This window comes from Mesorhizobium sp. CA12, assembly GCF_020165255.1.
Classification (GTDB): Bacteria; Pseudomonadota; Alphaproteobacteria; order Rhizobiales; family Rhizobiaceae; genus Mesorhizobium.
The window spans coordinates 1-54,801 of record NZ_JAIUHT010000010.1; the positions used below are offsets into that span (position 1 = coordinate 1).

At 64.5% G+C, this 54,801-nt stretch carries 57 protein-coding genes (1 of these 57 only partly in view); 29 read left to right on the forward strand and 28 right to left on the reverse strand.

All coding sequences use genetic code 11. From position 1 onward, the window contains the following. Positions 1-266: 266 nt before the first annotated feature. The 12 genes from LB520_RS17310 to LB520_RS17365 all read right to left on the reverse strand — a co-directional run bounded on the left by LB520_RS17310 (position 267) and on the right by LB520_RS17365 (position 12,160). Positions 267-1,757, reverse strand: coding sequence for a replicative DNA helicase (locus LB520_RS17310; protein ID WP_095766996.1), 1,491 nt, complete (start codon positions 1,755-1,757; stop codon positions 267-269). A 634-nt stretch (positions 1,758-2,391) separates the two neighbouring features. Beyond that, positions 2,392-3,357, reverse strand: coding sequence for a small ribosomal subunit Rsm22 family protein (locus tag LB520_RS17315; protein ID WP_224638286.1), 966 nt, complete (start codon positions 3,355-3,357; stop codon positions 2,392-2,394). 1 nt (position 3,358) lies between these two features. Beyond that, a complete protein-coding gene (locus LB520_RS17320) occupies positions 3,359-3,682 on the reverse strand; it encodes a YnfA family protein (protein WP_140842382.1) in 324 nt (107 codons plus the stop codon). Between the two features lie 68 nt (positions 3,683-3,750). Then, positions 3,751-5,037 carry an SAM-dependent methyltransferase gene (locus tag LB520_RS17325; protein ID WP_224638287.1) on the reverse strand — a complete coding sequence of 429 codons (1,287 nt, stop codon included), beginning with the start codon at positions 5,035-5,037 and terminating at the stop codon, positions 3,751-3,753. Between the two features lie 245 nt (positions 5,038-5,282). Then, the gene (gene rplI / locus LB520_RS17330; protein WP_095767000.1) at positions 5,283-5,867 is read right to left on the reverse strand and encodes a 50S ribosomal protein L9; all 585 of its coding nucleotides are present in this window, start codon (positions 5,865-5,867) and stop codon (positions 5,283-5,285) included. 214 nt (positions 5,868-6,081) lie between these two features. Continuing rightward, positions 6,082-6,330: a 30S ribosomal protein S18 gene (gene rpsR / locus LB520_RS17335; protein WP_006203718.1), complete on the reverse strand. Its 249-nt coding sequence runs from the start codon at positions 6,328-6,330 to the stop codon at positions 6,082-6,084. Continuing rightward, the gene (rpsF, locus tag LB520_RS17340; RefSeq protein WP_224638288.1) at positions 6,330-6,815 is read right to left on the reverse strand and encodes a 30S ribosomal protein S6; all 486 of its coding nucleotides are present in this window, start codon (positions 6,813-6,815) and stop codon (positions 6,330-6,332) included. The genes rpsR and rpsF overlap by 1 nt, the downstream gene beginning before the upstream one ends. Before the next feature lie 359 nt (positions 6,816-7,174). Further along, positions 7,175-8,296: an ABC transporter permease gene (locus LB520_RS17345; protein WP_095767002.1), complete on the reverse strand. Its 1,122-nt coding sequence runs from the start codon at positions 8,294-8,296 to the stop codon at positions 7,175-7,177. A gap of 3 nt (positions 8,297-8,299) precedes the next feature. After that, positions 8,300-9,013 carry an ABC transporter ATP-binding protein gene (locus tag LB520_RS17350; protein WP_224638289.1) on the reverse strand — a complete coding sequence of 238 codons (714 nt, stop codon included), beginning with the start codon at positions 9,011-9,013 and terminating at the stop codon, positions 8,300-8,302. Between the two features lie 16 nt (positions 9,014-9,029). Further along, entirely contained in the window at positions 9,030-9,644 is a 615-nt protein-coding gene (locus LB520_RS17355; RefSeq protein WP_224638290.1) for an ABC transporter substrate-binding protein, read from the reverse strand. A 9-nt stretch (positions 9,645-9,653) separates the two neighbouring features. Then, the gene (locus tag LB520_RS17360; protein ID WP_224638291.1) at positions 9,654-10,871 is read right to left on the reverse strand and encodes a sulfotransferase family protein; all 1,218 of its coding nucleotides are present in this window, start codon (positions 10,869-10,871) and stop codon (positions 9,654-9,656) included. Beyond that, the gene (locus tag LB520_RS17365; protein ID WP_318012101.1) at positions 10,871-12,160 is read right to left on the reverse strand and encodes a type III polyketide synthase; all 1,290 of its coding nucleotides are present in this window, start codon (positions 12,158-12,160) and stop codon (positions 10,871-10,873) included. The genes LB520_RS17360 and LB520_RS17365 overlap by 1 nt, the downstream gene beginning before the upstream one ends. Before the next feature lie 64 nt (positions 12,161-12,224). Here LB520_RS17365 and LB520_RS17370 point away from each other — a divergent pair, with 64 nt between their 5' ends. Further along, complete coding sequence (locus LB520_RS17370; RefSeq protein WP_224638292.1) at positions 12,225-12,929, forward strand: class I SAM-dependent methyltransferase; 705 nt, start codon at positions 12,225-12,227, stop codon at positions 12,927-12,929. Next, entirely contained in the window at positions 12,926-14,098 is a 1,173-nt protein-coding gene (locus LB520_RS17375) for an NAD(P)/FAD-dependent oxidoreductase (protein WP_224638293.1), read from the forward strand. Before LB520_RS17370 ends, LB520_RS17375 begins: the two co-directional genes overlap by 4 nt. Before the next feature lie 195 nt (positions 14,099-14,293). Here the strand turns inward: LB520_RS17375 and LB520_RS17380 are convergent, their stop codons facing one another. Beyond that, positions 14,294-16,219 (reverse strand): LTA synthase family protein, encoded by a 1,926-nt coding sequence (locus LB520_RS17380; protein ID WP_224633138.1) that lies wholly within the window; start codon positions 16,217-16,219, stop codon positions 14,294-14,296. Between the two features lie 276 nt (positions 16,220-16,495). On the opposite strand from LB520_RS17380, the gene fabD reads away from it, so the two are divergent. From fabD to gmk, 7 genes are all read left to right on the forward strand, one after another. Beyond that, the gene (fabD, locus tag LB520_RS17385; protein ID WP_224605572.1) at positions 16,496-17,449 is read left to right on the forward strand and encodes an ACP S-malonyltransferase; all 954 of its coding nucleotides are present in this window, start codon (positions 16,496-16,498) and stop codon (positions 17,447-17,449) included. A 301-nt stretch (positions 17,450-17,750) separates the two neighbouring features. Then, entirely contained in the window at positions 17,751-18,488 is a 738-nt protein-coding gene (fabG, locus tag LB520_RS17390) for a 3-oxoacyl-[acyl-carrier-protein] reductase (protein ID WP_140783695.1), read from the forward strand. A 198-nt stretch (positions 18,489-18,686) separates the two neighbouring features. Continuing rightward, on the forward strand, positions 18,687-18,923 hold the full coding sequence (locus LB520_RS17395) for an acyl carrier protein (RefSeq protein ID WP_006203723.1): 237 nt from the start codon (positions 18,687-18,689) through the stop codon (positions 18,921-18,923). Between the two features lie 34 nt (positions 18,924-18,957). After that, positions 18,958-20,220 (forward strand): beta-ketoacyl-ACP synthase II, encoded by a 1,263-nt coding sequence (fabF, locus tag LB520_RS17400; RefSeq protein WP_224605577.1) that lies wholly within the window; start codon positions 18,958-18,960, stop codon positions 20,218-20,220. Between the two features lie 241 nt (positions 20,221-20,461). Then, complete coding sequence (gene mltG / locus LB520_RS17405) at positions 20,462-21,652, forward strand: endolytic transglycosylase MltG (RefSeq protein ID WP_224638294.1); 1,191 nt, start codon at positions 20,462-20,464, stop codon at positions 21,650-21,652. A gap of 306 nt (positions 21,653-21,958) precedes the next feature. Then, positions 21,959-22,849: a YicC/YloC family endoribonuclease gene (locus LB520_RS17410; RefSeq protein WP_095767012.1), complete on the forward strand. Its 891-nt coding sequence runs from the start codon at positions 21,959-21,961 to the stop codon at positions 22,847-22,849. A 4-nt stretch (positions 22,850-22,853) separates the two neighbouring features. Further along, positions 22,854-23,528: a guanylate kinase gene (gene gmk / locus LB520_RS17415; RefSeq protein WP_095767013.1), complete on the forward strand. Its 675-nt coding sequence runs from the start codon at positions 22,854-22,856 to the stop codon at positions 23,526-23,528. A 102-nt stretch (positions 23,529-23,630) separates the two neighbouring features. Here gmk and LB520_RS29385 read toward each other — a convergent pair whose 3' ends face one another. The 8 genes from LB520_RS29385 to lptF all read right to left on the reverse strand — a co-directional run bounded on the left by LB520_RS29385 (position 23,631) and on the right by lptF (position 32,266). Beyond that, positions 23,631-23,843: a hypothetical protein gene (locus LB520_RS29385; protein ID WP_411966029.1), complete on the reverse strand. Its 213-nt coding sequence runs from the start codon at positions 23,841-23,843 to the stop codon at positions 23,631-23,633. A gap of 156 nt (positions 23,844-23,999) precedes the next feature. Continuing rightward, entirely contained in the window at positions 24,000-24,293 is a 294-nt protein-coding gene (locus LB520_RS17425) for a DUF1330 domain-containing protein (protein WP_224638295.1), read from the reverse strand. 68 nt (positions 24,294-24,361) lie between these two features. After that, positions 24,362-25,207 carry a 16S rRNA (adenine(1518)-N(6)/adenine(1519)-N(6))-dimethyltransferase RsmA gene (rsmA, locus tag LB520_RS17430; RefSeq protein ID WP_224638296.1) on the reverse strand — a complete coding sequence of 282 codons (846 nt, stop codon included), beginning with the start codon at positions 25,205-25,207 and terminating at the stop codon, positions 24,362-24,364. Positions 25,208-25,214: 7 nt separating this feature from the next. Then, complete coding sequence (gene pdxA, locus LB520_RS17435; protein WP_224638297.1) at positions 25,215-26,270, reverse strand: 4-hydroxythreonine-4-phosphate dehydrogenase PdxA; 1,056 nt, start codon at positions 26,268-26,270, stop codon at positions 25,215-25,217. Between the two features lie 128 nt (positions 26,271-26,398). Next, a complete protein-coding gene (locus tag LB520_RS17440; RefSeq protein ID WP_095767016.1) occupies positions 26,399-27,319 on the reverse strand; it encodes a SurA N-terminal domain-containing protein in 921 nt (306 codons plus the stop codon). Between the two features lie 236 nt (positions 27,320-27,555). Next, entirely contained in the window at positions 27,556-29,985 is a 2,430-nt protein-coding gene (locus LB520_RS17445; RefSeq protein WP_224638298.1) for an LPS-assembly protein LptD, read from the reverse strand. After that, complete coding sequence (lptG, locus tag LB520_RS17450; protein ID WP_224544067.1) at positions 29,985-31,067, reverse strand: LPS export ABC transporter permease LptG; 1,083 nt, start codon at positions 31,065-31,067, stop codon at positions 29,985-29,987. The genes LB520_RS17445 and lptG overlap by 1 nt, the downstream gene beginning before the upstream one ends. 2 nt (positions 31,068-31,069) lie before the next feature. Continuing rightward, a complete protein-coding gene (lptF, locus tag LB520_RS17455) occupies positions 31,070-32,266 on the reverse strand; it encodes an LPS export ABC transporter permease LptF (protein ID WP_095767018.1) in 1,197 nt (398 codons plus the stop codon). A gap of 377 nt (positions 32,267-32,643) precedes the next feature. On the opposite strand from lptF, the gene LB520_RS17460 reads away from it, so the two are divergent. Beyond that, positions 32,644-34,146: a leucyl aminopeptidase gene (locus LB520_RS17460; RefSeq protein ID WP_224638299.1), complete on the forward strand. Its 1,503-nt coding sequence runs from the start codon at positions 32,644-32,646 to the stop codon at positions 34,144-34,146. A gap of 9 nt (positions 34,147-34,155) precedes the next feature. Then, positions 34,156-34,605 carry a DNA polymerase III subunit chi gene (locus tag LB520_RS17465; RefSeq protein ID WP_224638300.1) on the forward strand — a complete coding sequence of 150 codons (450 nt, stop codon included), beginning with the start codon at positions 34,156-34,158 and terminating at the stop codon, positions 34,603-34,605. Here LB520_RS17465 and LB520_RS17470 read toward each other — a convergent pair. Next, positions 34,602-35,489 carry a LysR family transcriptional regulator gene (locus tag LB520_RS17470; RefSeq protein WP_318012102.1) on the reverse strand — a complete coding sequence of 296 codons (888 nt, stop codon included), beginning with the start codon at positions 35,487-35,489 and terminating at the stop codon, positions 34,602-34,604. The two genes, LB520_RS17465 and LB520_RS17470, sit on opposite strands and share 4 nt — an antisense overlap. Positions 35,490-35,613: 124 nt before the next feature. Between LB520_RS17470 and LB520_RS17475 the strand changes: the two genes are divergently transcribed. The 9 genes from LB520_RS17475 (at position 35,614) to LB520_RS17515 (ending at position 43,330) form a co-directional block, all read left to right on the forward strand. After that, positions 35,614-36,411 (forward strand): alpha/beta fold hydrolase, encoded by a 798-nt coding sequence (locus LB520_RS17475; RefSeq protein ID WP_224638302.1) that lies wholly within the window; start codon positions 35,614-35,616, stop codon positions 36,409-36,411. Positions 36,412-36,497: 86 nt separating this feature from the next. Beyond that, entirely contained in the window at positions 36,498-37,487 is a 990-nt protein-coding gene (locus LB520_RS17480) for a 3-oxoacyl-ACP synthase III family protein (RefSeq protein WP_224638303.1), read from the forward strand. Between the two features lie 3 nt (positions 37,488-37,490). Beyond that, positions 37,491-38,474 carry an NAD-dependent epimerase/dehydratase family protein gene (locus tag LB520_RS17485; protein WP_224638304.1) on the forward strand — a complete coding sequence of 328 codons (984 nt, stop codon included), beginning with the start codon at positions 37,491-37,493 and terminating at the stop codon, positions 38,472-38,474. Then, a complete protein-coding gene (locus LB520_RS17490; RefSeq protein WP_224638305.1) occupies positions 38,471-39,295 on the forward strand; it encodes an MBL fold metallo-hydrolase in 825 nt (274 codons plus the stop codon). Before LB520_RS17485 ends, LB520_RS17490 begins: the two co-directional genes overlap by 4 nt. After that, positions 39,292-40,548: a F390 synthetase-related protein gene (locus LB520_RS17495; protein WP_224638306.1), complete on the forward strand. Its 1,257-nt coding sequence runs from the start codon at positions 39,292-39,294 to the stop codon at positions 40,546-40,548. Before LB520_RS17490 ends, LB520_RS17495 begins: the two co-directional genes overlap by 4 nt. Then, positions 40,545-41,690 (forward strand): GNAT family N-acetyltransferase, encoded by a 1,146-nt coding sequence (locus LB520_RS17500; protein WP_224638307.1) that lies wholly within the window; start codon positions 40,545-40,547, stop codon positions 41,688-41,690. Before LB520_RS17495 ends, LB520_RS17500 begins: the two co-directional genes overlap by 4 nt. Continuing rightward, positions 41,687-42,682, forward strand: coding sequence for a Rieske 2Fe-2S domain-containing protein (locus tag LB520_RS17505; protein WP_224638308.1), 996 nt, complete (start codon positions 41,687-41,689; stop codon positions 42,680-42,682). Before LB520_RS17500 ends, LB520_RS17505 begins: the two co-directional genes overlap by 4 nt. Positions 42,683-42,734: 52 nt before the next feature. Then, complete coding sequence (locus LB520_RS17510; protein ID WP_095767029.1) at positions 42,735-43,022, forward strand: type II toxin-antitoxin system RelE/ParE family toxin; 288 nt, start codon at positions 42,735-42,737, stop codon at positions 43,020-43,022. Between the two features lie 2 nt (positions 43,023-43,024). Next, positions 43,025-43,330, forward strand: coding sequence for an addiction module antidote protein (locus tag LB520_RS17515; protein WP_095767030.1), 306 nt, complete (start codon positions 43,025-43,027; stop codon positions 43,328-43,330). On the opposite strand, the gene LB520_RS17520 is transcribed toward LB520_RS17515, so the two are convergent. The 4 genes from LB520_RS17520 to LB520_RS17535 all read right to left on the reverse strand — a co-directional run bounded on the left by LB520_RS17520 (position 43,316) and on the right by LB520_RS17535 (position 47,385). After that, positions 43,316-44,494 (reverse strand): hypothetical protein, encoded by a 1,179-nt coding sequence (locus tag LB520_RS17520; RefSeq protein ID WP_224638309.1) that lies wholly within the window; start codon positions 44,492-44,494, stop codon positions 43,316-43,318. The genes LB520_RS17515 and LB520_RS17520 overlap by 15 nt on opposite strands. A 77-nt stretch (positions 44,495-44,571) precedes the next feature. Continuing rightward, positions 44,572-45,648, reverse strand: coding sequence for a glycosyltransferase family 2 protein (locus LB520_RS17525; RefSeq protein WP_224638310.1), 1,077 nt, complete (start codon positions 45,646-45,648; stop codon positions 44,572-44,574). A gap of 5 nt (positions 45,649-45,653) precedes the next feature. Beyond that, positions 45,654-46,571 carry a lysylphosphatidylglycerol synthase domain-containing protein gene (locus tag LB520_RS17530; RefSeq protein WP_224638311.1) on the reverse strand — a complete coding sequence of 306 codons (918 nt, stop codon included), beginning with the start codon at positions 46,569-46,571 and terminating at the stop codon, positions 45,654-45,656. Between the two features lie 340 nt (positions 46,572-46,911). Next, complete coding sequence (locus tag LB520_RS17535; protein WP_224524957.1) at positions 46,912-47,385, reverse strand: carboxymuconolactone decarboxylase family protein; 474 nt, start codon at positions 47,383-47,385, stop codon at positions 46,912-46,914. 132 nt (positions 47,386-47,517) lie between these two features. Here LB520_RS17535 and LB520_RS17540 point away from each other — a divergent pair, with 132 nt between their 5' ends. From LB520_RS17540 to LB520_RS17550, 3 genes are read left to right on the forward strand one after another with little or no spacing between them, the layout of a single operon-like run. Beyond that, entirely contained in the window at positions 47,518-48,138 is a 621-nt protein-coding gene (locus LB520_RS17540; protein ID WP_224605650.1) for a TetR/AcrR family transcriptional regulator, read from the forward strand. A gap of 31 nt (positions 48,139-48,169) precedes the next feature. Further along, positions 48,170-48,796, forward strand: a complete 627-nt coding sequence (locus LB520_RS17545) for a hypothetical protein (protein WP_224638312.1) — start codon at positions 48,170-48,172, stop codon at positions 48,794-48,796. Positions 48,797-48,854: 58 nt separating this feature from the next. Next, the gene (locus LB520_RS17550; protein WP_095767035.1) at positions 48,855-49,703 is read left to right on the forward strand and encodes a 23S rRNA (adenine(2030)-N(6))-methyltransferase RlmJ; all 849 of its coding nucleotides are present in this window, start codon (positions 48,855-48,857) and stop codon (positions 49,701-49,703) included. A 14-nt stretch (positions 49,704-49,717) separates the two neighbouring features. Here LB520_RS17550 and LB520_RS17555 read toward each other — a convergent pair whose 3' ends face one another. Continuing rightward, a complete protein-coding gene (locus LB520_RS17555; protein ID WP_224638313.1) occupies positions 49,718-50,473 on the reverse strand; it encodes a helix-turn-helix domain-containing protein in 756 nt (251 codons plus the stop codon). Between the two features lie 182 nt (positions 50,474-50,655). Here LB520_RS17555 and LB520_RS17560 point away from each other — a divergent pair, with 182 nt between their 5' ends. From LB520_RS17560 to LB520_RS17575, 4 genes are all read left to right on the forward strand, one after another. Continuing rightward, entirely contained in the window at positions 50,656-51,078 is a 423-nt protein-coding gene (locus LB520_RS17560; RefSeq protein WP_224638314.1) for a VOC family protein, read from the forward strand. Positions 51,079-51,114: 36 nt separating this feature from the next. Next, the gene (locus LB520_RS17565) at positions 51,115-51,477 is read left to right on the forward strand and encodes a DoxX family protein (protein ID WP_224638315.1); all 363 of its coding nucleotides are present in this window, start codon (positions 51,115-51,117) and stop codon (positions 51,475-51,477) included. A gap of 164 nt (positions 51,478-51,641) precedes the next feature. Continuing rightward, a complete protein-coding gene (locus LB520_RS17570) occupies positions 51,642-52,094 on the forward strand; it encodes a hypothetical protein (RefSeq protein WP_224544049.1) in 453 nt (150 codons plus the stop codon). Between the two features lie 155 nt (positions 52,095-52,249). After that, positions 52,250-52,864, forward strand: coding sequence for a LysE family translocator (locus tag LB520_RS17575; RefSeq protein WP_224638316.1), 615 nt, complete (start codon positions 52,250-52,252; stop codon positions 52,862-52,864). A 21-nt stretch (positions 52,865-52,885) separates the two neighbouring features. Here the strand turns inward: LB520_RS17575 and LB520_RS17580 are convergent, their stop codons facing one another. Next, positions 52,886-53,509: a TetR/AcrR family transcriptional regulator gene (locus LB520_RS17580; protein ID WP_318012104.1), complete on the reverse strand. Its 624-nt coding sequence runs from the start codon at positions 53,507-53,509 to the stop codon at positions 52,886-52,888. 70 nt (positions 53,510-53,579) lie between these two features. Between LB520_RS17580 and LB520_RS17585 the strand changes: the two genes are divergently transcribed. Continuing rightward, positions 53,580-54,110 (forward strand): DinB family protein, encoded by a 531-nt coding sequence (locus LB520_RS17585; RefSeq protein WP_224638317.1) that lies wholly within the window; start codon positions 53,580-53,582, stop codon positions 54,108-54,110. 411 nt (positions 54,111-54,521) lie between these two features. Next, positions 54,522-54,801, forward strand: partial view of a hypothetical protein gene (locus tag LB520_RS17590; RefSeq protein WP_181174787.1) — the 5' portion only. 98 nt of this gene lie beyond the right edge of the window; the window shows 280 of its 378 coding nt (coding positions 1-280); it begins with the start codon at positions 54,522-54,524; its stop codon lies off the right edge, out of view.

Here is a 54,801-nt window from a genome sequence, read left to right on the forward strand (position 1 = left end):
ACCGAGCCGCAATTCTGGCAGATGAACTGAACGCGCGATTTGGCCATTAGGGACGGCCCAACATTGGATAGGCCGGCGGGACAGCGCCCCCCTCTGTCCTGCCGGACATCTCCCCCTCTAGGGGGGAGATCGGCAGTTTCGCCGACGGCGCCCATCTTGCAACGTCGGCGATTGGCGAAAGCCGATGCGACATCCAATCTCCCCCCTTGAGGGGGAGATGTCCGGCAGGACAGAGAGGGGGGTGACGGAGTGAGACCTGTCTCAACTCACTCGAACCTCTCCGGCAGATGATGCTCTTCCGCCAGATCCGAGAACCGCGTGAATTCGCCGTGGAAGGCCAGGCTGACGGTACCGGTCGGCCCGTGGCGCTGCTTGGCGATGATGCACTCGGCCTTGCCGCGCGCCTCGTTCATCTCGTTTTCCCACTTGATGTATTCCTCGGTGCCGAGCTTCGGCTCGCGATTCTTGAGGTAATATTCCTCGCGATAGACGAACAGCACCACGTCGGCGTCCTGCTCGATGGAGCCGGATTCGCGCAGGTCCGAGAGCTGTGGGCGCTTGTCGTCGCGGCTTTCGACCTGACGCGACAGCTGCGACAGCGCGATGATCGGCACGCCGAGCTCCTTGGCCAGAGCCTTCAGGCCCGTGGTGATCTCGGTGATTTCCTGCACGCGGTTCTGCGAGGCGCGCGCGGAGGAGCCCTGCATCAGCTGGATATAGTCGATGACGATGAGATCGAGGCCGCGCTGGCGCTTCAGACGCCGCGCGCGGGCGGAAAGCTGCGCGATCGAGATACCACCGGTCTGGTCGATGAACAGCGGGATCTTCTGCATCGTCTGCGAGCAGGCGACGAGTTTTTCGAAATCCATCTCGGTGATCTCGCCGCGGCGGATCTTCGAGGACGAGATCTCGGTCTGCTCGGAGATGATGCGGGTGGCGAGCTGCTCCGACGACATTTCGAGCGAGAAGAAGCCGACGACGCCGCCGTTGGCGGCCTTGAAGCTGCCATCGGCCTGCTGCGCCGGAACGTAAGCCTCGGCGATGTTGAAGGCGATGTTGGTGGCCAAGGAGGTCTTGCCCATGCCCGGGCGCCCCGCGAGCACGATCAAGTCGGAGGGCTGCAGGCCGCCCATGCGGCGATCGAGGTCGCGCAAGCCGGTGGCGATGCCCGACAGGTGGCCGTCACGCATATAGGCGGCGTTGGCCATGTCGACGGCGGTCTTGACCGCATCGTTGAAGCTCTCGAAGCCGCCGTCATAGCGGCCCGTTTCGGCAAGCTCGAACAGCCGCCGTTCGGCATCCTCGATCTGGTCGGAGGGCGACATGTCGACCGGCGCGTCATAGGCGATGTTGACCATGTCCTCGCCGACGGTGATCAGCGCGCGGCGCGTCGCAAGGTCGTAGATGGCGCGGCCATAGTCGGTGGCGTTGACGACGGTGACGGCCTCGACGGCGAGGCGCACGACATATTGCGCCACCGTCATGTCGCCGACCTTCTCGTCGGCCGGCAGGAAGGTCTTGAGCGTGATCGGCGTCGCAATCTTGCCCATGCGGATGAGCTCGGCCGCGATCTCGAAGATGCGGCGGTGCAGCGGCTCGTAGAAATGCGCCGGCTTCAAGAAATCGGAGACACGATAGAAGGCGTCGTTGTTGACGAGGATGGCGCCGAGCAGCGCCTGCTCGGCCTCGATGTTGTTCGGTGCCTCGCGATAGAGCGGCGTTTCCGCCGCGCCGAATTTCAGTGCCGCCTCTGCCATGATATCCCCGGTTTTGATCCCGCTGTCCTCGATATCAGAACGGGAAGATTCGATGCTGACCTTTCTGCAACACCCTCGGTCCAACCAGCTTGACGCCCCAATGTTCACAGGATCGGCAAACCATCCACAGGACAGTATTCCGGGGGCCTGATTCCGGTTGACTCGGCAAGCGGCCATTCTTAGTTGCAAATTTGGAACGAAGCAAGAACATTCGGGCGACCGATTGTCGTCGGACGCTCGCTCACAACCGACCAGCCGCATCCGCTCGCGCAAAGAATCGCGGACGTCCTCGCTGATCGCCAAAGTAGCGAGCTGCTTCTTTTGGGCGTTCACCTTCGAGATTAGCCGAAACGTTGGTGAAGTCGTCATCCACGGGCGGAGCAAGGAGCGAAGCGACGCGCGCAGACCCGAGGATCCATTCCGTGACCTGTGAGCGTCGCGGCGAGCCAGAACGAGCTCCGTTCTGCGACGCCTTCATTCTTCGCGCAACGTCACGGAATGGATCCTCGGGTCTGCGCGCCGCTTCGCGTCGCTCCGCCCGTGGATGACGAAGTTCGCGCGCGTCGGCTGATCTCCAAAGTAGCGACGGGTATCGACGATACGTCTTCTCCCGATTTCATTGGCCTACGCTCCCTCAGTCCAGCGTGTCGCCCCAGTCAGCCCGTCGCGCCGCCTTGAACAACTCGCCGTCGCGCTTGCTGAACAGGCGCTCGCCGGCGCTGCCGTCGGGTTGGCACAGTTTTAGCACCACCTTGCCGGAGCCCCCCTTTGGCGGCGCGATCACCCGCGCCGAATGCGCCGGCGCCGGCTGCCGGGAGGCGGCGAGGTAGATGAACTTCTCGTCCTCCCATGGCACCTCGGCCTCCTTGACCAGGCGATGCAGGCGCGAACGGGCGACGCGGCGCGCGAAATGGCACCAGTCGGGCGGTGCGAGCGGGCAGGGCGCCGCGTGCGGGCAAGGTGCCGAAACATGCGCGCCGACCGCAATCAGTTGGCGGCGCGCGGCAAGGATGCGCTGCCAGCCGGCGGGCGTGCCGGGCTCGACGATGAGCAGCGTGTCGGCCGTGAGCCGCCAGAGGCGGTCGATGAGCCTCGGCAGGGATAAAGGCACGATCTCGTCCAGCACATAGGCGGCGCTGACGAGGTCGGCGGGCATGATGCCGTCGAGATCGATGGTCGCGTCGCCGGCGATCCAGTCGGCGCGGGCCGTGATCGCACCTTCCGCGAGCGCCTGGCCGACCTTGCGCACGGCAGCGCTTGCCTCGACCAGCACTGCCCGTTCCAGCTCAGGCCAGGCGTCGGTCGTGGCCCAAAGCATGGTGCCAGGTCCGGCGCCAACATCGAGCAGGCTCGCCGGCCGGAAGTCGGGGCGAGCCTCGATCAAGGCATCGAGGCTGGCGCGCACGGCGGCATAGGTGGCGGGCAGCCGCGTCGCCAGATAGGCCTTGACGGCCATGTCCTCGCCCATATGCAGGCGGCCGTCGCGCAGCTCGGCGCGGTAGCGTTCCGAGAGCGTCCGCGCCGCCTGCTTCAGCGCCGGCAATGGTACCTTCTCCAAGAGGCTGTCGACGCCTTGCCGGAGCGGGGCGGGCAGTTCCATCTCAGGCTCCCCTTGGAGCGAGCAGGATGACCGAGGCGCCGACGATGCAGAGCGCAGCGCCGGCCAGATCCCAGCGGTCGGGACGCACGCCTTCGACCAGCCACAGCCAGCCGAGCGAGGCGGCGATGTAGATGCCGCCATAGGCGGCGTAGGCGCGGCCCGCCGCATCCGTGCCGACCAGCGACAGCAGCAAGGCAAACAGCGCCAGCGAGACGAGGCCGGGGAGAAGCCAGAGCGCCGACTTCTCCAGCCGCCACCACGCCCAGAACGAAAAGCAGCCGGCGATCTCGGCAAGAGCGGCTGCGGTGTAGATGAGGTAGGTCATGAAAAAAGGTCTCGCGAACGAGACCTTTTTCGTGGCGTCAGGCCGCAATGGCAAGCGGCATTGCGCGGCTACCCCACCTTCTTGCGGCGGGTCGGCTTGGAGGGCGCCGGCGCCGCCGGCTCCTGGTGGCCGATACCGCGCAGCTCCAGCGCCTTCTCGCATTTGGCCATGTAGTCGCGCGTCATCGGCAGCGTGTCGTTCTTCTTGGCGATCTGGAACTGGAAGATCACCAGGTCCTGCCAGCGGAAGGCGGCCTCGGAAGCGGCGAGATAGAACTCCCACATGCGGCAGAAGCGCTCGTCATAGATCGCTTTCGCCTTGTCGCGGTTGGCGGCGAAGCGCTCGCCCCAATGCTTGAGCGTGTCGGCGTAATGCAGCCGCAGGATTTCGATATCGGTGACGACGAGGCCCGACTTCTCGATCGCCGGCATCACCTCCGACATCGCAGGGATGTAGCCGCCCGGGAAAATGTATTTGCGGACGAAGGCGCTGGTCGCCCACGGCACGCCGGAACGGCCGATGGTATGGAGCAGCATCACGCCGTCGGGCTTGAGCAGCGTCGCGGCCTTGTCGAAGAAGGTGCGGTAGTGATTGACGCCGACATGCTCGAACATGCCGACCGAGACGATGCGGTCGAAACGTTCGTTGATGTGGCGATAATCCTTGAGTTCGAAATGCACGCGGTCCTGCAGGCCCTGCGCATGCGCGCGGTCGGTGGCGACGCCATGCTGTTCGGTGGAGAGGGTGACGCCCTGCACGTCGACGTCGAAGACCTTGGCGAGATAGAGGCCCAGCCCGCCCCAGCCGGAGCCGATGTCGAGCACCGTCTGGCCGGCCTTGAGCCTCAGCTTGGCGGCGATGTGGCGCTTCTTGGCAAGCTGCGCCTCGTCGAGCGTCATGTCGGGCTGTTCGAAATAGGCGCAGGAATACTGCATGTCCTCGTCGAGGAAGAGCTTGTAGAGCTCGCCCGAGAGATCGTAGTGGCGTTCGACGTTGCGGCGCGAGCGCGCGGCGGTGTTGATCTGCTGCAGCCGGCGGAAGGCGTGGCGCAGCCCCTCGATCGCCTTCGACCAGGTCACGTCGATGCCGCTCGATCCCATGTTCTGGAACGCGATGCGCATCAGGCCGAGAACGCCGCCCTCGATCACGTCGAGCTCACCGTCCATATAGGCTTCGGGCACCGCCAGCATCGGATCGAAGGTGATGGCGCGCTCGGCATGCGTGGTCTTGATGTGGATATGCACCGGCTCGCCGCTGCCGTCGCCGAACTTGTGCGTCGCGCCCTTCGGTCCGGTCACCTTGAGGTCGCCGGCGCGCACCAGGCGTTCGAGAACGTGTTTCAACAGGATATTCATGACCAAATGTCCCCTCAGTCGGATCACCCGGTAATCGGACTGGAATGCCAGATCGAAAATGCCACGGCGCCTCGCCCGCGTCCAATCGACGCGCCACGCTGTAATGTGCACAAGATATGGGGTGTCGAAAAGTTCCTTTTGGCACAAAAAAGCCCGGGTCAAAGACCCGGGCGTTGGTCCAGAAATCCTGGACGTCTGCGAGCCGAAGCGACGCTTCGGAGGATGTGCCAAATCAGGTCCAGAGATCAGGCGTTCTCTTCGCCGCCTTCGAATTCGGCGTTCGGGTCGAAGAAATTCTCCGGCCGGGCGTTGTCGTTGATGTCCTCGCCATAGATTGCTTCGGCGGTGGTCAGCGTCTCGCCCTTGGCCTGGCGCTCCGCCTCGTCGGCCGAACGGGCGACGTTGAGCGTCACGGTGACCTCGACTTCCGGATGCAGCGCGATCGCCACGTTGGAGAGGCCGATGGTCTTGATTGGCTGGTTGAGCTCGACCTGGTTGCGGTTGACGGTGAAGCCTTCGGCGATCAGCAGATCGGCGATGTCGCGGGTCGACACCGAGCCGTAGAGCTGACCGGTCTCGCCGGCCGAGCGCACCACGATGAAGCTCTTGCCGTCGAGCTTCTCGGCGACCTGCGCGGCCTCCGACTTACGCTCCAGGTTGCGGGCTTCGAGCTGGGCGCGCTGGCCCTCGAACTTCTTCTTGTTGGCTTCGTTGGCGCGCAGCGCCTTGCCCTGCGGCAGCAGGAAATTGCGGGCGAACCCGTCCTTGACCTTGACGGTCTCGCCCATCTGGCCGAGGCGGGAAATGCGCTCGAGGAGAATGACTTCCATGGTTTCGTTCCTTCGGTTGGCGCCGGCCGGAAGGCTGGCGCAATGATCTGGAACAGGTCAGGAAGCTCTTTGCGGCGCTCGCCGCTCTTGTCGCTGTCCTGCCTGTCCTGGCAGTTAGAGGCCATCCGGCCCCAACTCGGGATTTGATTTGAACCGCGGCGCCCGTCGCCGTGGGGGATGCGGGCGCCAAGCGCCCGCATCGAAGTTTCAGGCCTCAGCGAACCACGTAGGGCAGCAGGCCGAGGAAGCGGGCGCGCTTGATCGCCTTGGCGAGCTCGCGCTGCTTCTTCTGGCTGACGGCGGTGATGCGCGAGGGCACGATCTTGCCGCGTTCGGAAATGTAGCGCTGCAGGAGACGCACGTCCTTGTAGTCGATCTTGGGCGCGTTGGCGCCGGAGAACGGGCAGGTCTTGCGGCGGCGGTGGAAGGGGCGCCGGGTCGGGATCTGGTTGATGTCGACCATTATTCTGCACCTCCTTCAACGCCTTCGCGCGGACGGCGCGGGCCACGGTCGCCGCCTTCGCGGTCGCCGAACGAACGCGGGCCGCGGTCACCGCGGTCGCGGTCGCCGAACGAACGCGGGCCACGGTCGCGGTCGCCGAAACCGCCGCGCTCGGAGCGCTCTTCGCGCTTCTGCATCATCGCCGAGGCGCCTTCCTCATGCGCTTCCACCTTGATGGTGAGGAAGCGAAGGACGTCTTCCGACAGGCCCATCTGGCGCTCCATTTCGTTGAGCGCGGCCGGCGGGCAGGTGATGTCCATCAGCGTGTAGAAAGCCTTCCGGTTCTTCTTGACCCGGTAGGTGAGGGACTTCAGTCCCCAGTTCTCGATCCGGCCGACCGAGCCGCCATTCGCCGTGATGACGCCCTTGTACTGTTCGACAAGCGCATCAACCTGCTGCTGCGACAGGTCCTGCCGGGCAAGAAACACATGTTCGTAAAGAGCCATTATGTTTAAGTGCCTTTCTTCGTTTCTCTCACCGGCCCTCGCGGCTAAGCCTCTGCAACTTGTCTGACCCGATCGCGAAAGAGCGGGGAAGAAAGGAGCATCACGAGACGGTCGAGAGCGGAGACACGGGAGGCTGGAAGCCCTTCCGGCTTCGTGTCGCGACCTTCGAAAAGGCCGCGGCCCTCCGTTCAGCCCCCAGCAAGGACCGGCAGATTGCGCGGGTCTATATAGCAATTCGCCAGGAAGGCAAGGCCCGGCCTGCGTCGCCGATGCCGCGGACCTGCGAACCGGCCGTTTCGTTTACACGACAGATTGATGCTTTTGCTGGGACCGGAGCGCTGCCCGGCCGACACGGCAAGTCAGATCCTGCGGAGCGCTTCAGCGGGGAGAAGGCGCGTGGCGCGCCAAGCCGGGTAGAGTGCGCCGAGCGGACCGGCGATGAAGACGAAGATCAGCGCCTGGGCGATCGACCAGCCTGACAGATAGGGCACGATCAGCCCCGCCGCGACCCTTGTCTTCGCCGCCGCTTCCATGGTCAGGGCGCCGAGAACGATGCCGATAACGCCGCCGGCTGCGCTCATGAAGACGCCTTCGATGAGGATGAGCCGAAGAATCCGCCGCGGCGCCCAGCCAAGCGCCGCCAGAACACCAATCTCGAACGTCCGTTCGTTCACGGCCATCAGCAGCGTGTTGGCGACCGCAACCGAGGCCATCGCCATGACGACCAGCGAAATCGTGCGGGCGATCGCCCGAAGCAGATCGAAGATGCGAATGCTGTTGGCGAACTGCTCGGTGTCGACGACCACGAATCCCGGCGCGGCTGCAACGAGCCGGGTTCGGGCAGCGGCGATGCCGTCGGCGTCGAGCGGGCGCTTCAGTCTTACCTCGAACAAGGTAAAGGCGTCCTCCCGCGACAGGAGCTGCTGCAGCCCCTCGAGCGGAACGATGGCGCTGTTCTGGTTCAGCATGGACGAGAACGACGCGATGCCGACGATCCGATAGGGCTGGAACTGCAGCTCGACGGTATCGCCGACCCGCTTGTCCAATGCGCCGGCGATCGATTGGCCAAGGATCACCGGCCACTGGTCCCCCGGCACAGGGAGCCGCCCCGCTACGAGCGGCACGTCTTTCCACAGGAAGCTGCCGCTTGGCCAGCCGGCCATGACGATATTGGCGTCCTCGTCGGCAGTGGTGATGTTGAGGAGAACGCCCGACACCGCCTCGACATTCGGCACCGCCGAAAGCGCCGGGCCGAGCGCTCTGGGCACGGTGCTGCTCACCAAATTGAAGGTGCTGCGCTGGCTAACCACCAGATCTGCGCCGTTCTCATCGATTCCCGACGCAAATGAGCGCTGGACGCCGGCGGTCAGGCCGGTAAGCGCCACGAAGCCGGCGACCGCCAAGGCGATGCCGAGCACCGTGAGCAAAGTGCGCAGCGGACGTGCGATGAGACCGCGCAAGGGCAGGGTCAGCTCCGTCATGGGCTAGCCGATCCCCGATGCCGGTGCGGGCGCTGAGATTGCCGCCGCCCGGCTGTCCGAGCGGATGCGGCCATCCGAGATCTCGACCCGCCGTCCGCACAATGCGGCCACGTCCTCGTCATGGGTCACCACGATCACTGCGGTCCCGAACTCGCGATGCGCATTGCCGATAATGTCCATGACGGATTGGCTTGTCTGCACGTCGAGGCTTCCTGTCGGTTCGTCGGCAAGAAGAAGCTTCGGACGGTTGGCCAGCGCTCGCGCAATGGCAAGGCGCTGGCGTTCGCCGCCGGAAAGCTCGGCCGGCCGCAGCGCAGCGCGATCGGCAAGACCGAAATGCGCCAGAAGTTCCAGCGCGCGAGCGCGACGCTGCTGCGCTCCGCCGAGGTTTCCCAGCAGGGCCACCTCGATGTTTTCGCGCGCCGACAAGGAGGGGAGCAGGCAGAAGTTCTGGAAGACGATGCCGATCCTGCTGGCCCGGACTGCTGCCCACGCAGCGCTTCCATTGACGGCCCGGCCTTCGAACCGAACTTCGCCGCGGGTCGGCCGGTCAAGCCCACAGACCAGGTTCAGGATCGTCGATTTGCCGCTGCCGCTGCGTCCGACAATCGCGACGGTCTCGTCATCCCCGATTGCGAGTGACACGTCGTCGACGGCGACGATGCGGCCGCCGTCAAAATGGCGGCCGACATTGCTCAATTCGACGAGGGAGGACATGAGCGCCGGCGAGGAGTCATACCCGGCCTTTCCTGAGATCGACGACAAGCGCGGGGATCGAGCCGCCATTGCCGGCGAGGATCTGGCCGATGCGGTCCCGCTGCCGCACGGTCACCGACCCGCCGTCGACAAAGACATCGCCGATACACAGTTGCCCGCGGCAGCGGCGGACACGCCAGTCCACGGACGTCGGGCCGCGGAGCTGCCGGCGGAATTCGCTGCGCACCAGTATGTCGCCGTTGGCCAGGGCCTTTGTGCCGAGCACGGTGAAAGTCTTGTCCTGCGTCCGTTCCAGCTTGTCGGCCAGCCCGTGTGCGATGGCATAAAGAAGCGCATCGACCACCGCGGCGCGGTCGTCCGCGCTCGCGCTGCGCCAACGCGTCCCGAGCACGGCTTGGGCAATTCCCTTTCCGTCGAAGGCCGCTGAGATCGAGCGGAGCTGCGACTCGGCGGGCCCGCCGCGCCCGAGCACGAGCGCCGCCTGGCGCACGGTCTCAACCAGCTTGATCGCATCGCCTTGCTCGTCGGCAACCGCTGAGATCGGCGGGGCGCAGATGCTGAGCAACAGAGGAACGAGCAACAGCCGGGCCAAACCTGCCCAGCTTGCGTATGACCATGGGCCTGCCGTCATGATGCCATGTCATCCAATGCGCGGTTGGCTGTCAATATTGACCGTCCCGGGAGGCAGCGCAGGCACATGCCCGAAATTGGAAGCGAGCGGTTCGAGGCGGGCTAGGCGCGCTTTCTGCCCTTCCGTCAGGTCGGGATGGCGGTTGCGCGGCTGTTTGCCGAACGTCGCGGCGACTTGCAGCATGCGCTCCTCGCAGCCTTGGGAGAATGGCAGGCCCAGTTCGCGGTAGATCCGCTTCATCTCGCCCGTCGGATCGGCAATGAGATCCTGTAGCCGCACCTCGGCGAGGTCGGCGGCTGGGATCCGGGTTCTATCAGCCAGATAGTGCATCTCCGTCGCAAGATATTCGCAGGCGATGATCTCTTCCTGCTCGTGCTCGGGCAGCGGCGGCTGCAGGGCGAACGCACGCTGCAACTCGCGCGTCAGAACAAGGTTGGACCGGAACACCGCTTCCGGCGGACGCGAGATGTGGACAAACTTGGCGCCAGGGAACAGCTCCAAAAGGTGGCGGACGCGCGCCGTGTGGCTCGGCGACTTGAGCAGAAGTCGCCGCCCTCCGGCAACGAGCGTGAGCTTCTGGACGAAAGCGAGCTGATGTGAGCGCCAGCGGTTCAGCTCTTGCGCCGAAAGCGAGTCGAGATCCTGATACCGATTGAAGAAGGCTTGCCGGCGGGGAAGCACGGCTCGTCCCGCTAGGATCGACATTCCACCCAGATTGTTCAATGCGAAGTCGTCCTCCGCCGGCAGCCTGGCGCCAACCGGCACGACCGCGTCGAGGCGCGTCAACGGCAGCAAGGGCACGAAAAGATAGCGTAGCAGGGCCCAGCCAAGGACGAATGTCTGAGGCGCCAGGACCTGCGGCCAGCCCGGCGATCTCAGGTCCGGGTCCGCCGACAGCAGGTTCTGCAAAAAAGTCGTCCCGGAGCGGAAGTAGCCAAGAACGAACACAGGCGCGTTATCCGGTTCCATCCGGGGAGGTCGCAGCCGCAGCCATGCCCCAAGGATCACGCGCTCCGGCAGGGAGGCGATCGTGTTGATGCCCGAAATCAGGAACAGGAGCATCAGGCGCGGCCAATAAACGGGAGGTAACCGGCCTTCCGCACGCCATAGGACCCGCAACACGGCGTCAAGAGGTGCCACACACATGAAGTGCGGATACGGCAGGTAGGGCACCAGCCAACGGGCTGCGAAAGCACGGACGCGGTGCCGGATGGCGTTCGACTTCATCAGGCAGTCCGGAACATCATGGTCTCGGTGGTCAATCCCGGCCCGAACGCCATGCCGCAGCCGAGCAAGCCCGACGGCTCCTTCAGCATTTCAGCCATCGCGAACATTACGGTGGCCGACGACATGTTGCCGTATTGCCGGAGCACTTCGCGCGATGCGGCGAGCGCAGTCGGCTTCAGTTCGAGCGCCCGCTCGACCGCGTCGAGCACCGAGCGGCCGCCGGGATGGACCGCCCACAAATCGATCTCCTTGGCGGGCCTGCCGCCGAGGATCGCCCGATGCTCGTTGCGCAGCGTCTCACGGACAGCGCCAGGAACCTGGCCCGACAGCACCATGTCAAAGCCGTCGTCGCGGATATTCCAGCTCATCAGCTCCTTGCGCTCCGCCGCCACGATCGCGTGGAAGCTTTCGAGCAGGATGCCGTGCGGCTCGGCTGTCACCAGCGAGGCCGCGCAACCGTCGCCCCATAGACAGAACGAGATCAGCTTCTCGAGCTCCGTGGCCTCCTTGAAATGCAGCGTGCACAATTCGATGTTGACGATCAGCACGCGGGCCTTCGGATCCGATCGCACGATGTGGCGCGACAGCTTCAAGGCGTTGATGGCGGCATAGCATCCCATGAAGCCGATTATGGTGCGCTCGACCGACGTCGACAGGCCGCATCGCTGCACCAGCTCGAGGTCGATGCCGGGCGCCGAAAAGCCGGTGCAGCTCGTCACGATCAAATGCGTGATCAGCGAGCGGTCGTCGTTGGCCAGAAGTCTGTCGACGGCCCTTTGCGCGAGCTCCGGTGCGGCGGCTTCGTACATCCGCATACGCATTGCGGTGCTGGCGAACGAGCCTCTGACCGAGGTGCCGTCGCGGTCGATTGCCCCGCCGCGCGGATCGTCGGCAGGCGCAAAGCAGGAATAGCGATGTTCGATCCCGGCCAGAGCGACCATTCGCTCGAAGAGCGCAAGGCGCTGCGCGTCGTTTTCAAGCAGCGAGGCTCCATAGCCGAGGAAGAACCGATGCACGTCATGTTCGGGGACACACGTGGCAATGCCGTTCAGATACGCTTGAGGGGACAAAATAGCTCCGAGCATGAGCGCAATCGGGCTCATAAGGTCTGCGAATTGGAGAAGCGTTCCTAAGGTAAACGCCTGCATAGAGCATTTTATTGCGCGGTGCCGATATTTCTCATTAGCAAACTGTGATATCAGCCTCCGATGTCGCATGAAGGGACCGACTTTCTTCGGTATCCGGGTGGGTTCAAATGCGGGTTCCGCGACCCAGCAGCGCGCGGCCATGAAGGAACGACCCGAATTCTATTTGCCGGATTGCCGGCTGAAACCTAGATTTCCGATCCATCGCATGACCGACATAGACATCCGGCATCTGGAGCCAGAACTCCTCGACGGCCTCCCGGCTGACGATCCCCGTGCGATTGCATCCCGTCGCGATCTCGTTCGCATCAATGCATTGATGTTCCAGGCCAGGATCATGGCATCGCTGATGCGGCAAAACGTGCAAAAGCCGCCGCTGCGCATCCTCGAAATAGGCGCCGGCGACGGAAAGTTCATGCTGGCGGTGGCGCGGCTGATGGCGCGCCATTGGCCCGACGTCGAGATCGTCATGGTCGACAGGATCGGCCTGATAGGCGAGGACTTGCGCAGCTCTTTCGCTGAATTGGGCTGGCGGGCGCAGCCCGTGACTGCGGATCTGTTCGATTGGACCCAGGACAGGCCCTTCGACCTTGTTTGCGCCAACCTTATCCTCCACCACTTCGACGACATGCGCCTGCAGGAGCTGTTTTCTCGGATGATGACGATGGCCCCGATGCTCATCGCCACGGAGCCGTTGAGAGCCAAGGTGCCGCTTTTGGCGACAGGGTTTCTGCGATTGATCGGCGCCTGTGCGGTAACGCTGAATGATGCAGCGCAAAGTGTGCGCGCCGGTTTTCGTGGCACGGAACTTTCACAATTGTGGCAACTGTCAGGTGGAACGCCCGTGATGGAGGGCCGCAGAGGCCTGTTTACGCAAGGTTTTGTTGGCGCGAGCACGCTCGATACGAAATGATGCACGACGCAATTGTCATCGGTGCCGGTCCTGCCGGAAGTTCCACCGCCATTGCACTCGCCCAACATGGTTGGTCGGTGGCAATGGTGGAGAAGGTGGCATTTCCTCGCCGCAAGGTCTGCGGCGAATTCATGTCGGGCACCAGCCTTGCCTTGCTCGATCAGCTGGGCGTCGGCGAGAGCTGGCGCGCGGAAGCCGGCCCCGAGATAAGGCGCGTCGGGTTCTTTTCGGGCGATGTCTCGGCGCAGGCGCGAATGCCGAGCGCCAAGACGGGTCTCGGCCGCGCGCTCGGCCGCGATCGTCTGGACACCATCCTGCTGCAGGCTGCCGAACGTGCGGGTGTCGAGATCCTCCAGCCTTGCAAGGCAGTCGCTATCCGCCGGCGCGATGACTTGCAATTTCTGACTGTGGAATCTGACCAGCAACAGAAGCTGCTCAGCACACCCGTCATCATTGCCGCGCACGGATCCTGGGAAACTGGGAAACTTCCGAGCCAGCTTGAAAGAACCAGCCACCCCTCCGACCTTTTCGGCTTCAAGGCGCATTTTACCGGCGCCGCGCTGGCGCCCGATCTGATGCCGCTGCTGGTATTCCCAGGCGGATATGGCGGGATGGTAACTGCGGACAATGGCCGGGTTTCAATCTCCTGCTGTATCCGCCGCGATGTTCTATCCGGGCTGCGCCGGCGCTTTGGGAATATTGCGGCGGCGGATGCGGTATCGCGCCACGTCCTGGCCTCGTGCCGAGGCGTGCGAACTGCGCTGGCAGGTGCCGAATTGGATGGCCCATGGCTGGCTGCGGGACCGATTCATCCGGGCATCCGGGCCGGTTACGATCAGGGCATCTTCCGTGTCGGCAACATCGCGGGCGAGTCGCATCCTGTCATCGCCGAAGGGATTTCGATGGCGCTGCAATCGGGCTGGCTGCTTGCGCGAGAACTGATCGCATCGGGCAAAGGTCACGAGGACCGCGACGCCGCTGGGCATCGCTACGAACGCGAATGGCGTCGGCAATTCTCGACCCGTCTGCGTGCCGCGGCCTTGATTGCCAAAATAGCGCTTGGGCCAGGTGGCGCGTCGGCCATGCGCGCCGTGATCAAGAATTTTCCGGCCGCTTTGACGCTTGGCGCTCGGCTGAGTGGAAAGGTCCAGCCCGTTCCAGGCTTTTGACGTCTAGCGCGTTCACCGTTCACGGAAACGGCGAAACGCCCTATCTCCTTGTTTGTTACGCAATTTCGGACGGAAAACCGCTCACACTTTTCCTGGAATTGCTCTAAATCGCAGCGACAAAACCTTTCCAAGGCCCGGCATCGAAACATCGTTTCGCGCCGGGATAGCTGTGATCGGCTGTGACCGCCGGTCAGCTCAGCTTGTATGCGCGACCAGCCTGTTCACCGTCTCGGGGAAGAAATCGGGCGCCGAGAGCCGCTTGCCGAACATCATGTCGTATTGGATGAGCCGGAAATCGTTGATCTTCGGATCGATCTGCTTCTGCCTCGCCCAATCCGGCGTTGCTTCGCCCACGGGCGACAGGAGCAGGTTGCGGTCGACCACCCGGTAGTGTTCGCGCAGCGCGCCGAGGAAGCCGGTGTAATAGGGGTGGCTGATGCCTGCCGTGGTCAGGATATGATAGGGCAGGAAGGCCGGGCTCACCGAGCCGATGTTCTCGACCGGACCGGAGCGGTTCGACCAGATAACCAAAGGCGTATCGTGGTGTTCGAGCGCGGCGACCGCCGGCTCCTTGCGCGGCGCGACATTGTCCTTGAGGAAGCCGGTCTCGACATAGACGGGTCCGAGCGGCGGCAGATGGTCGCCGAAGAAGGCGATGATGGTCGGCCGCTGGCGGGCCTTCGCCCAGTCGATCAGGCGCTGCAGGCCGCGGTCGGCGTCGGCCGACCCCTCGGCATAGGAAAGCAGCGATTCCCGCGCCCAGGAACTGATCGGCGCGTCGATCGAATGCGTCGGGTTGTAGTAGCGGTAGGGCTCGTAAGGACCGTGGTTCTGCAGGCTGACGGCGAACAGGAACACCGGATCGTCGCTGGTGTCGGCCTCGCGGATGATCTCGTCGGTCATCGCCGCGTCGGAAGCCAGCGGCCCGCGCTTTTCCATCGGCGGCAGCGTCTCTTCGGAGCGGAAGTCGTTGAAGCCGAAATCGGCATAGACGGCGCCGCGGTTCCAGAACCAGTTGGTGCCGGGATGGATGGCGCGCGCCCGGTAACCCTGGCTCTTCAGGAAGGTCGCCAGCGACGGGGTCGGGGTGCGCACATATTGCTGATAGGGGATCGAGCCGGCCGGCAGGAAGGCGTTGGAAAAGCCGGTCAGCGCCTCGAACTCGATATTGGCGGTCATGCCGCCGAACTCGGGCGAGAACATCGAGCCGGAGCGCAACGCCCTGACCGTCGGGATCGGGTCGGGCTTGATGGTGACGCCGGGCAGGTGCGTCGGATCCCAGAAGGATTCGCTCATCACCACCACGATATCCGGCTTCTCGTCCGGCATGGAAGCGGCGACGTCGGGGCGCTGGATCGCGGCCATCGTCTTCTCGGAATAGCCGGGCGGCGCCGCGACATGCGCCATCGGCACGTTCATCGCGAAGGCCAGCGCAAAGCCGTTGGAGGCGTAGTTCTCCTTCTGGTCCCACATGATCGGGATGATCTGCAGCCGGTCGCGCGTCCACGAGAAGGTGGCGTAGTCCATGATCGAGACGAAGAAGGCGAGCAGCGGCACGGCAAGCGCCAGCCGCGCCAGGCGGCCCTTGCGGCTGAGGATGGGTACTCGCCGGCGCCAGGTCCGCCAGCCGTAGACGAGCAGCGTCAGACCGCCGACGATGCCGACCGCCAGCATGACGGCCGTCCACGGGCGCTCGCGCACCAGGAGCGGCATCAGCGCCATGATCTGGCGGGCGAACAGGAAATCCGTGGGATAGAGCGGGTCGCCGAGGTAACGCGATTTCTGGTGGCCGACAAAGGCCAGCGCCAGCGTCAGCGGCGCCACGATCATCAGGCTCTGGTGGCTTCGGCCGAGTATGGCGTCCAGCCCGAGCAGCACCAGGGCGAAGACGATGATGGTGGTCCAGCCGGGCTTGAAGGGCTGCATGAAGAAATCGACTGTGCCGAAGAAATCGCCGCGTACGATCAGCTCGATCGCGAAGACGAGCAGGGCTGAGGCAAGAAGCGTCGACAGGCCGTAGCGTACGGTCGGCCAGGCTCGTCCCGGCAGATAGCCGGTGGACGGATCGTCTTCCAAAAATTGCGGCGCGGGTTTGGCCGCGCCTTTCCTGATCCTTGCCACTTTGCTTCCCCGGCCCTTGTCACGCGTCTTCCACTCGCGTCACGCCACTGTCATCGAAATGTCACGCAAAGCTAGCGCCTGTGGCGGAAATAAGAAGAGCCAGCAAACTAAACGTGAGCGGTTTTCATCAGGTGTGATCAAGTAAAAGGCCTTTTGGAACAGGCAGTCAGCAGGATTTCCGACCGAAATGCAGGCCGAAGAGACGCCTGCGGGCTTGACTTGGCTGTCCGCCTTGCGCCAGAGGCAGACAAAACCAGCCTCTGGAGAGACCTCAAAATGGCCGTCGCATTCACCTTTCCGGGACAGGGCAGCCAGGCCGTCGGCATGGGCAAGGACCTCGCCGATGCATTCCCCGAAGCGCGTCGCGTCTTCGAGGAAGTGGACGCAGCGCTCGGCGAAAAACTGTCGAAACTCATCTGGGAAGGGCCGGAAGAGACGCTGACGCTGACCGCCAATGCCCAGCCGGCGCTGATGGCGGTGTCGCTGGCGGCGATGCGCGCGCTCGAAGCGCGCGGCTTCTCGCTGAAGGACAAGGTGGCTTATGTCGCCGGCCATTCGCTTGGTGAATATTCCGCGCTTGCTGCGGCCGGCTTCGTTTCGGTCGGCGACGCGGCGCGGCTGCTTCGGACCCGCGGCAACGCCATGCAGGCGGCGGTGCCGGCCGGCGAGGGTGCCATGGCCGCGATCATCGGGCTGGAACAGGCCGACGTCGAGGCCGCTTGCGCCGAGGCAGCTCGCGAGGTCGGCAACGGCTCCGTCTGCCAGGTCGCCAACGACAATGGCGGCGGCCAGCTGGTGATCTCCGGCGCCAGGCCGGCGGTCGAGCTGGCGGCGAAGCTGTGCACCGAAAAAGGCGCCAAGCGGGCGCTGATGCTGCAGGTTTCCGCCCCCTTTCATTCGGCGCTGATGACGCCTGCCGCCGACATAATGCGCGAGGCGCTGGCCGGTGTCGCGAAATCCGCGCCGGTGGTTCCGATCGTCTCGAACGTCACCGTAACCCCGACCAGCGACCCCGATGAGATCGTCCGCCGCCTGGTCGAGCAGGTGGTCGCCCGCGTACGTTGGCGAGAGACGGTGGAATGGTTTGGCGCCAACGGCGTCGCGAGCCTCTATGAAGTCGGCGCAGGCAAGGTGCTGTCGGGCCTGGCGCGCCGCATCAACCGCGACATCGCCACCGGCGCCGTGGGCACGGCGGCGGAAGTCGAGGCCGCGCTGGCGGCTTTGGGGTGAGGCCCCGTTTTCGTCATTCTAGGGCGGAGCAAGGAGCGAAGCGACGCAGCGCAGACCCTAGAATCCATGCCGTGACTTGGAAGTGCCGCCGCGGTGCAGAATTCTGCTCCGTTGCATCCTTCGGCCAATGTCACGGCATGGATCCTCGGGTCTACGCGTCCGCTTCGCTCCCGCTCCGCCCGTGGATGACGACGGGAAGGAGGCCTTCGCCAAGTCCGATGCTTGTCTAGCGTGACTTGGACGATATGACGTATACGGAGCGCGACTGCTTGCAGCCGTCTGGAAAAATGAGGTTGAAGATATGTTCGAACTGACCGGCCGCAAGGCGCTCGTCACCGGCGCATCGGGGGGCATCGGCGAGGCGATCGCCAGGGTGCTGCACAGCCAGGGCGCGATCGTCGGCCTGCACGGCACCCGTGTGGAGAAGCTGGAAGCCTTGGCGGGCGAATTGGGCGACCGCGTAAAACTGTTTCCGGCGGACCTGACGAACCGCGACGCGGTCAAGGCGCTCGGCCAGAAAGCGGAGGCCGATCTCGAGGGCGTCGACATCCTGGTCAACAATGCCGGCATCACCAAGGACGGCCTGTTCGTGCGCATGTCGGACGCCGACTGGGATTCGGTGATCGAGGTCAACCTCACCGCTGTGTTCCGGCTGACCCGCGAACTGACCCATCCGATGATGCGCCGCCGCCATGGCCGCATCATCAACATCACCTCGGTGGTCGGCGTCACCGGCAATCCCGGCCAGACCAACTACTGCGCCTCCAAGGCAGGCATGATCGGCTTTTCCAAGTCGCTGGCGCAGGAGATCGCCACCCGCAACATCACCGTCAACTGCGTCGCCCCGGGCTTCATCGAATCGGCCATGACCGACAAGCTCAACGACAAGCAGAAAGAGACGATCATGGCCGCGATCCCGACCCGGCGCATGGGCACCAGCGTTGAAGTGGCGTCCGCCGTCGCTTATCTCGCCTCCAATGAGGCGGCCTATGTCACCGGCCAGACCATTCACGTCAACGGCGGCATGGCAATGATCTGAGGCAGGGCGGGCGCCTGTGAAAACAGCCATTTCGGCTTGGACGCCCGTCATTTTTCGTGTAATGCGGCCCGCAACCCGGCGGTTCGGGCAAAAACCGGTCCTGTGGCGTTGCGTTGCCCGCAAGACCATCTTTCAGCTTGATTAGCGGCATTCCGCCCGCTAACGAAGATAGACAACCTAAGACGAGGATTGCCCCAAATGAGTGACACCGCAGAGCGCGTCAAGAAGATCGTCATCGAGCATCTCGGCGTCGATGCCGACAAGGTGACGGAGCAGGCGAGCTTCATCGACGATCTGGGCGCGGACAGCCTCGACACGGTTGAACTCGTCATGGCGTTCGAAGAAGAGTTCGGCGTCGAGATTCCGGACGATGCGGCCGAGACCATCCTCACCGTCGGCGACGCCGTCAAGTATATCGACAAGGCCTCGGCCTGAGTTCTTTCGCAGGCATAACCGGGGAGGACCTGCGATGAGGCGTGTCGTCGTCACGGGCCTTGGCCTGCTTTCGCCGTTCGGCATGGGCGTCGAGCATAGCTGGCGGGAATTGCTCTCCGGCCGCAGCGCCTGCCGGCGTGTCACCGAATTCGAGGTGGACGATCTTGCCTGCAAGATCGCCCACATCATTCCGCGCGGCGACGGCTCGAACGGCACCTTCAATCCGGAGGCTGTGCTCGAGCCGAAGGAACTGCGCAAGATCGGCGAGTTCATTCTCTACGGCATCGCGGCCGCCGACGAGGCGCTGGCCGATTCCGGCTGGAAGCCTGAGACACATGAGGACCAGTGCGCCACCGGCGTTCTGATCGGCTCCGGCATCGGCGGCATCGACGGCATCGCCGAGAACGCGATGATCCTGAAGGAACGCGGCCCGCGCCGCATCAGCCCCTTCTTCATCCCCGGACAGATCATCAATCTGGTTTCTGGCCAGGTTTCCATCCGCCACGGCCTGAAGGGTCCGAACCATGCGGTAGTCACTGCATGCTCGACCGGCGCGCACGCCATTGGCGACGCCGCCCGGCTGATCATGTGGGGCGATGCCGATGTGATGCTGGCCGGCGGCGCCGAGGCGCCGGTCACCCGGCTGTCGATTGCCGGCTTCGCGGCCTGCCGCGCGCTCTCCACCGAGCGCAATGACAGCCCCGAAACAGCTTCGCGTCCTTATGATCGCGACCGCGACGGCTTCGTCATGGGCGAGGGCGCGGGCGTTGTCGTCCTGGAAGAGCTGGAGCACGCCAAGGCCCGCGGTGCCAAGATTTACGCCGAGGTCACCGGCTATGGCCTGACCGGCGATGCCCACCATATTACCGCGCCGGCCGAAGATGGCGATGGCGCCTTCCGCTGCATGACGGCGGCGCTGAACCGGGCGAAACTCTCGCCGGCCGACGTCGACTACATCAACGCGCACGGCACCTCGACCATGGCCGACACGATCGAGCTCGGCGCGGTCGAGCGGCTGGTCGGCAATGCCGCTTCGAAGATCTCGATGTCGTCGACCAAGTCGTCGATCGGCCATCTGCTGGGCGCCGCGGGTGCCGCGGAAGCGATTTTCTCGATCCTCGCCATCCGCGACAACGTCGCGCCGGCAACCATCAATCTCGACAATCCGGAACGCGAGACGGCGATCGATCTCGTGCCGAACAAGCCGCGCCAGCGTCAGATCGATGTCGCGCTGTCGAATTCCTTCGGCTTCGGCGGCACCAACGCCTCGCTCGTGTTCCAGCGCTACAATGGCTGAAAGGCCAACGGGAGCAATCCCGGAAAGAGTGCTCAGCGCTTTCCGCCCCGGGATTGCTCAGAAAAAGACAACCAGCCGGCAGTCCCGCCACCTGCCGTCATTTTTGCCAAATTCTCCCCTAGTTTGTAGCTAGGGGATTCGTTGCAAGATCAGACGGTAGGGCGCCATGAGCACAAATCCTGGGAGCACAAATCCGGGCGGCGACGGGGATTTCGCACGGCAGGGCACAAAGGTGCCGATCATGCCGAAGACTGCGGCCGAGGCGTTGCGCCCGGAAGCCGGCACGCCGCCGCCGTCGAAGCGCTCGCGCGCTTCGCGCAGCCAGTTCGTCGTGTTCCTGAACTTCTTCCTCTCCATGGTTATCCTTGCGGTCATCGCCTCGGGTGCCGCGCTCTATTTCGGCATGCAGGCTTTCGTCGAGCCCGGCCCGTCCACCAATGGCGACACCTTCATGATCAAGCCGAACACCGGCGTGCAGGAGATCGCGGACCAGCTGGAACGCCGCAGCCTGATCAGCGATGCCCGCATCTTCCGGCTCGGCGTGCGCGCCACGGGTAATGAATCGGCGCTCAAGGCCGGCGAATACGCCATCAAGCCGCGCGCCTCGATGCGCGACATCATGGAGCTCTTCAAGAGCGGCAAGTCGGTGATGTACTCGCTTACCATTCCCGAAGGGCTGACGGTCGAGCAGGCGCTGCAGCGTGTCGCCGATCAGGAGGCGCTCACCGGCGACATGCCGCCGACCTTGCCGCCGGAAGGTACCATCGCCACCGACACGCTGCGCTTCACCCGCGGCGCCACCAGGCAGCAAATGGTCGACAAGCTGGTCGCCGACCAGAAGAAGCTGGTCGAGGATGTCTGGTCGCATCGCGCGGCCGACCTGCCGATCGCCAACATCAACGACTTCGTCACGCTCGCCTCGATCGTCGAGAAGGAAACGGGCAGGAGCGACGAGCGCTCCCGCGTCGCCGCGGTGTTCCTCAACCGCCTGGCCAAGGGCATGCGGCTGCAGTCCGACCCGACCATCATCTACGGCCTGTTCGGCGGCAAGGGAAAGCCGGCGGACCGGCCGATCTACCAGTCCGACCTCGACAAGCAGACGCCCTACAACACCTACATGATCAAGGGCCTGCCGCCGACGCCAATCGCCAATCCGGGCCGCGCGGCGCTTGAAGCGGTCGCCAATCCGTCCAAGACCGACGACCTCTATTTCGTCGCCGACGGCAATGGCGGCCATGTCTTTGCAGCGACGCTGGAAGAGCACAACCAGAACGTCGCCCGTTACCGGGCGCTGCAGAAGAAGCAGGCTGATGCCGCCGCCAAGGCCTCGGGCCAGACGACGGCGCCGGCAGCCCCCGATGGCAACGCCGACAGCAGCGATGCCGGGGCCAATGGCGAGAATGGCGACGCCGGCGGCGACGACGCGCAATAGGCGCCAATGCATGTCGCCCAAAAGTGCGCAGCGGTTTTGGGAAGACGACATGCATCGAAACTCATTGCATGTCGCCCAAAAGCGCACAGCGGTTTTGGGAAAACGACATGCATCGAAACTCACTGCATGTCGCCCAAAAGTGCGCCAGCGGTTTTGGCAAACGACATGCACCACGCAGAAGAATGCGTCCTTTGACGCGAGGCCATATTCATGTTTTGAGGGGACGCCGGCCGATCGTCCGGCGATTTTTGGGCGCGCAGCGCTGGGCAACGCATGCCTTGGCTGCGACAGGGGGACGACAGGGCAATGAGCCTGCAAAGCATGACCGGTTTTGCGCGGTGCGCCGCTGAAAGCGAGGGCACCTCGATAGCCTGGGAGGTGAAATCGGTGAACGGCAAGAGCGCCGAGGTGAGGCTGAGATTGCCGCAGGGTTTCGACCGGCTGGAGACGGCCGTCCGGCAGACCGTTCAGAAGCGTTTCGCGCGCGGCAATTTCCAGGCGACGTTGACCGTCGGCCGCGCCGCCGCACGGCAAATCCAGCCGGTGGTCAACGAGGCGTTCCTCAAGGACCTGGCAGGGCTGGCCAGGCGTTTGCAAGAGCAGTTCGGCACCGAGCCCGCCACCGCCGACGGCCTGCTCTCCCTGCGCGGTGTGCTCGACATTCCCGAAGCCGTGGAGACGGAGGAGGAGCGGGCCACTCTCGACGCCGCGATTCTGTCTGCGCTCGAGATGGCGCTCGCCGGGCTGGAGCAGGCGCGCCGCAGCGAGGGCGCGGCGCTGGGCGCGCTTCTTGCCGGCCATGTCGATATCATCGAGGCGCTGACGCTGAAGGCCGAGGCCGATCCCTCGCGCGAGCCCGCGGCAATCCGCGAGCGTATCGCCGAGCAGGTGCGCCTCTTGACGGATGCTTCGGCCAATCTCGACGCCATCCGGCTGCACCAAGAAGCGGCCTTCCTCGCCAGCAAGGCCGACATCCGCGAGGAGATCGACAGGTTGAAGACGCATGTCGCTTCGGCGCGCGCGCTGCTTAAAAGCGGCGCCGCCGTCGGCCGCAAGCTCGATTTTCTGGCACAGGAATTCAATCGCGAATCGAATACCTTATGCTCCAAGTCGAACGCTGCCGCGGTCACCGCGATCGGGCTGGAGCTCAAGGCGGTGGTCGACCAGTTTCGCGAGCAGGTCCAGAATCTGGAGTGACGGGATGGTTGCCAAGGAGCCGACGGCCGCCAGGGATCTGGGGTCCCGCATCCGCCGCCGCGGATTGATGCTGGTGCTGTCGTCGCCGTCGGGCGCCGGCAAGTCGACCATCGCGCGCAATCTTCTCGAAAGCGATGGAAGTCTCGAGCTTTCGGTCTCCGTCACGACAAGGCCGCGCCGCGGCTCGGAGATCGAAGGCGTCCACTATCACTTCCGCACCATGCGCGAGTTCGAGCGGCTGCGCGATTCCGATGCGCTGCTGGAATGGGCCGAAGTGCACGGCAATTGCTATGCGACGCCGCGCGAGCCGGCCGAAATCGCGCTGGCCGAAGGCCGCGACATGCTGTTCGATATCGACTGGCAGGGCGCCCAGCAACTCAAGGAGAAGATGCGCGCCGACATCGTCTCGATCTTCATCCTGCCGCCGTCGATGAAGGAATTGAAGGCGCGCCTGAAGCGCCGCGCCGAGGACCAGGAATCGGTCATCGAGACCAGGCTGAAGAACGCCCGCCTCGAGATCGAGCATTGGAAGGAATACGACTTCGTCATCGTCAACGACGATCTCGACCGCGCCTTCGCCGAGGTCCGCGCCATCGTCACGGCGGAGCGGCTTCGCCGAGACAGGCGGCCTGGTTTGTTCGATTTTATTTCGGGCTTGCTGGACGAGAAGACGGGGTGACTCTTCCTTCTCGCCGCTTACGGGGGAAGGTGGCCCGAAGGGTCGGATGAGGGGCAGCGCCGGCCTGCGGCCCGCGAAGCGTAAAGGCGAACTAGACGATCATCACTCGCGACCCGCTACCGCCCGTCTCTCGGTAAAATGTGCTTTGGCTTGATCGTCGGAAACGTCAGGGCGACTGTCGTCGAGCGCTTCTTGTACCTTGGCACGAAACCACACGTCGTATGCTTTGCTGTGCTGAGCTTGCTCCCCGATCAACGCTCTGCGTTCGTCACCGCTCAATCGTTTGGTGTCGCTTTCCCTCAAGATGGCACCCATGCGTGGAGACAGTTTAAGGCCTTCGACAGCACTGATTTATTCGCCTGTATCACGGGTCAAAACGAATTGACCGGTTTTGCTCAGGTGCGAGGCGGCAGCTCTGTTTTTCATGAGGTCACATTATCATGCGCGGCCGTTTTCGGGCAATTCACTGCGTCACAATCTGATCCCGTCGACCAGAATGAGGTTGCGGCTGAGCGCTGTGTCGCGCACTTCAAGTGCGGCCGCATATTCGGCTGAACGATACCAGCGCCGCGCGCTGTCCATATCGGGAAATTCGACGACGATCAGCTGTCCGGGCTTCCAATTGCCTTCCAGCGCCTCCACCTCGCCGCCGCGCGCAAGGTAGCGTCCGCCATGCTGTGCGATGGAGGCTGCGGCACGGGTTCGGTAAATCTCGATCACCTCCGCGTCGCGGATAGTGACATCGGAAATGACATAGGCAGGCATTTGTAGACTCCGGCTGTTTCGCCTGCCTATCTATGGCGCCGGGGTCTGGATTCCAGTGACGCTGGCGGTCAAACCGCGTTGGTCAGCCTGACAAACTCTTCCACGCTGAGCGTCTCGGCCCGCCGCGTCGGGTCAATGCCGGCCCGCGTCAGCAACGCCTCGCCGCCAAGGCTCTTAACGCTTTGCCTGAGCATCTTGCGGCGCTGGCCGAAGGCGGCCTCGGTGACGCGGCCCAGCTTTCTGGCGTCCACGGACAGGGGAGATAAGCGCGGCACCAGATGCACCACCGATGAGGTGACCTTCGGCGGCGGCGTGAATGCCTGCGGCGGCACGTCGAAGGCGATCTTCGCTTCGGTGCGCCAGCCGGCCAGGATGCCGAGCCGGCCATAGCTGTCGCTGTCCGGGACCGCTGTGATGCGCTCCGCCACCTCGCGCTGGAACATCAGCGTCATCGATTGGTAGAAGGGCGGCCAATCGGCCACCGTCAGCCAGCGGATCAGAAGCTCGGTGCCGATATTGTAGGGCAGGTTGGCAACGATCTTCACCGGCCCGCCGTTCGCCGCGCCGGCAAGCGCGGCAAAATCCGTCTTCAACGCATCGCCGGGAATGACCTCCAGGCGACCGGGATAATGGCTGGAGACCTCGGCCAGCGCTTCAAGGCAGCGCTCGTCGCGCTCGATGGCGATCACGCGCCGCGCACCGTTGAAGAGAAGTGCCCGCGTCAATCCGCCCGGGCCTGGGCCGACCTCGATCACCGTCGCCTCGCCGAGATCGCCGGCGGCGCGCGCGATCTTGCCTGTCAGGTTGAGGTCGAGCAGAAAATTCTGCCCGAGCGCCTTCTTGGCCTGCAGGCCATGCCGCTCGATCACCTCGCGCAACGGCGGCAACCCGTCGATTGTGGTGCGCCCGCTCAATGGATCCTCACGCGGCGGTGGCCGGCCGTCCGCTGTCGGCCAGCCGGCGCGCCAGCCTTAGCGCAGCGATCAGGCTGTCGGCGCGCGCAATACCCTTGCCGGCAATGTCGAAAGCGGTGCCGTGATCGGGCGAGGTTCGGATAAAGGGCAGGCCCAGCGTCACGTTCACCGCCTCGTCGAAGGCTAGAGTCTTGGCCGGGATCAGCGCCTGGTCGTGATACATGCAGAGCGCCGCGTCATAGGAAGCGCGCGCGCGCGGATGAAACATCGTGTCAGCCGGCAGCGGTCCGATCGCGTCGATCCCTTCCGCTTTGAGCATCTCGACGGCCGGGGTCACGATCGCAGCATCCTCCAGGCCCATGGCGCCGCCTTCGCCGGCATGCGGGTTGAGTCCGGCGATCGCAAGCTTCGGCCGCGCAATGCCGAAGCGGGCCTCGAGATCGGCGGCGGTGATGCGCGCGGTCGCGACGATCAGCTCCGTCGTGAGCAGCTTCGGCACTTCGGCCAAAGCGATGTGGATGGTCACTGGAACAGTGCGCAGATCGGGTCCCGCCAGCAACATCACCGGCGTCACATCCCTGCCGGTGTGGCGCGAAGCCAGGTGCGCCAGATATTCGGTGTGGCCGGGAAAGCCAAATCCGGCGTCATAAAGCGGCTTCTTGGAGATCGGGCAGGTGACTATCGCCGCGGCGTGCCCGGTGAGACAGTCGGCGACGGCGCGGTCGATGGCCTCGATGGTGCCGGCGGCGTTGGCGGGGTTCGGCTGTCCCGGGCTGTCGAAATGACGCGCATCGAGCGGAACGACAGGCAGAGCCCGGGCAAAGTGGTGCGCCGCCTGTCCGGGCAAGGTCTCGGCGATCGTCACATTCGCGCCGACCAGGCGGGCGCGGGCTTCGATCAAAGCGGGGTCGGCAAGCAGATAGAAGGGCGGCACACCGGCGCTGTCGCCAGCTTGCCAGGCGGCGATGGCGATCTCGGGCCCGATGCCCGAGGGATCGCCGACACTGAGCGCCAGCGGCGCGTGGGTCTTCTGCGTGCTCATGCGGTCGGCTGGCTGCGGCATCGCACGCTTGTCGCTCAGAGCATGATGCCGAAAAGTGTGCAGCGGCTTTCGGACGACATCATGCTCTATCTCTTTGATTTAGAGGCGGATTCAGATTTCAGGTCGACTCGACCTGAAATCATCCGGCTCTAGCGTTCGACGATCTTGGCCTTCTGGCGCAGCTCGGCGACATATTTCTTGCTGAGCTCGTCGGCGTCCTTGTCGTTGCTGCCTTCGGCCTGGAACACCATCTGCGCGGCCTTGTCGTCGGAAACCTCGCGCGAGGAGCAGATGCCGATGAACTCGACGCCACGCTCGGTCTCGCGCGTCGGCGTCGCGGCGCCGACCTTGGTCGCCTTGATCTGCTCGGCCCAGTCGGACGGCAATTGCGGCGCCAGCACGCGGCCGAGGTCGCGCACGGTGACGTCGATCAGGCCCTTGGCGAATTCCCGCGTAGTGTTGCAGCCGCTGAAGCGGGCGCGCATGGCGTCGGCCTCGCGCTTGCGCTTGGCGAGCGTGCCGGCGCGCTCCGATGCCGGAACCACGAAGATCACCTGCTGCAGCATGTATTCCGTCGCGGTCGGCTTGGCGCCGCCCTTGTCCAGCATGCGCCGCACGGCATCCTGCTCGGTCACCGAGCCGCCTTCGCCGGAGCGGTAGCGCGAGCTGAGCGCCTGGTTCCAGGCCATCTGGGCACGGATGAATTCCTTGAAATGTTCCTTGGTGACGCCCGACTGCGCCATGATCGCGTCGAGTTTCGCCAGTGGCATCTTGTTGCCCGAGGCAAAGCGCTGGTAGGCGGCGTCGACCTGCTGGTCGGTGATGTGGATGCCGAGCCGCTTGGCCTCGGCCAGGCGCAGCGTCTGGTCGATCATCTCCTGCGCGGCATCGCCCTTCTTGTGCTGCAGCTTGAAGAAGGCGGCGCGGTGCGCGATGTCGCCGGTGGTGATCGGCATGTTGTTGACGACATACTTGATCTCAGCGGCGAAAGCAGGCCGCACGACAGCCGTGACCGAAATGGAGGCCGCCACCAGAAGCGCGAATCCCGCTGAAAACAGGTATTTCCTCATCTTACCTTCCTAATTTTTCCCCATCTCGAGTTTCCCGCCATCGCGGCGCCGCGCGTCCTCCGAACGCCTGCCGGATGCAGTCGACCCCATGCCCATCTTATGCGGCGAAACGATGTCGCCGGCGCATGGCCCTGGGAAACGCGCCCATTTTCGAAGGAACACGCTCCAAATCAAGACCAAAGCCCATCAGCGCCCCAGCCGGCGCACGGCTCGGAGACCGCCCGCCCGCCGCTTGATCACTGGATGGTATCGACTGCGCTTGTTGACGAACCGAAATCGCCGAGCGTGCGGAACGACAGGTTGAAACCGATGTTCTGCGACACTTCCTTGGTGACGGTGTCGCGCGTCTGCGAATACGTCATGATGTAAGTGAAGCAGCTATCGTTGTAGGCGAAGCCGACGCCGTCCTTGACCAGCACATTTGTCTCGATGTCGTAGGTGCCGGTGCCGAACAGCCGCCAGTTCTGCGCCAGATGGGTCGAAGCGCCGAGCGTGAGCTCGTGGCGGTCGGTGGTGAAGCCATAGAGCGGCTGCGCCTCGATGAAGGCGTATTTGGCGCTGAGCGATATCGGCAGGCTGGAATAGGCGGCCTTCACTTCGGCGCGCCTGACCTCGAATGTCTGCTCGTCGAAACGCCCGCTCAGCGAGCCGGAGAAACCGCTCGGGCTGTTGAAGCCGATAAGGCCGACATAATCCGAGGTCTGCTTGTCCAGGCCGGACTCGGCCCCGACATTGACGAGGTCGGGCGCGGCAAAGGAGTTTTCGCCCGCAAGCTGGTAGGACTGGCCGAAAATTGCATTCGTGGCCCAGCCATTGTCATAGGCGCCTGAATACCGGAAGCCGACATTGGCGCGCGTGCCGCCTTCTATGCGGTCATAGCCCGAGAATTTGTCGCGTTCGAACAGCGTGGTGGCGTCGAAGACGAAGCTCTGCGCGTCTTCGTTCGGGACGGCCAGTCCGCCGACATATTGCTCGTTCGGGCGCACGAAGACCTGCGCCGTCGGCTCCAGGACATGGCTGGAGTTCGCCATCGAGAACAGGAGCGGCCAACGCGCCTCGAGGCCGAGAGTGGCCATGTAGCGGGCAAGCGAGGAACGCATGTCGTCGTCCTCGCCGAGATTCGTCCCCATCTGGTTGACGGCGGCGAGCGAAGCCGAATTGGCGTTGACGTAACCGGCATCGCCGCGGAAGGCGAGCAGCGGCGTCAGTTGCAGACCGCCATCCGTGGTGAAGGTGCGCTTCCACTCGGCTTCCGTCGTCAACCGGCTCGACTCGCCTTCGATGCCGCGCACATTGTTGATGGAAGTGCTGTCGATCGGATTGGCCAGCACAGCATCCAGCCGGTTGCGGCTGATCACGCGTGTATTGACGTTGAATGACAACTGGCCGCCGGCCACCGACGTGTCGGGAATATAGGCGTAGTCGAGCGACGGCAGCACCCAGGGCTGCTTGGCCGAGCGCGACGTCGGATCGCTGGAGAGCGTGTCTTCCTGCACCTCGAAGCGCATCGCGCGAACGTCGAAATAATTGCGGTCGCTCAAGCCCGTCAGATAGATCGACGACTGGTGGACGAGGTCGTTGTAGCCTTCAATGTTATAGGTGCGCGAGAATTCCTTGTCGGTCTGGAGCAGCACGTCCCAGCCGAAATCCCAGCGCTCATTGATGGCGAACTGGCCCTTGGTGCCCATCATGCCGCGGAACTTGTTCGGGTCGCCTTCCGGGCCGGAATTGACGTTATGGCCATGGTTGATGTCGAGCGTGCGCGTATCGATGAACGCGTTCGGATCCTGCTGGTTGATGCCGGCAATCTTCAGCGTGTACTGGCCGTTGTTGAAGCGCTGGCGCCACTCGGCCTCGCCGAGGAAACCCTGCTTGGTATAGCCGCTGCCGGTGACGGTCAGGTCATAGGTCGGAGACAGGGCGAAATAATAGGGGACTTTGATGCCGACGCCGAGATGGTTGTTGTAGACGATGCCGGGGATCAGGAAGCCGCTCTTGCGCTTCACCGTCGGGTCGGCGATCTCGAAGGCCGGCAGATAGGCGAGCGGGAAGCCGAAGAACTCGAAATTCGAGTTTTCGAAGCGGACCGTCTTCTTCTCGCCGTTCCAGATGATCTTTCGCGCCTTGATGCGCCAGGTCGGCGCTTTGTCCGGCTTGTCTTCGCAAGGCTCGCAGGCGGTGTAGACGCCGTTGTGGAAGGTGGTGAGCACGCCGCCCATGCGCTCCGCGCTCTCGGCGGCGAAATAGGCCTTGTCCACCGTCTCGACGCGCAGCGCGTTGAGAAAGCCGTCGGCGAAGTCGTCGGTGATGTCGATATGGTCGGAATTGACCTTGGTGCCGTCGCTGTTGATCAACTCGACGGCGCCGCTGGCGACGAGGCGCTTGGTGTCGCGGTTGTATACCACGCGCTGGGCGACCAGCTTGTTGCCGCCATAGTCGATCTGCACGCCGCCGACGGCCGTCACCGTGTGCTTGTCGTTGTCGTAGACAAGCGTGTCGGCGGCCAGCAGCATCTGCGTGCCGGAAGGGACGGACTTGGCAGTGATCTGCTGCGCCAGCGCGGATGCCGTCGGCACCGCGCAAGCGAACAGACACGCCAAGGCAGTCGCCCCATAGAGGCGTGCCAAACCGGCCTGCCTATGGCTGCGCAAAACCGCCTCCCTCACTAGCCGTCTTCCTTGTATAGCAGAAACGTCACCCCAAAGAACATAGCCACGACAACCGGAACCCATGCAGCCACCACAGTAGGCACGAATCCGGCTACACCGAATGCCTTGACCAGTACCGAAACGACATAAAGCAGAAAGCCGGCCACGACGCCACCCAGAATCATCGTTGCCGACTGTCCCATTCGTGCAAATCGCATTGAAACCGTTGCAGCAATCAGCGTCATGGCGACGAGAAGGAACGGCAAGGCAACCAGCGAATCAAACTGCATGGCGAAGGCGTTCGCCTTGAGTCCGAAGGAACGCGCAACCTCGATCTTGCGCGGCAGCTCGTAGAACGGGATGGTTTCCGGGCGCGCCAGGCGCTCCTGCACGAATTCCGGCTTGAGATTGGTCGGCACCCTGTCGGACGCCAGCGCCTGGATATTGCCCCCCTTGAAGACCTTTACGTCCTGCAAGTCCCAATAGCCGTCGCGCAGGAAGGCCTTGGCTGCATCCTTGCGTTCGGCGATGTTGCCCTGCGGGTCGAGGATGAAAAACACCGCGTCCGCCATCTCCAGCCCCTGATTGAGGATGGCGCGGGCGCCGATGATGGTGTCGCCCGATTCGGTCTTTTGCCTGAGCCACGGCGTGACGTTGGTCGTCACGGCGTTCGACTTGCCGGCCCTGAGGTCGTTCTCCATCTGCTCGGACCAGGAAAAGCCGTGCGCAGCGATCGGATTGATCACGGCGACCGACAGCACGCCGAACATCAGCGCGCCGACGCAGCACGGAAACAGGAACTGCCAGGCCGAGACGCCGGCCGAGCGGGCGATCACCAGCTCGTAACGGCGGTTGAGCGACACCAGCGTTGCCATTGCCGAGAACAGTCCGACGAACGGCACCGTCTGCAGCATGATCATCGGCATCCTGAGCGCCGAAATGGCGAAGGCTGTGCCGTAGGTGAAGCCGGGCAGCCCGGTCGTGCGGCCCGAAAGCTCGGTAAAGTCGATCAGGAACACCAGCGCCAGCAGGCCGAGGAAGAACCAGAAGGTGATCGAGACGTAACGGAAGAAGAAATAGCGGCCCAGCGTCCAGCCCATGGTCAGGCTCCCTGGCCGGAAGTGCGCCGGACGAGCCAGAGCTTGAATGTTGTCCAGTTGTCGCCGGCACGCTTGGCGAGGCCCGTCAGCCAGTCTGCCCAGCTGACTGGCAATTCCATGGTGCGCGACGATACGATGAACCAGATCGAAACCGCGGAGGCGATGAGCGGTATGGCGTAGAGCAGGTAGACATAGTACCAGACCCTGTCGGCCTTGCCTGCGGCGAAGAAGCCCAGCCACCGCACGAAAAGCGCTATCGCGATTGCCGTGATCAGCGGATTGATGCGCGCCTCCCGGTGCGAGCGCGCGTCACCCGCAACGGCAAGAGCGATCAGCGCGAACACCAGCGAATAGGACCATTCGGCGAGACGCTGGTTGAGCTCCGCCCGGTAGCTGCCCGGTTCGCGCTGGAACATCTTGTCGTTGGGATCCGGGCTGAGCAGATATTGCGTCGTGCGGTCCTTGGGCAAAAGCGTGATGTCGTTCGCCGCCGACATGAACGCCGACATGTCGAAGGCATACGAGGTGAAGCGGATGACGGAGAGGTCGCCGGTCACCGATTTGCGGTTGATGACGCCGTCATTCATCATCAGCACCTTCTCGTCGCCCTTTTCGACGATGCTGCCGGTCTTGGCGTAGTAGGTCAGGCTGGCGCCTTCCTCGCGTGAATCGGCCACGAAGATGCCGCCCAGCCGGTTGCCGGGAAGCCGCTCGCCAACCTGCAGGAACAGGCCTTCGTCGATCTTGCGGAACGTGCCTTCCTGGATGATCAGCGACAGAAGGTCGGCGCGCGATGCTGCCACCAGCTGTCGGTTCTTCTGCCTGGCATAGGGATCGATGGCGTTGTCGACGATGAAGGAAAACGCGCAAGCCGCTATCGCGAGCAGCAGGATCGGCCGCGCGATCGTCCAGCGCGAGGCGCCGGCGGCGCCGAGCACGGCGAGTTCCGAATCGGTGTTCATGGCGCTCAGCGTCTGCGCCACCGCCACCACCAGGGCGAACGGCACCACGATCGGGATGATTGAGGGGATGATGAGTGCCGCGACTTCGAAGAAAGTCAGCGCCGACTGGCCATTGTCGGTGACGAGGTCGATCTTGGCCAGCACCTGCGTGGTCCACACGATCGCCAGCGTCCAGACCAGCGCCGCGAGGAACATCGTCAGCGCGCGGCGCATGATGTAGCGTTCAACGACCTTCATGAAGGCTTTTCTCGATTTTGCCGAACGGCATCATGCCCGCCGACAAGGTAGTGATCCGGCGGCGCCCGCACAACTGCGTCATGGGCGGCTCGCTCCGGTTTGTCGCCCCACGCCACGTGCCCCGGCGTGGCGGAGTCTCCGCGCCAATGAATAAGAAATGCAAAACATCGATGGTTAACAGCAGGTTGCGGCAGCAAGCTAAGGCCGTGCCGAGGCGAATCCTTTGTCTATGGTGGCGCCGATATAGACCGCGATTTCGGCCAAAGTCTTGCCAAATGGCGGAAAACGACCAAATGTCGCGCACTCTTGCCAAACCTCTCGCCCGTTGAAAATTACCTTTGCCGGCACCCCACGGCCATCCCCGAAAGCAGGACCTGATGACGTCGAGACCATCCATTTCCTTCGCCAAATTCGCCGCGCCCAAAAAGGGCAGCGTCTTCGTCTTCGCGGCCGATGACGGCGGGCTCGGCGAGGCGGCGAAGGCCTGCGATCCGGCTGGTGCATTGGCTCGCGCCTTTCCGGTCGCCGATTTCTCCGGCAAATTCGCAAGCTCGGCCGAGGTGCTGGCGCCGGAAGGAACGCCGGTCGACCGGCTGGTGGCGGTCGGCGCCGGCAAGGTCTCGAGCCTCGACGACTATGCCTGGCTGAAGCTCGGTGGCGCCGTTGCCGCTTCGCTGCGCAAGGCGACCGAGGTGGCCGTCATCCTCGATCTGCCGGAGATGCAGCCCGACGGTCGCCAGGCGGCGAGCCTTGCCGCCGGCATCCTGCTGCGCAGCTATTCCTTCGACAAATACAAGACCAGGAAAGACAAGGAAGATGGCCAATCCGACACGAAGTCGGGCAAGCCCGCCAGGGTAACCGTTCACTGCGCCGATCCCGCTGCCGCGAAGAAGGCTTTTGCCGGCGAGGAAGCGGTGGTCGACGGCGTGCTGCTTGCGCGCGATCTGGTCAACGAGCCGGCCAACGCGCTTGGGCCCGTCGAATTCGCCGAGCGCGTCAAGGCGCTGGAGCAGCTCGGCGTCGAGGTCGAGGTCCTGGCTGAAAAGGAGATGAAGAAGCTCGGCATGGGCTCGTTGCTCGGCGTCGCGCAAGGCTCGCCGCGCGGCGCGCGCCTGGCGGTGATGCGGTGGAACGGCGGCAAGGCCAAGGACGCGCCGCTCGCCTTTATCGGCAAGGGTGTCACCTTCGACACCGGCGGCAATTCGATGAAGCCGGCCTCGGGCATGGAGGACATGAAGGGCGACATGGGTGGCGCCGCCGCCGTCACCGGCCTTATGCGTGCGCTCGCTGCGCGCAAGGCGAAGGCCAATGTGGTCGGCGTCATCGGCCTGGTCGAGAACGCCGTCGACGGCCATGCCCAGCGTCCCGGCGACATCGTCACCTCGATGTCGGGCCAGACGATCGAGGTGCTCAACACCGATGCGGAAGGCCGCCTCGTTCTGGCCGATGCGCTCTGGTACGCCAACGACCGTTTCAAGCCGAAGTTCATGATCAATCTGGCGACGCTTACCGGCGCCGTCATGGTGGCGCTCGGCCAGCATTATGCCGGCCTTTTCTCCAACAATGACGAGCTTGCCGGCCGGCTTTTCGGCGCCGGGCAGGCATCGCAGGAGCGGCTATGGCGCATGCCGCTCGGGCCCGAATACGACAAGCTGATCGATTCCAAGAACGCCGACATGAAGAACATCGGCGGCCGCTATGGCGGCGCCATCATCGCCGCGCAGTTCCTGCAGCGCTTCGTCAAGGACACGCCCTGGGCGCATCTCGACATCGCCGGAACCGCGATGGGCGCGCCGTCGAGCGAGATCAACCAGTCCTGGGGCTCGGGTTTCGGCGTGAGGCTGCTCGATAGGCTGGTCCGCGACCACTATGAGGGTTAGGTTTCCGGGATGACCGACATCCTGTTCTACCATTTGACCGAATCGACGCTCGAGGAGGCGCTGCCGGGCCTGCTCGAGCGCAGCGTCGAGCGCGGCTGGCGCGCGGTGGTGCAGACCGGCACGGAAGATCGCCGCGACGCGCTCGACCAGCATCTGTGGATTTTTCGCGACGATTCCTTCCTGGCGCATGCCACCGATCGCGAAGCCTATCCGGCCGAGCAGCCGATCCTGCTCACCACGGGCGAGGGCAACCAGAACGCCGCGCAGATCCGTTTCCTGGTCGACGGCGCGACGCCACCCGACTTGTCCGGCTACGAGCGCGCCGTCTTCCTGTTCGACGGTCATGATGCGGCACAAGTCGAAGCCGCTCGCGGCCATTGGAAGACGATGAAGGAAGCCGGCCACGCCGTGACCTACTGGCAGCAGACGCAGGACCGACGCTGGGAACGCAAGGCTTAGCTCGCAAGTCCGGCACTATCCTGAAGATGTCGCCACAGCGCCTCGGCCACAGGTCCGTGCGGCTTGTCGCGTCGCCGCACCGCGGCGACGGTTTCGCTGCGGCCGGGAATGTGCCGGCCGGCAATCGAGATCAGCCGTCCCTCGCGCAAGTCGTCCTCGATCAACCAGTCGGGCAGGTGGCCCCAGGCGAGCCCGTGCAGGATCAGCTCCTTCTTCATCATATGGTCGGGCACCGAGCAGGAATGCGCGCCGTCGATAACGAAGAAGTTTTCGGATGACGGGCGCCGCGCCGTGTCTCGGATCACGCATTGGGTGAAGGGCCGCATTGCTTCTGGCGTGACGTCATTCCTCGGGTCGAACGGCAGGAAGCCCGGCGCCACCACCGGCACGAAGGCGACTTCGCACAGGTTGATTCTCTCGAGATGCGGATCGGACGGGTTGGCGCGGTGGAAGACGAGGTTCGCTTCGCCGTCCATCAATCGCTCGACCGGCCCGCCGATTGCTTCGTAGTCGAGATGCAGGCGCGTGCGCGGCCGCTCGGCGAAGAAGCAGCTGAGCAGGCCGAGTATTCTGGGCCGAGGGCAGACGTCGCCCATGACGAGGCGCAGCATGGTTTCCTCGCCGCTCGCCAGCTGGCCGGCATAGGTCCGAAGATGCTCGAACTCGCGGATCGTCAGTTGCGCCCGCGCATGGAACAGGCGGCCCTCGTCGGTCAAGCTCACCCGGTAGCCGCTGCGATCCAACAGCCTCAGGCCAAGTTGCTCTTCGAGCCGGGCGACGGCCGCGAATACCGAGGGATGCGTCCGGTGCAAGGCCTGTGCCGCGGCCTGGAAGCTGCCTCGGCGGGCGACCGCGTCGAAACATCTGAGGTCGTGAAGTTTCATGCCATCCATAGTCCACATATCCTACAAAGATTGTCGCATCATAGTAATTTTCTTCGATAGTTACGATGCCTACCTTTGCCTCATCGAAAGCCTTCCAAAAGCGCCGAAAGGATGAGGACCCAAAATGACCGACACGCTTCACTTCACGGCGGGCGATGGCGCCCGCATCGCTTACAGGCTGGACGGTCCCGAAGACCGTCCGGTGCTGATGTTCTCAAACTCCATCGCCACGACGTTCCACATGTGGGACGGCCAGGTTCCGGAATTTGCCAAATCCTTCCGCGTGCTGCGCTATGATTTTCGCGGCCATGGCGGCTCCGACGCGCCGACCGGCGCCTATTCGCTCGACCGTCTCGGCCGCGACGTGTTGGAACTGCTCGATTTCCTCGGGCTTGCCCGCGTGCATTTCCTCGGCCTGTCGCTGGGCGGTTTCGTGGGCCAGTGGCTGGGCATCCATGCGCCGGAGCGCATCGAGCGCCTGATCCTTTCCAACACCTCGCCACATCTCGGGCCGGCATCCTATTTCGACGAGCAGATACGCAACGTGCTTGCGGCCGACGACCTGTCGGCGACGGCGGACATGTTCATGCAAAACTGGTTCCCTGCCTCCATGCTTGCCGGTCAAAACAAGACGGTCGAGCCATTCCACGCCGCGATCCTCGCCATGTCGCCGCAAGGCCTGGCGGGATGCTTCGCCGCGGTCCGCGACGCCGATCTGCGCCGCCCGATTTCCCTCATCGCCGCGCCGACGCTGGTCATCGGAGGCGAGGACGACAAGGTGACGCTGGCAAGCCACAGCGAGGCGATCGCGGCGGCGATCCCCGGCGCGGAACTCCTGCTTTTGCCCGGCGTCCACCTGCTCAATGTCGAGCGTCCGGCGGAGTTCATGGAGGCGGTGACGGGTTTCCTCCGGAAGCGATGACCTGGCAGTGCCGCATGAGCGTGGAAACGTCGCTATCGGTCGCTTTTTGCGCTAGATAAGGGCCAAGCTCATGCGGCGGGGGGAGAATGCGGATCAGGATCGTCGGAACCGGCAGGGCGGTACCGGCTGAGCGCGTCACGACGCGGACGCTGGAGGAGCGGCTTGGCCTCGGCGAGGGCGCGCTCGAAACCGCGACCGGCGTCGTCGAGCGCTATGTCTGCGAGGGCGAATCGCAAATCGATCTAGCTTGCGCGGCGGCGACGCTGGCGCTTGAGGATGCCGGCCTCGATCCCGGCGCCGTCGACCTGATCATCGGCGGCTGCGGCGTGCCTTACCAGCCGCTGCCGGCGACCGCGCCCTTGGTCATGCAGCGCCTTGGGCTGGCCGACGGCTCGGCCGCCGCCTTCGACGTCAACAGCACCTGCCTGGGCTTCCTCACCGCCTTCGAGACCGCCGGCCGCATGATCGAGGCCGGGCAATGCGAGACGGCGCTGGTGTTTTCCTCCGAGGTCGCCTCGCGCGCCTTGCCGTGGCAGGACGCGCCCGAGATCGCCGCGCTCTTCGGCGACGGCGCCGCGGCCGCCGTGCTGCGCAAAGGCGGCCAAGGCGAGGGCAAGATGGCGGCCAGCCTGATGCGCACCTATCCATCCGCGTGGGAAGCCTGCGGCATCGGTTCGGGTGGCACGCGCTTCGATTTCCGCAAGGAGCAGGAAGCGTTCGCCGCGCACAGCCTGTTCCACATGGACGGCAAGGAATTGTTCCGGCTCACCGCGCGCCATTTCAACGGCTTCGTCGCTGCTCTGCTCGAGCGCGCCGGCTGGCGGCATGGCGATGTCGATCTCGTCGTGCCGCACCAGGCGAGCCCCTTCGCGCTTGCCCATATGGCGCGCCAGACCGGCTTTGCGCCGGAAAAGCTCGTCGACATTTCCGTCCGCTTCGGCAACCAGATAGCGGCTTCCATTCCCTTCGCGCTGGACGTCGCGCGCCGCGAGGGCCGCGTGGCGCCGGGCATGAAGCTGCTCATCCTCGGCACGTCGGCCGGCGTCTCCTTCGGCGGCATGGCGCTGGAGGTCTGAGGAATGGCCGTGCTCGTCACCGGCGCCAGCGGTTTCTTGGGCTCGCATGTGCTCGAGCGGCTGGCTGCGTCCGGAACGCTGGCGCTCGGGCTCGGCCGCGATGAAGCGTGCTGCGCCGCGCTGGAGGCCGCCGGCCATCGCATCGTCCGCCACGATCTCGCGCAGCCGCTCGACGCCGCGCTCGATCCGAGGCTTGGCAGGGTCGAACGGATCATCCATTGCGCGGCGCTCTCTTCGCCTTTCGGACGCCTCGCGGATTTCGAGGCGGCCAATGTCACGGCAACGCGCAACCTTGTCGATTTCGCACAGCGGCAAGGCGTCAGCCGCTTCGTCCACATCTCCACCCCGTCCGTCTGCTTTGCCTTCCGCGACCAGCTTGGGCTCAGCGAGGACGTGGCCTTGCCGGAGCCCGTCAATCACTATGCCCGCACCAAGCGCGAGGCCGAAAAGATCGTGTTCGGCCAGCCCGCCATTCATCCGCTGGCGCTGCGGCCCCGCGGCATCTACGGCAAAGGCGACCACGCGCTGCTGCCGCGCCTGATCAAGGCAGCCAAAAGCCGGCCGCTGCCGCTGTTTCGCAATGGCCGGGCGGCCATCGACCTCACTTATGTCGACGACGTCGTCGACGCGGTGATGGCGGCGCTTACCGCGCCCGGGGAGGCGGAGTGCCAAATCTTCAACATCTCCGGCGGCGAGGTGCTGCCGGTCCGCCGCATTGCCGACGAGGCCTGCGCCCGCGCCGGTCTCGAGGCGCGCTGGCGGCCGACGCCGCTCATGCCGGCGATGCTGGCGGCGGGCCTGATGGAAGCAGTGGCGCTCCGGTTGCCTGGCCGCCCCGAGCCGCCGGTCACCCGCTATGGGCTCGGTCTCTTCGCCTATGCGCAAAGCCTCGATATTTCCAAGGCCAAGCGGATGCTTGGCTGGGCACCGAAGATCTCGTTCGAGCAAGGGCTTGACCGCACGTTTTCCGGTGGTGCGCAGCCATGAGGATCGTCTTCGCCAACAGCGCCTGGGTGAGCGCCGCCGAGCGATTGATCCTGCGCGGCGGCGGCTGGCAAAGCATCAGGCTGCGCGTCCGCTATGGGCTGATCTTTCACCCAACTGCCGGGCCGGTGCTCATCGATACCGGCTATACGCAGGAAGCTTTGAGCGGGGCGCGACGCGGCCGGATGCTGCGGCTCTACGGTGCGCTGCTGAAACCCGAGCTCAATGCGGCCGAGCAGGTTCTGCCGCTGCTGCAGAGTTTCGGCCTGTCGCCCGACGACATCCGCACGATCATCGTCACCCATTTCCACGCCGACCACATTTCGGGCCTGTCGCTGTTTCGCAGCGCCCGCTTCATCGCCAGCGATGCCGCTTGGGCGCGGGTCAAGGCGCGCAGCCCGAGGCAGAATCTGCGGCATGGCGTCTTCGCCGAACTCTTCCCTCCGGATTTCGAGGCGCGGCTGGAGGGCATCTCCGCGAAGCCCCGCGTAACGCCGCAGGGCGCCATCCCCGGCGGCGCCGATCTCTTCGGCGACGGCAGCGTGATCGCGGTCGATCTTCCAGGACATGCCGACGGCCAGTTCGGCCTGCTGTTTACCGGACCGGCCCGGCCGCTGCTCTACGCCGTCGATGCGCAATGGCTGCTTGCTGCATTGGCCGAGAGCCGCACGCCGGGTTTCCCGGTCACGTTGATCGCCGAGGATGCCGCGGCGATCGAGCCGACCAGCGCCATGCTGCGCCGCTTCATCGCTTCCGGCGGCGAAGTGATGCTCTGCCATGATCCCGCTCCGACATCTTACGACCTCGCACCGGAGGCCGCATGAACGGGCTGGCGGAAGCGGCAGGCTCCTTCGCCTTGACGCGCTGGGTCTCGCGCAAGAGCCGCGCGGATTTCGAGCGCTGGCAGGCAACTGCCCTGCGCCGCTTCCTCGACCGCGACCTGCCGCGCGCGCCTTTCTATCGAAAAGCGCCGGATCAACTTGCCGATCTGCCGGTCACCGACAAGGCGCTGCTGATGGCGCGTTTTGCGGATTTCAACATCCACCGTCTCACCGCCGCGCAAGCCTGGGCGGCCCTGGCGGGCGAGGGCCGCGCTGGACCGCTCACTATTGGCGCCAGCACCGGAACATCGGGCAATCGCGGCCTGTTCGTGATTTCCGAGGCCGAAAAATACCGCTGGCTGGGCGCGATCCTGGCCAAGGCGGCGCCCGATCTTCTATGGCGCGGCATGCGCGTCGCCGTCATCCTACCGCAGAACACCGGGCTTTACGACAGCGCCCGCAAGTCGCGGCTGATAAGGCTCGCCTTCTTCGACCTGACCTTGGGGCCGGAAAGCTGGCGCGGCGCGCTCGAAGCCTTCGACCCGACGGTGATTATCGCGCCGCCGAAGGTGCTGCGGCATTTCGCAAGCGAGGGTTTCCGTCTGCGTCCGAAGCGTGTCTTCTCGGCGGCTGAAACGCTGGATCCGGTTGACCGTCCGGTTATAGAGGATTTCTTCCGGCTGCCGCTCGATCAGATCTACATGGCGACCGAAGGCTTGTTCGCGGTCACCTGCCGCCACGGCGGACTGCATCTTGCCGAAGACTCCGTATTCTTCGAATTCGAGCCGGCGGGCGAGGGGCTGGTGACGCCGTTGGTGACAACCTTTCGCCGCCGGACACAGATCATGGCGCGCTACAGGATGAACGACCTGCTGCACTTGTCCGAAGCACCTTGCCAATGTGGTTCGCCGCTGCGCTGCCTCGACGAGATCGTCGGCCGCATGGATGATGTGTTCCGGCTCATGTCGCCGGACGGCCCGGTGCTCGTCACGCCGGATGTGCTGCGCAACGCCGTGCTCAAGGCCGATCGCCGCATCGACGATTTTCGTCTTGTCCAGACCGGGCCGGACAGGGTCGAGCTCAGCCTTCCGCCAACGTTCGCGGATGATGCGGCGGCGGCCGCGCATCAAGCGGTACAAGCGTTGCTGGATGCGCGAAAGGCGGTCGCCACCGTCACGCTCGTCCGCGCGCCGCTGCCGCTGGAGACAGGCCGCAAGCTGCGTCGCGTCGAAGCCCGCCTGGAGCGCGCGCGATGAGCGGCGCGGCGATGGCGCAAAGGCTTGTGCAGCAGGCCGACCGGGTCGAGAACAAGCCGGCAAAGGTCGAGGCTTTTGTAAGGCTTTTCAACGAGATGCCGGTGCGCCACCTCATCGCCAATCTGGACACGAAAGTCGAGACGCTCGAAATCGCCGGAGGCATTTTTCCGCTGACGTTGAACGATGGGAGTGAAGCGCGCAACTGCTATATCTGCTGCCCGACCAGCGCCTATATCGACTACGCGATGGATGAGACGCGCAACTTCGCCGCCCATCCTCTGTTGCGGCGCGCGCTGAGTATCCTGATCGGGGCCTGCGCGCCGCTGGTCAGGGCAAGCGGCCTCGACCGTCAGGCGCAGGTCAACAACTGGCTCTATTCGACCAATCCGGTGCCGCTGCTCGACCGGCCGGCGATCGCGTCGCTGCGCGCGGCCTTGACCGCGCGTTTCCCTGATCGCGCCATCGTCATCCGCTCGCTGAACGATATTGCCGACCCGGCGACCATTGCCGCCTTGAGGGCCGAGGGGTTCCGCATGCTGGCGGCGCGCCAGATCTACATCTTCGCCGATCGCAGCGCCGCGCGCGCAATGACGCGCGACATGAAGCGCGATCGCGCCTGCCTGCGCACAACGCCGTTCGACCGAGTGGGCAATGGCGATTTCACCGAGGCCGATTATGCGCGCGCCGAGCAGCTCTACACCATGCTCTACCTCGACAAATACACGCCGCTCAATCCGCACTACACCGCCCGCTACATCGCCGAAATGCACCGGCGCGGCATCATCAGCCTGGCGGGGTTGCGCCGGCCGCGCGGCGAGCTGGTCGCCGTCACCGGCCTGTTCGAGAACGGCGGCACGCTGACCCAGCCCATCGTCGGCTATGACACCAGCCTGCCGGTCGCCGACGGGCTTTATCGCATGATGATGGCGGTGGCGCAGGACCACGCGACTTCGCGCGGCCTGTTCTTCAACATGAGCGCGGGCGCCGCCGATTTCAAACGCCAGCGCGGCGCGGTCGCGGCGATCGAATACAACGCTGTCTATGCCGAGCATCTTGCGCTTCGCCGACGCATGGCGATCCGCGTCATGGAGGCCGTGCTGGGATCGGTAGGCATTCCCCTGCTCAGGAGGTTCGAACTGTGAGCGAGCGCGGCGGGGAAGCCCATTGGCAGGCGGTGGCGTTGTCGACCGACATCGTCAAGCGGCCGAAGCGCATCCTGTTCGACGGCGCGCCCGTGGTGCTGTTCCGCTCGGCGCAAGGCATTGCGGCACTTTTCGATCGTTGCCCGCACCGGCTGGTCGAGCTGTCGACCGGCAGGATCGTCGGCGGGGAGATCGAATGCCCCTATCATGGCTGGCGTTATGACGGCGAGGGACGCTGCACCGCGATCCCCGGCCATGTCGGCGCCATGCCGCATTACCGGGTCCGCCGCTTTGCCGCGATCGAGCGCGACGGCGTCGTCTTCATTTCTTCCGGCTCGCCGACGAGCGAGCCTTACCTGCACTGCATGCAGGGCAAGGATGTCATCGTGCGGCGGGTGCGCTCGTCGACGCAGTCGACGGTCATCGATGCGGCGGAAAACATCCTCGATGCCACCCATACCCATTTCACCCATAAAGGCCTGCTGCGCGGCCTGACCTCGAAGCGCCATCTGGTGCGGGTCGAGGTGACCGGAGGCGAGGGCTGGGTCGAGGCCTGCTATACCGGCGAGGACCGTCAGCAGGGCCTGATCAGCCGGCTCATGGAAGGCGAGCGTGCGAAAACCATCGGCCGCTTCCGCCATCCCGGCATCGCCGAGCTCGAATATTGGGGCAGGGACGGGCTGGTCTTAGCCACCACCTTCCATCTGCGCCAGGCCGACGAGCGCACCGTCGAGGGCGTCGGCTGGCTGATCGGACGGCGCCAAGGCCTGCTCGGCGAGCTGAAGGCGCTGGCCTTCAGGCCGCTTTTCAACATCGCGCTGCACCAAGATCGCCGGGTGCTGAAATCGGCCAGCGACAATGCCCGGCTACCGCCCCAAGCCCTGCCGGTGATCGGCCCGCTCGATTTCCTGCGCCGCGACATCGCCGCGATCATGGATGGGAAGATGCCAGCGGCTGCGAGTGAGACAAGGGTGCATTATATCGAACTGTGAATTATAGTGCACATACCTTGATTTGAATGCTTTCGTGAATTATAGTTCACGCATGATCGAGGTCCGGCAGACCGCCGATTTCACCAACTGGCTGGACGCGCTTCGCGACACCGCGGCTCGACAGCGCGTCGTCGCCCGCATCCGTCGGGTCGAGATTGGCAACATCGGTGATGTCAAATACTTCGATGGCATCGGCGAGCTTCGGATCGACCATGGCCCGGGCTACCGGCTCTACTTTGTGAAGATTGGAAACGCCGTGATCATACTGCTCTGTGGCGGCGACAAGTCCAGCCAAAGGCGCGACATCGCCAAGGCGAAACAGATGGCAAAGGAGATATGACTATGCCTCTCGAAACCACCCGCTTCGACATTCTCGACCACCTGAAAACTCCGGAGGATCGCTTGGCCTACATCGAAGCTGCCTTCGAGGATGGTGATCCCGCGCTCATTACGCACGCGCTTGGCGACGTAGCGCGCTCCATAGGCATGACGGCCGTGGCGAGAGAGGCTGGCGTTACGCGCGAGGCGCTTTACAAAGCACTGAGCGAGAAGGGCGACCCGCGCCTCAGCACTCTGCTGGGCGTCACTAGGGCGCTGGGTTTGCAACTTGAGGTCAAGCCTGTCGGCCCGGGCTCACTCGGGGCTTGAAGCGCTTCCAGCAGGCCCATTCCATTCGATATCGCGCGTCGATGCCGCCTGCAGGCTGATGCGTTCGCGCAATGCCACCCCAGCAATCTCCGCCAGCGCCGGCCATTGCGCCTTAACCGGCGCTGAATCTTCCGTCCAATTGAGCAATTCCTTGCCCTCGCGCATCGCCTTTCGGAATCCGCCAAACCCTCCCGAACGCAGCGCCGCCGGCAATCCGTAAATCCACATCGCGAGCCGCACCGTTTGCGGGGCGGTGACGTCGGGCGCGACTTCCTGACCGTCGCCGAGCACGGCATCCACGAAGCGCACGGGATCGCGAAAGAAATGCAGGCCGCTCACCGAGCGCGGATTGCATTCGAGCGGCAGCACACGGCCGCCCGGCTCGCGCATCAGGTCGAAGGAAATCTGCCCGGTCCACGTGGTGCCGGCCACGATCCGCTCGACCAGCTCGCGCGCGGCCTCGTCCCCGACCCGCTCGAAGAAGATGCCTGCTCCCTTTCCGGCACGATAGAGCGAGCGGTAGAGCGCGAGCGCCTTGAGCCTGCCCTGGCGCGCCACCGCATAGGCGCTGATCTCCTCGCCCTCGACAAAACGCTGCGCCACCCAGGGCATGGCGGCCGAGGGCGCGATCGCATCGAGCGCTTCGGGCGGCGGACGCAGCAGCACATGGCTGGCAAAGCGCGACCAGACCGGCTTGAACGCCAGCTCGCGAGAGCGGCCGCGCACGACCTCGATATCGCTACGCGAGCTGAGCAGCGTCGTTTCCGGCACCTCCAGCCCGAGCCGTTCGGCGAGCCGGATGAAGCTGTGCTTGTTGTGGACCTCCGCCAGCAGCTCGATATCGGGTGCGAACAGAAGCGCCGGCATGCTCCTGCCGCGCCAGGCAAGCGCAAGGTGAAAGACCTCCTCGCAGGTCGGGACGACGAGGCCGATGCCCTCGGCCCGGATCAGCTCCTCAACCGCATCGGCATAGGCCCGCGGCTCGAAGCGCGGCGGCGGCAATCGATGATAACGCGCGCAGGCTTTGCTCGCCGCCGCGATCGGCCGCGCCGGCGTGTCGGCCAGGATCACCCTATGGCCCGCGCCATGGAGAAGGCGCGCCAGATGCAGCGCAACCGGCGCCCGCGCCCCGGTAATCAGGATGGATCCGTCAGCCCCCGGCATCGCTCATTGGCGGTCGTTCCCGTCGCGAAAAGTCGTTGCGCGAAATCGGCGTGGTTGGCGATGCCGGAGCGGCAAGATCATTTCTTACGCGGCTTCGCCTTCTCGATCGCCGGCTTGCTCGGCCAATGCCAGCCTTCGCCCTCGCCATGCGCGGCCTGCGGCCGCGCCACATAGGCGAGCGCGCCATTGGCCTCGAGATAGACGCGCGACAGCATCTCGGCGAGCACGCCCGACGTCACCGCCTGCAGCCCGGCGATCACCAGGAAGAAGCCGGTGATCAGCATCGGCCGCGTGCCGATATCCTGCCCCCAGAAAACCTTGATCGCGAAGAGATAGGCAAGGATCAGCGAGCCGAGCACGCCGAACACGATGCCGATGCCGCCGAAGAAATGGCCGGGCCGCGTGCGGTAGCGCAGGAAGAAGAACATGAAGACGAGGTCCAGCACCACGCGGAAGGTGCGCGAGATGCCGTATTTCGACTGGCCGTGGATGCGGGCGTGATGCGTCACCACCTCCTCGGCGATGCGGCGCGGCGTCGTCACCGTCGCGAGCCAGGCCGGGATGAAGCGATGCATCTCGCCATAGAGCCGCACGCTGCGGATGACGCTGCCGCGGAACACTTTCAGGCTGCAGCCATAGTCCTTGAGCCGCACGCCGGTGACGCGGGCGATCAGCCTGTTGGCGATGCGCGAGGGCAGGCGGCGCATCCAGAAGCCTTCCTTGCGGTCCTTGCGCCAGCCGGCGACGAGGTCGAGATCCTCGGTCAGCAGGCGGTAGACCATGCGCGGAATGTCGAACGGGTCGTTCTGCAGATCGCCGTCGAGCGTCGCGATGACGTCGCCGCGCGCGGCGTCGAGGCCGGCCTGCATGGCGGCGGTCTGCTTGTAGTTGCGCACCAGTTCCACGCCATGCACATGCGGCCCGTATTGGGCCGCCAGCCGGCGGATCTCGGCGGACGTGGCATCGGTGCTGCCGTCGTCGACCAGCACCACTTCCCAGGGCTGGCTGTAATTTTCCATCGCCTGATGGATGCGGACCAGCAGCGGCTCGACATTGTCGGCTTCGTTGTACATTGGGACGACGATGGAGAGCTTGTGCTCGGGCATGACGGCGCCCTCGGGCAATCCGGAAGCCGGAATGGGAAGTACGTTCATGGCGCTCATTTCCTTGCCGGCCCCGCCGCCGGGGTTTCCGGCAGCGTCGATTTCGAGGGGAACAGCCAGGCAATCGCACCGGTTGCGACAGCCGAGCACAGGATGAAGAGATGCAGCGCGAGCGCGGCCTGCAGGCCGTCCTTCATGGCAATGCCGGAATAGAGCAGTGCGGCGGCCGCGCCCGCTTCATAGGTGCCGAAACCGGCGACACCCTGCACCGGCAGGATGGCGGCCGCCTCCGCGCCGACCGCGCCGGGAAAGGCGGTCTGGAACGAGGTGTCAAGCAGCATGGCGAGCAGCCAGCCCTGCACGCCGAGCTTCAGCGCCCAGTTGGCCATCGTCCACCACCAGCCGTAGCGCGAGCGTCCCGTCGCTTCGGTGAAGATGTCGCGCAATTTGCCGAGCTTCGAGACGATCCTGCCGCCCGCCGTCCAGTTGTGCGGCGCGCGCGCCCAGCGCGGCAGGTACCATGCGGCGGCGATCAGTACCGCGATGCCGGCGGCCCTCAGCGCCGGATGCAGGCCCGGCCAAACCAGGCAGGCCAGCACGCCGACGACGAAGGCGTCCTGCAGTCTGAACCACAGTAGCGAAGCGCTGGCGCGCACGATCGGCACGCCGAACACCTGGCGCAAAAGGATCGGAAACGCCGTCTCGCCGCCGCGGAACGGCACGACGTTGATCATCGCATTGTGGATCAGGATGACCCGAAGCACGGCGCCGAAGCGGCCGTTCACGTCGCCGCGGAATTCGTCGCAGACACGCAGCGCCCTGAGCACATAGGTGACGAACAGCGCCGCCGCGACTGCCACGAAGGCGCCTGGCGTAATGGAGGCGAAGGCATCGCCGACCATCTTCCAGCGCTGGTCGCTGGCAAGCCATGCCAGCAGCGCCAGAGTGACGATTATCGATATCGCTCGCTTCAAACAGGTCTCCAACGGGGCCGCCCGGTCGGGGCGGAAGCGCCATTCGAGGGCCTGCAAAGGGGGCGCTCTCGAATGTCGGCCCGGCCGGCGCCGGTCCGATATCGGATCCGTGCCGGCTTTTTCAAGGCGCTGTTCCTATAGAGCAATTTCAGGAAAAGTGTGAGCGGTTTTCCGTCCGGAATTGCGTCAAAACAAAGAGATAGAGCGGTTCGCCGTTTCCGTGAAACGGTGAAACGCTCTGGCGCAGCGGCGGCGGCGAATCCACAAGCTTGGTTGGAGCAGCGATTGGGGCGGCGAAAAGCGGGCGGACATCGCGTCCGCCCGATATGCCGATTAAGCCTTACTCTCCGCCCATCTCTTTCTTGAACTGATCGAAATCGACCTGCATGCCATTGAAGATGGTGCTCCAATGGCGCGTCAGCGCCGCCATGGTCACGGCCTCCTGGATCTCCTCGTCGGTGGCGCCGGCGTGCTTGGCGTTCTGGGTGTCCGACCAGATGCAGTAGCTGCAGGGGATCTGCGCCGCGACCGCCAGCGAGATCAGCGACTTCTCCTTCGGCGTCAGCGCCGTCTTGTCGCTGAGCTCGATGGCCTTGACCTCGGCCCAGGCGCCGGGCAGACCGGCCTTGGGGAATTGTTTGATGAAGCTCGGCACACCGCCCATGGTCGACTGGATGTCCTTCAGCGCCGCGTCATAGTCATCGGCGCGGGCCGGTGCGGAGGCGAGCAATGCGGCAGACACGCCCGCCGCGGCGATCAGCGAGGCGAAGCGAAGGCAGGAATGCGCGGTTGAGATGATGCGAATGACTGACATGATATTCTCCTCTGGTTTTTGTTAGCCTTACGATGTAAGGTGTGTGGAAGATGAACCTTACAGTGTAAGTTGTCAAGCGCCATGGATGCACCGAGCAGAAAAAAGCGACCCCGCGGAAAACTCTCCCGCGAGATGATCGAGGACGCCGCCTTCGAGGTGATCGAGCGGGAAGGGCTTTCCGGCTTTTCGATGCGCAAGCTCGCCGCCAGGCTCGGCTGCGAAGCGATGAGCATCTATCACCACTTCCCCTCGCAGGCGCATCTCTACGAGGCGCTGGTTGACCGCCAGATGAGCGGGCTTGTAATCCCCGACGATAGGCTGCCCTGGCGCGAGCGGGCCCGCATCGGCATGCAGGAATTCCGGCGCGTCGCCACCGAGCACCCGGCCTTTGCGCCGTTCATCGTCGTCTACCGAATGAACTCGCCGCCCTGCCTCGCCAAGCTCAACGCCATCATCGGCCTGTTCGAGGATGGCGGCTTCGGCCCCGAGCTCAGCGCCCGCCTGTTCCGCGCCGCCGGCTACTATCTGATGGGCGCGATCCTCGACGAGACGGCCGGCTATGCCAAGGGGCCTTCGGCGGTCACCACCGTCAGCGACGAGGAGCTGGCGCGCGACTATCCGAGCGTCGTGAAGGCCGGCGCCTATTTCGGCGCCGCCGGCTTCGACAAGACTTTTGAGCTTGGCCTGGAAATGTTTCTGGACGAGATGGAGCGGGTCCGCGAAGCTGCGCGAAACGAACCCGCCAAAAAATAGCAGCGATCTCGCTCAGAAACCAAGGCTCTGAATGCGCTTCCTGTGTGTCCTTCTCCTCATCGCCGGTGCCGCCATCGGCATCTTCTATCCCTGGGCGATGAGCAATTTTTCCGGCCACCCCATCGGCACGTATCGCGTCTATGAGGGCGGCCGCTTCCGGCCCGCCACCGTGCAACTTGCCGCAGGCGACGCTCCGGTAAGGGTGCTGGTCGACCTGACCGCGCGGGCCGAGCGCGTCGCGGGCCAGCAGCGCACGGTGCTGACGCTGACCGCAGCGCATGGCGGCCGTACGGTGCTGGCCTCGGCGCTCTCCTTCAACCACACGGACAATCCGCGCCAGGCCAGCCCGCAACTGCCCGACAAGATCTTTCGCGACGAGGCCGGCGTCATCGATAAGGTCGTGCCCGGTCCTTACCTCTTCACCGTCGGACCCGGCGATGCCGACGGCATCGCCATGCGCGCGGTCGATCTCATCCTGCGCGCGGACACCGGCTCGATCGACGAACGCGCGCGGCCGGCCGGCTATACGCTGATGGGCGTCGGCCTTGCCGGACTGGCGGTTTCGCTGGTCTTCGGGCGCCGCGGCGGCGGCCCGCAAAATCCCAATTCGCAACTGCCACCGCCGCGCTGGGGCCGCAACGGTTCGCCACGAGCATGATGGCCAAAAGTGTGAAGCGGTTCTCGCTCGGCCTCATGCTCTCTGAAGGTAAGCGCGCATGAACTATCGCCACGCCTACCACGCCGGCAATTTCGCCGATGTCGTCAAGCATGCCGTGCTCGCGCGCCTCGTCGAATATCTCAAGCAGAAGGACAAGGCTTTTCGCGTCATCGACACCCATGCCGGGATCGGCCGCTACAATCTTGCCTCGGTCGAGGCCGGCAAGACCGGCGAATGGCAGACCGGCATCGGCCGGCTGGTAGAGTCCGCGCTCGAGCCGCAAGCGGCGGCGCTGCTTCAGCCCTATCTGGAAGCGGTACGCGCGCGAAATCCCGACGGCGGCCTCAAGTATTATCCCGGCTCGCCACTGATCGTGCGCCATCTCCTGCGCAACCAGGACCGGCTGACGGCGATCGAGCTGCATCCCGAGGATGCCGCGCGGCTGAAATCGGTCTTCGCCGGCGATTTCCAGACAAGGGTCATCGAGCTCGACGGCTGGCTGGCGCTTGGCGCGCAACTGCCGCCGAAGGAAAAGCGCGGCCTCGTCCTCATCGATCCGCCCTTCGAGGAGGAGGGCGAGTTCTCCAGGCTCGTCGAAGGCCTGCAGAAGGCGCATCGGCGCTGGCCGGGCGGCATCTACGCGCTCTGGTACCCGATCAAGGACCGCAAGGCGGTCACCGCTTTCCGCACGGCGTTGACGGAGACCGGCATTCCGAAGCTGCTCGACATCGCCTTCGAGATCCGGCCCGCCTCGAACGAGCCCAGCCTCGACGGCAGCGGGCTGGTGGTGGTCAATCCGCCCTATACGCTGGAGAGCGAATTGCGGCTGATGCTGCCGGTGCTGCATAAAGCGCTCGCCCTCCGGCAACCGTCGCGCTGGTCGCTCGATTGGCTGGCGGGCGAGTAAGGCGACCGCATCGCCTAAGCCAGCGCCGTAGGCGTCACGCCGGTCAGCCGCCGGCTTTCGCGGATCAGATGCGCCTGGTCGGCGTAGCCGGCCTCGATGGCGAGCAGCGCGGTCGAGGCGTCGCCTTGCTGTCGTTGCAAGCGCCGGTACCGATGGAAGCGCAGGATGCGGTCGAGCGTCTTGGGGCCATAACCGAAGGCGTCCTCGAAGCGGCGTCGCAGCGTCCGTTCGCTCATATGCAGCTGGCGCTGCAGGAAGGGAACCAGCGGCGTTTCCGGCGGCAAACCTTTGTGAATGACGTCGAAGGCCCGGCCCATCTGCGGGTCGAGCGCATCGCGGCCTTCGGTGCGTATGCCGACCGTCTCTTCCAACTGCCGCAGCATGGCCGGCAGATCGCTCGCAGCCTTGATGCGATCCGACAGTTCGCGGGCACGCGTACCCCATAATTTCTGGAGATCGAGCCGCCCGCCGACGATTTCGCTGGCCGGCACGCCCAGCCAACCGGCGGCCGCGCCAGGCCGGAAACGGAAGCCGACGATCACCGCGCCGGCCGGCGGCGTCTCGATCTGCGGCTCCTTGTCGGGACCGGCCACGCGGAAGCGGCCGTCGATCCATTGCAGGTCGATCGTCGCGTCCGGCGTGATGACGATGGGCGGAACGGCGCGGTCATCCATGCGGTGGACCCAGACCGCGCAGAAGGCAGCGGCAAGGCCACCAGCGACGGGCCGCTCGTGAAAGAAGCCGGTGGTCTGCGCCAGGACCGGTTCCATTCTCTCTCCGATCTGCTCCAGCAAGGTTGCCGGATCGGTGCGACGGTCATTTTGGCCGAAATATTCAAGGCCGGCCACGTCATCCATGGCAAAACGGACGCAACTTCACCGCGCTTCACGCGCTCGCATCAGACCGCATCCGTTTGCGGCTGTGGTCACGGATATAGAAAGGAGTGAGAGAAATGAAAGCTCGCATCACCGTATTAACGCTCGGCGTCGACGATCTGGAAGCGTCGCTCAAATTCTATCGCGACGGCCTTGGGCTGCCGACGGAAGGCATCATCGGCCGGGAATTCGAGCATGGCGCCGTCGCCTTCTTCGAACTCGCCGGCGGCTTGAAGTTCGCCATCTTCGAACGGTCCAGCATCGCCCATGACGCGACGGTGCCGCAGAGCGGCCGCAGTCCGACCGAGCTCACCATCGGCCACAATGTCGGCAGCGAGGCCGAGGTCGATGCCGTGATGGCTGAGGCCGTCAAGGCCGGCGCACGCGTGGTCAAGCCGGCGCAAAAAACTTTCTGGGGCGGCTATGCCGGCTATTTCCAGGATCCCGACGATCATCTGTGGGAGGTCGTCTACAACCTGGCCTTCATTCCGCTGGATTGAGCAAAGCGAAGCGCGTCGTCGAGAGAGGAGGCCGCCATGCCCGTTCAATCCATTCAAGCGCTTGGCGCTCTCCTCATCGGCGGCGTGTTCGTCTTTGCCGGCGTCGAGCATTTCCTGAAATTCGGAGCGATGCGCGACCATCTGGCCGCCCAGAAATTTCCGGCCCCGGCCTTGATGCTGGCCGCCGGTTCGGCGGTCGAGATCATTGCGGGTTTCCTGCTTGCCATTGACATGGCCCGGCCCTTCGCCGCCGGCGCGCTGGTCGTCTTCACGCTGACGACGAACGTCATGCTGCTGCGCTTCTGGGCTGTGGAGGAGCCGGAGAGGCAGGTGCTGCGCAACGCGTTCCTGATCAACATCGCCGTCATCGGCGGGCTGCTGCTTACCGGAGGGCTTTAGTTTGGATGAGGTTTCAGGTCAGGCCGGCTGACCTGAAATCCCATGCAACCCAATTAGCCGGTGAAGTCTGGAATGAAGTTTTACGGAAACCATTGTTTTCGCAACCGCTTGACCGCCGCCAAGTGCTCCCGCACAGTGCGCGGAACCGACCTTGAGAGGCTGTCATGACTCGCTTCGCCCATTCCGCCCTTGCCGCGCTGGTTGCCCTGTCCACTCCCTTTGCCGCTCCGCTTGGCTTCAGCCAGGCAGCGCATGCCGCCGACCTGTCCATCTACACCGAGGATGACGGCAGCGTCTGCGGCGAGGCCTGGGTGCTGAACAAGATCACCGACCGCTTCTCTTATCAGGTGCATCACGTGCCGCATCTGCCGGACGTCGCGATCACTGATTTCCGCAACATCCGCCAGCATCGTTATGAGCCGGCGAGCGATGAATGGCCGATCGGCCGCCACTATTGCCGCGCCACCGTCAACCTGACGGACGGCCGCGACCGTTCGATCTTCTACCTGATCGAGGAAGGCCAGGGCTTTGCCTCGATCGGCGACAATGTCGAATTCTGCGTCTCCGGCTTCGATCGCTGGCTGGTGTATAACGGTCGCTGCCGCGTGCTGCGCTAGGTTTGTCGCTTCCGCCGCGCGCCTGCGGTCAGAGGGACCGCATCCTTTTGCGCGCTGAATAGGTCTCGCCGCGAATGTTGTGCCTTCCGGCTTTCGCCGGAATGCAAATCAGTTAGTCTGAACTCCCGAGAGCAACGACTTCCTCGGGGACCTTCATGGATACTGCTACCCTCCTTGCATTTGCGGCGGCCTTCTTCGTGTTCGCAGCCAGCCCAGGCCCCGACAACATGACCATCGTCGCCCGCACAATCTCTGGCGGCGCCGCATCGGGCATCGCCTATGGCGCCGGAACGGTGGCCGGTATCCTCATCATCCTGGTCCTCGCCGCCTTCGGTCTGTCGGTCGTAGCTGCCAAGATGGCGGTCGTCATGGCCGTGCTTCGCTATGGCGGCGCGGCTTATCTGATCTGGATGGGCGTCACGCTATGGACAGCAGCGCCCATCGTGCCGGACCTGCAGCCCGTATCCGGGCGGCGCGGGCTGCTTGCGACTTTCGCCACCGGCGTCGCGCTCAATCTCGGCAATCCGAAGATGCCTTTGTTCTATCTGGCGCTGCTGCCGAACGTCGTCGGCGCATCGCTGGACGCCGAGCGTCTCGGGGCGCTGATGCTGGTGATCCTGGCTGTCGAGACTGTCGTAATCGGCGGCCATGTCGTCCTCGCAGGCCGCGCCCGAAAGCTGCTGCGCACGCCGAAGGTCGTGCGCGGGGTGAACCGTGCGGCAGGTGGCGTGATGGTCGGTGCTGGCGTCGCCATCGTCGCTGCCCGCTGAACCGACGCCAAGCCGACAATCTCACGCGGCCCTGCCGCCCGATATGTAAACCTGGATCAGCTCGACGAGCTGCTTCTGCAGCTCCGGCGCGTCGAGCATGTTGCGCCGTGCCGCGTTGTGGATCACGCCTTCGACAGCCGATGAGAGCACGCGCGCCATCGTCTCGGTATCCTTGCGGCGCTTGCGATACTGCGCGACGGCAGCCGCATAATGTTCGAGATAGCGCGCCTGGAACGAGGCATGGGCGGCGCGTGAGCCGCGGTCGCCGGGCGCCTCGTCCAGCAGCACCTGGTGCAGCGTCGGATGGACCGAGTGCGCGCCGATCATGCCGCGCACCAGCTCGCGCGCGAATTGCCTGAGCGGTTTCTCGTCGGCCGCCGCTTCGCGAATCACCGAGAGCACATGATCGAAGTGGCGGCGCCGGATCGCTTCGACCAGGGCGAGCTTGTCGGGGAAATATTGATAGAGCGAGCCGATGCTGACGCCCGCGGCCTCTGCCACCTTGTTGGTGGAAAAGCCTGCCCAGCCGAGCTCGCTCAAAACGTGAGCACCGGCTTCGATGATCGCCTCGACGGTGGCGATCGAACGCGCCTGGCGTGGCTGCTTGCGCATGCGTGCGGCCGGCTTTGCAACGCGAGTAGACATGCTGGCCCGTCTCCCGAGAATATAGACAGGATACTCACATTCAATTCACCAACGCAAATGGGCGGCAAAGATGAGTACCAAGACCTTGCTGAAGGGCATGCTCGCCTACCAGGCTCGGGCGAACGACGAGCTGGTGGAGAAGCTTGCCGGGATGGATCCGTCTCGCGACGCCGGGGAACGCCACGCCGCGATCCGCCTGATGAACCATATCCATGTCGTGGCGCGGATTTTTGCCGCGCATCTGAAGGGCGTCGCCCATGGCTATGCGAGCGACAATACGCCGGACACGCCCGAGCCGCGCGCATTGCGCGCCGCCTTGGCCGAGATCGACGGCTGGTATCTCGACTATCTCGAAGCCGTTTCGGAGCAAAGGCTTGCCGATCCTGTCGCTTTCACCTTCACTGACGGCGACAGGGGCTGCATGACGAGGCAGGAGATGCTGATCCATATCGTATTGCACGGCAGCTACCATCGCGGCGAAATCGGCCGCATGCTGGCCGCCATCGCGCTCTCGCCGCCCTGGGACACCTACGCCGTCCATCTGCACCAGGCCGAGCCGGCGCGCCGCCTGCGGCGCGGACGCCACCCGGCGGGCGTTTGAATGCGGCGCGTGAATATGAGCTTTAAGCTCACTTTAAAGCGCTCAAGCTTTGGTCGTCGCATCTGGCCGGTTCGTCTGTAGATGTTTCTGCTGGACAAGATGAAGTCGACGCTCGACGGCCTCTTGTCTATTATGAGCACTCTGCTCACATTGTGATGCAAGGTTATGCCGCTGGTCGATGGAGGATCGGGCGATAGAAGCCGCGCGAAAATCTGTGCGCCAGGCCGTCACTTCGAAAGTGATAGATTCGCTCACAATTTTTCCATGAGATGCATCTTAAAGCGTTTCGTGTAACCAAAATTCAATAACTGAAAATCATTGTGTTGCTTCGCTGGCTAGACAGTCGCGAGTCAGATATGCATAGACACGCCGGGTCACTCACGACCATTGGCAAAACGCAAGGGGCATCGTATGGCAAAGACGACAACCAAGGCGCCGGCGGCGAAAGCGCCGGCAAAGAAGCCGGCAGCTAAGGCTGCCGCGAAACCTGCAGCAGTGAAGAAGGCAGCCGCACCGAAGGCAGCCGCCAAGGCCCCGGCCAAGGCAGCAGCGAAGCCGGCAGCGAAGGCTGCGGCTAAGCCCGCCGCCAAGAAGCCGGCAGCGAAGGCTGCGGCCAAGCCCGCCGTCAAGGCAGCGGCAAAGCCGGCGGCCAAGCCCGCCGCCAAGAAGCCGGCAGCGAAGGCCGCGGCCA

Bases quoted from the DNA above. Each gene is read 5' to 3' on its own strand.
- LB520_RS17310 (WP_095766996.1), bottom strand. From the start codon at position 1,757: ATGGCAGAGGCGGCACTGAAATTCGGCGCGGCGGAAACGCCGCTCTAT.
- LB520_RS17315 (WP_224638286.1), bottom strand. From the start codon at position 3,357: ATGGAACTGCCCGCCCCGCTCCGGCAAGGCGTCGACAGCCTCTTGGAG.
- LB520_RS17320 (WP_140842382.1), bottom strand. From the start codon at position 3,682: ATGACCTACCTCATCTACACCGCAGCCGCTCTTGCCGAGATCGCCGGC.
- LB520_RS17325 (WP_224638287.1), bottom strand. From the start codon at position 5,037: ATGAATATCCTGTTGAAACACGTTCTCGAACGCCTGGTGCGCGCCGGC.
- rplI (WP_095767000.1), bottom strand. From the start codon at position 5,867: ATGGAAGTCATTCTCCTCGAGCGCATTTCCCGCCTCGGCCAGATGGGC.
- rpsR (WP_006203718.1), bottom strand. From the start codon at position 6,330: ATGGTCGACATCAACCAGATCCCGACCCGGCGCCCCTTCCACCGCCGC.
- rpsF (WP_224638288.1), bottom strand. From the start codon at position 6,815: ATGGCTCTTTACGAACATGTGTTTCTTGCCCGGCAGGACCTGTCGCAG.
- LB520_RS17345 (WP_095767002.1), bottom strand. From the start codon at position 8,296: ATGACGGAGCTGACCCTGCCCTTGCGCGGTCTCATCGCACGTCCGCTG.
- LB520_RS17350 (WP_224638289.1), bottom strand. From the start codon at position 9,013: ATGTCCTCCCTCGTCGAATTGAGCAATGTCGGCCGCCATTTTGACGGC.
- LB520_RS17355 (WP_224638290.1), bottom strand. From the start codon at position 9,644: ATGACGGCAGGCCCATGGTCATACGCAAGCTGGGCAGGTTTGGCCCGG.
- LB520_RS17360 (WP_224638291.1), bottom strand. From the start codon at position 10,871: ATGAAGTCGAACGCCATCCGGCACCGCGTCCGTGCTTTCGCAGCCCGT.
- LB520_RS17365 (WP_318012101.1), bottom strand. From the start codon at position 12,160: ATGGCCGCGCGCTGCTGGGTCGCGGAACCCGCATTTGAACCCACCCGG.
- LB520_RS17370 (WP_224638292.1), top strand. From the start codon at position 12,225: ATGACCGACATAGACATCCGGCATCTGGAGCCAGAACTCCTCGACGGC.
- LB520_RS17375 (WP_224638293.1), top strand. From the start codon at position 12,926: ATGATGCACGACGCAATTGTCATCGGTGCCGGTCCTGCCGGAAGTTCC.
- fabD (WP_224605572.1), top strand. From the start codon at position 16,496: ATGGCCGTCGCATTCACCTTTCCGGGACAGGGCAGCCAGGCCGTCGGC.
- fabG (WP_140783695.1), top strand. From the start codon at position 17,751: ATGTTCGAACTGACCGGCCGCAAGGCGCTCGTCACCGGCGCATCGGGG.
- LB520_RS17395 (WP_006203723.1), top strand. From the start codon at position 18,687: ATGAGTGACACCGCAGAGCGCGTCAAGAAGATCGTCATCGAGCATCTC.
- fabF (WP_224605577.1), top strand. From the start codon at position 18,958: ATGAGGCGTGTCGTCGTCACGGGCCTTGGCCTGCTTTCGCCGTTCGGC.
- mltG (WP_224638294.1), top strand. From the start codon at position 20,462: ATGCCGAAGACTGCGGCCGAGGCGTTGCGCCCGGAAGCCGGCACGCCG.
- LB520_RS17410 (WP_095767012.1), top strand. From the start codon at position 21,959: ATGAGCCTGCAAAGCATGACCGGTTTTGCGCGGTGCGCCGCTGAAAGC.
- gmk (WP_095767013.1), top strand. From the start codon at position 22,854: ATGGTTGCCAAGGAGCCGACGGCCGCCAGGGATCTGGGGTCCCGCATC.
- LB520_RS29385 (WP_411966029.1), bottom strand. From the start codon at position 23,843: ATGGGTGCCATCTTGAGGGAAAGCGACACCAAACGATTGAGCGGTGAC.
- LB520_RS17425 (WP_224638295.1), bottom strand. From the start codon at position 24,293: ATGCCTGCCTATGTCATTTCCGATGTCACTATCCGCGACGCGGAGGTG.
- pdxA (WP_224638297.1), bottom strand. From the start codon at position 26,270: ATGCCGCAGCCAGCCGACCGCATGAGCACGCAGAAGACCCACGCGCCG.
- LB520_RS17440 (WP_095767016.1), bottom strand. From the start codon at position 27,319: ATGAGGAAATACCTGTTTTCAGCGGGATTCGCGCTTCTGGTGGCGGCC.
- lptG (WP_224544067.1), bottom strand. From the start codon at position 31,067: ATGGGCTGGACGCTGGGCCGCTATTTCTTCTTCCGTTACGTCTCGATC.
- lptF (WP_095767018.1), bottom strand. From the start codon at position 32,266: ATGAAGGTCGTTGAACGCTACATCATGCGCCGCGCGCTGACGATGTTC.
- LB520_RS17460 (WP_224638299.1), top strand. From the start codon at position 32,644: ATGACGTCGAGACCATCCATTTCCTTCGCCAAATTCGCCGCGCCCAAA.
- LB520_RS17465 (WP_224638300.1), top strand. From the start codon at position 34,156: ATGACCGACATCCTGTTCTACCATTTGACCGAATCGACGCTCGAGGAG.
- LB520_RS17470 (WP_318012102.1), bottom strand. From the start codon at position 35,489: ATGAAACTTCACGACCTCAGATGTTTCGACGCGGTCGCCCGCCGAGGC.
- LB520_RS17475 (WP_224638302.1), top strand. From the start codon at position 35,614: ATGACCGACACGCTTCACTTCACGGCGGGCGATGGCGCCCGCATCGCT.
- LB520_RS17480 (WP_224638303.1), top strand. From the start codon at position 36,498: ATGCGGATCAGGATCGTCGGAACCGGCAGGGCGGTACCGGCTGAGCGC.
- LB520_RS17485 (WP_224638304.1), top strand. From the start codon at position 37,491: ATGGCCGTGCTCGTCACCGGCGCCAGCGGTTTCTTGGGCTCGCATGTG.
- LB520_RS17490 (WP_224638305.1), top strand. From the start codon at position 38,471: ATGAGGATCGTCTTCGCCAACAGCGCCTGGGTGAGCGCCGCCGAGCGA.
- LB520_RS17495 (WP_224638306.1), top strand. From the start codon at position 39,292: ATGAACGGGCTGGCGGAAGCGGCAGGCTCCTTCGCCTTGACGCGCTGG.
- LB520_RS17500 (WP_224638307.1), top strand. From the start codon at position 40,545: ATGAGCGGCGCGGCGATGGCGCAAAGGCTTGTGCAGCAGGCCGACCGG.
- LB520_RS17510 (WP_095767029.1), top strand. From the start codon at position 42,735: ATGATCGAGGTCCGGCAGACCGCCGATTTCACCAACTGGCTGGACGCG.
- LB520_RS17515 (WP_095767030.1), top strand. From the start codon at position 43,025: ATGCCTCTCGAAACCACCCGCTTCGACATTCTCGACCACCTGAAAACT.
- LB520_RS17520 (WP_224638309.1), bottom strand. From the start codon at position 44,494: ATGCCGGGGGCTGACGGATCCATCCTGATTACCGGGGCGCGGGCGCCG.
- LB520_RS17525 (WP_224638310.1), bottom strand. From the start codon at position 45,648: ATGAACGTACTTCCCATTCCGGCTTCCGGATTGCCCGAGGGCGCCGTC.
- LB520_RS17535 (WP_224524957.1), bottom strand. From the start codon at position 47,385: ATGTCAGTCATTCGCATCATCTCAACCGCGCATTCCTGCCTTCGCTTC.
- LB520_RS17540 (WP_224605650.1), top strand. From the start codon at position 47,518: ATGATCGAGGACGCCGCCTTCGAGGTGATCGAGCGGGAAGGGCTTTCC.
- LB520_RS17545 (WP_224638312.1), top strand. From the start codon at position 48,170: ATGCGCTTCCTGTGTGTCCTTCTCCTCATCGCCGGTGCCGCCATCGGC.
- LB520_RS17550 (WP_095767035.1), top strand. From the start codon at position 48,855: ATGAACTATCGCCACGCCTACCACGCCGGCAATTTCGCCGATGTCGTC.
- LB520_RS17555 (WP_224638313.1), bottom strand. From the start codon at position 50,473: ATGGAACCGGTCCTGGCGCAGACCACCGGCTTCTTTCACGAGCGGCCC.
- LB520_RS17560 (WP_224638314.1), top strand. From the start codon at position 50,656: ATGAAAGCTCGCATCACCGTATTAACGCTCGGCGTCGACGATCTGGAA.
- LB520_RS17565 (WP_224638315.1), top strand. From the start codon at position 51,115: ATGCCCGTTCAATCCATTCAAGCGCTTGGCGCTCTCCTCATCGGCGGC.
- LB520_RS17570 (WP_224544049.1), top strand. From the start codon at position 51,642: ATGACTCGCTTCGCCCATTCCGCCCTTGCCGCGCTGGTTGCCCTGTCC.
- LB520_RS17575 (WP_224638316.1), top strand. From the start codon at position 52,250: ATGGATACTGCTACCCTCCTTGCATTTGCGGCGGCCTTCTTCGTGTTC.
- LB520_RS17580 (WP_318012104.1), bottom strand. From the start codon at position 53,509: ATGTCTACTCGCGTTGCAAAGCCGGCCGCACGCATGCGCAAGCAGCCA.
- LB520_RS17585 (WP_224638317.1), top strand. From the start codon at position 53,580: ATGAGTACCAAGACCTTGCTGAAGGGCATGCTCGCCTACCAGGCTCGG.